Source organism: Streptomyces marinisediminis, assembly GCF_026262575.1.
Lineage (GTDB): Bacteria > Actinomycetota > Actinomycetes > Streptomycetales > Streptomycetaceae > Streptomyces > Streptomyces marinisediminis.
Genome location: NZ_JAPKFL010000036.1, coordinates 1 through 42,524, shown reverse-complemented (window position 1 = coordinate 42,524; position 42,524 = coordinate 1). Strand labels below are relative to the sequence as shown.

General features: G+C 75.9%; 40 protein-coding genes. 19 read left to right on the top strand and 21 right to left on the bottom strand.

All coding sequences use genetic code 11. The annotated features are described in order from the left end of the window. Both OSB71_RS22275 and OSB71_RS22270 read left to right on the top strand, forming a co-directional pair. On the top strand, positions 1 to 372 hold a 372-nt coding region (locus OSB71_RS22275), incomplete at its 5' end, for a proprotein convertase P-domain-containing protein (RefSeq protein WP_265950587.1). A 652-nt stretch (positions 373 to 1,024) separates the two neighbouring features. Beyond that, the gene (locus OSB71_RS22270; RefSeq protein ID WP_323055333.1) at positions 1,025 to 2,866 is read left to right on the top strand and encodes an FAD-dependent monooxygenase; all 1,842 of its coding nucleotides are present in this window, start codon (positions 1,025 to 1,027) and stop codon (positions 2,864 to 2,866) included. On the opposite strand, the gene OSB71_RS22265 is transcribed toward OSB71_RS22270, so the two are convergent. Further along, the gene (locus OSB71_RS22265; protein ID WP_265950585.1) at positions 2,776 to 3,480 is read right to left on the bottom strand and encodes a ScbR family autoregulator-binding transcription factor; all 705 of its coding nucleotides are present in this window, start codon (positions 3,478 to 3,480) and stop codon (positions 2,776 to 2,778) included. The genes OSB71_RS22270 and OSB71_RS22265 overlap by 91 nt on opposite strands. Before the next feature lie 252 nt (positions 3,481 to 3,732). Here OSB71_RS22265 and OSB71_RS22260 point away from each other — a divergent pair, with 252 nt between their 5' ends. Further along, entirely contained in the window at positions 3,733 to 4,707 is a 975-nt protein-coding gene (locus OSB71_RS22260) for an NAD(P)H-binding protein (RefSeq protein WP_323055332.1), read from the top strand. Between the two features lie 250 nt (positions 4,708 to 4,957). On the opposite strand, the gene OSB71_RS22255 is transcribed toward OSB71_RS22260, so the two are convergent. Continuing rightward, entirely contained in the window at positions 4,958 to 5,935 is a 978-nt protein-coding gene (locus tag OSB71_RS22255; protein ID WP_265950584.1) for a ScbA/BarX family gamma-butyrolactone biosynthesis protein, read from the bottom strand. Positions 5,936 to 6,385: 450 nt separating this feature from the next. Between OSB71_RS22255 and OSB71_RS22250 the strand changes: the two genes are divergently transcribed. The 7 genes from OSB71_RS22250 to OSB71_RS22220 all read left to right on the top strand — a co-directional run bounded on the left by OSB71_RS22250 (position 6,386) and on the right by OSB71_RS22220 (position 16,146). Then, the gene (locus OSB71_RS22250; protein WP_265950583.1) at positions 6,386 to 7,066 is read left to right on the top strand and encodes a ScbR family autoregulator-binding transcription factor; all 681 of its coding nucleotides are present in this window, start codon (positions 6,386 to 6,388) and stop codon (positions 7,064 to 7,066) included. Between the two features lie 173 nt (positions 7,067 to 7,239). Then, positions 7,240 to 8,073: an AfsR/SARP family transcriptional regulator gene (locus OSB71_RS22245; protein ID WP_265950582.1), complete on the top strand. Its 834-nt coding sequence runs from the start codon at positions 7,240 to 7,242 to the stop codon at positions 8,071 to 8,073. Positions 8,074 to 8,162: 89 nt separating this feature from the next. Continuing rightward, positions 8,163 to 8,993 carry a phosphopantetheine-binding protein gene (locus OSB71_RS22240; RefSeq protein WP_265950581.1) on the top strand — a complete coding sequence of 277 codons (831 nt, stop codon included), beginning with the start codon at positions 8,163 to 8,165 and terminating at the stop codon, positions 8,991 to 8,993. Beyond that, complete coding sequence (locus OSB71_RS22235; protein ID WP_265950580.1) at positions 8,921 to 10,930, top strand: beta-ketoacyl [acyl carrier protein] synthase domain-containing protein; 2,010 nt, start codon at positions 8,921 to 8,923, stop codon at positions 10,928 to 10,930. Before OSB71_RS22240 ends, OSB71_RS22235 begins: the two co-directional genes overlap by 73 nt. Continuing rightward, the gene (locus tag OSB71_RS22230) at positions 10,927 to 11,751 is read left to right on the top strand and encodes a 4'-phosphopantetheinyl transferase family protein (protein ID WP_265950579.1); all 825 of its coding nucleotides are present in this window, start codon (positions 10,927 to 10,929) and stop codon (positions 11,749 to 11,751) included. The genes OSB71_RS22235 and OSB71_RS22230 overlap by 4 nt, the downstream gene beginning before the upstream one ends. A 398-nt stretch (positions 11,752 to 12,149) precedes the next feature. After that, positions 12,150 to 12,968, top strand: a complete 819-nt coding sequence (locus tag OSB71_RS22225) for an AfsR/SARP family transcriptional regulator (protein ID WP_265950578.1) — start codon at positions 12,150 to 12,152, stop codon at positions 12,966 to 12,968. 352 nt (positions 12,969 to 13,320) lie between these two features. Further along, the gene (locus tag OSB71_RS22220; RefSeq protein WP_265950577.1) at positions 13,321 to 16,146 is read left to right on the top strand and encodes an FAD-binding and (Fe-S)-binding domain-containing protein; all 2,826 of its coding nucleotides are present in this window, start codon (positions 13,321 to 13,323) and stop codon (positions 16,144 to 16,146) included. A 66-nt stretch (positions 16,147 to 16,212) separates the two neighbouring features. On the opposite strand, the gene OSB71_RS22215 is transcribed toward OSB71_RS22220, so the two are convergent. Continuing rightward, positions 16,213 to 17,061 (bottom strand): helix-turn-helix domain-containing protein, encoded by an 849-nt coding sequence (locus OSB71_RS22215; RefSeq protein WP_265950576.1) that lies wholly within the window; start codon positions 17,059 to 17,061, stop codon positions 16,213 to 16,215. A gap of 130 nt (positions 17,062 to 17,191) precedes the next feature. On the opposite strand from OSB71_RS22215, the gene OSB71_RS22210 reads away from it, so the two are divergent. The 3 genes from OSB71_RS22210 to OSB71_RS22200 all read left to right on the top strand — a co-directional run bounded on the left by OSB71_RS22210 (position 17,192) and on the right by OSB71_RS22200 (position 18,862). After that, positions 17,192 to 17,557, top strand: coding sequence for a cupin domain-containing protein (locus tag OSB71_RS22210; protein WP_265950575.1), 366 nt, complete (start codon positions 17,192 to 17,194; stop codon positions 17,555 to 17,557). A 76-nt stretch (positions 17,558 to 17,633) separates the two neighbouring features. Beyond that, on the top strand, positions 17,634 to 17,999 hold the full coding sequence (locus OSB71_RS22205; RefSeq protein WP_265950574.1) for a PH domain-containing protein: 366 nt from the start codon (positions 17,634 to 17,636) through the stop codon (positions 17,997 to 17,999). Positions 18,000 to 18,127: 128 nt separating this feature from the next. Beyond that, positions 18,128 to 18,862, top strand: a complete 735-nt coding sequence (locus tag OSB71_RS22200) for a hypothetical protein (RefSeq protein WP_265950573.1) — start codon at positions 18,128 to 18,130, stop codon at positions 18,860 to 18,862. A 335-nt stretch (positions 18,863 to 19,197) separates the two neighbouring features. On the opposite strand, the gene OSB71_RS22195 is transcribed toward OSB71_RS22200, so the two are convergent. Then, positions 19,198 to 19,509: a chorismate mutase gene (locus OSB71_RS22195; protein WP_265950572.1), complete on the bottom strand. Its 312-nt coding sequence runs from the start codon at positions 19,507 to 19,509 to the stop codon at positions 19,198 to 19,200. Between the two features lie 393 nt (positions 19,510 to 19,902). Here OSB71_RS22195 and guaA point away from each other — a divergent pair, with 393 nt between their 5' ends. Further along, positions 19,903 to 21,501 (top strand): glutamine-hydrolyzing GMP synthase, encoded by a 1,599-nt coding sequence (gene guaA, locus OSB71_RS22190; RefSeq protein WP_441005707.1) that lies wholly within the window; start codon positions 19,903 to 19,905, stop codon positions 21,499 to 21,501. A 127-nt stretch (positions 21,502 to 21,628) separates the two neighbouring features. Further along, positions 21,629 to 22,036, top strand: a complete 408-nt coding sequence (locus tag OSB71_RS22185) for a cold-shock protein (RefSeq protein ID WP_265950570.1) — start codon at positions 21,629 to 21,631, stop codon at positions 22,034 to 22,036. Between the two features lie 69 nt (positions 22,037 to 22,105). On the opposite strand, the gene OSB71_RS22180 is transcribed toward OSB71_RS22185, so the two are convergent. From OSB71_RS22180 to OSB71_RS22165, 4 genes are all read right to left on the bottom strand, one after another. After that, on the bottom strand, positions 22,106 to 23,599 hold the full coding sequence (locus OSB71_RS22180; RefSeq protein WP_265950569.1) for an FAD-binding oxidoreductase: 1,494 nt from the start codon (positions 23,597 to 23,599) through the stop codon (positions 22,106 to 22,108). Positions 23,600 to 23,939: 340 nt separating this feature from the next. Further along, positions 23,940 to 24,185: a DUF397 domain-containing protein gene (locus OSB71_RS22175; protein ID WP_265950568.1), complete on the bottom strand. Its 246-nt coding sequence runs from the start codon at positions 24,183 to 24,185 to the stop codon at positions 23,940 to 23,942. A 42-nt stretch (positions 24,186 to 24,227) separates the two neighbouring features. Next, positions 24,228 to 24,413, bottom strand: a complete 186-nt coding sequence (locus OSB71_RS22170) for a DUF397 domain-containing protein (protein WP_265950567.1) — start codon at positions 24,411 to 24,413, stop codon at positions 24,228 to 24,230. A 2-nt stretch (positions 24,414 to 24,415) separates the two neighbouring features. After that, a complete protein-coding gene (locus tag OSB71_RS22165; protein WP_265950566.1) occupies positions 24,416 to 25,294 on the bottom strand; it encodes a helix-turn-helix domain-containing protein in 879 nt (292 codons plus the stop codon). Positions 25,295 to 25,470: 176 nt separating this feature from the next. Here OSB71_RS22165 and OSB71_RS22160 point away from each other — a divergent pair, with 176 nt between their 5' ends. Beyond that, positions 25,471 to 25,884, top strand: coding sequence for an ATP-binding protein (locus OSB71_RS22160; protein ID WP_265950565.1), 414 nt, complete (start codon positions 25,471 to 25,473; stop codon positions 25,882 to 25,884). Between the two features lie 111 nt (positions 25,885 to 25,995). On the opposite strand, the gene OSB71_RS22155 is transcribed toward OSB71_RS22160, so the two are convergent. After that, positions 25,996 to 26,715, bottom strand: coding sequence for a LuxR C-terminal-related transcriptional regulator (locus OSB71_RS22155; RefSeq protein ID WP_265950564.1), 720 nt, complete (start codon positions 26,713 to 26,715; stop codon positions 25,996 to 25,998). Next, positions 26,712 to 27,971, bottom strand: coding sequence for an ATP-binding protein (locus OSB71_RS22150; RefSeq protein WP_265950563.1), 1,260 nt, complete (start codon positions 27,969 to 27,971; stop codon positions 26,712 to 26,714). Before OSB71_RS22150 ends, OSB71_RS22155 begins: the two co-directional genes overlap by 4 nt. 135 nt (positions 27,972 to 28,106) lie before the next feature. On the opposite strand from OSB71_RS22150, the gene OSB71_RS22145 reads away from it, so the two are divergent. After that, the gene (locus OSB71_RS22145; RefSeq protein ID WP_265950562.1) at positions 28,107 to 29,567 is read left to right on the top strand and encodes a PspC domain-containing protein; all 1,461 of its coding nucleotides are present in this window, start codon (positions 28,107 to 28,109) and stop codon (positions 29,565 to 29,567) included. Between the two features lie 222 nt (positions 29,568 to 29,789). Here OSB71_RS22145 and OSB71_RS22140 read toward each other — a convergent pair whose 3' ends face one another. The 11 genes from OSB71_RS22140 to OSB71_RS22090 all read right to left on the bottom strand — a co-directional run bounded on the left by OSB71_RS22140 (position 29,790) and on the right by OSB71_RS22090 (position 41,464). Next, positions 29,790 to 30,767, bottom strand: coding sequence for a hypothetical protein (locus tag OSB71_RS22140; protein WP_265950561.1), 978 nt, complete (start codon positions 30,765 to 30,767; stop codon positions 29,790 to 29,792). 5 nt (positions 30,768 to 30,772) lie between these two features. After that, the gene (locus OSB71_RS22135) at positions 30,773 to 32,446 is read right to left on the bottom strand and encodes a class I tRNA ligase family protein (RefSeq protein ID WP_265950560.1); all 1,674 of its coding nucleotides are present in this window, start codon (positions 32,444 to 32,446) and stop codon (positions 30,773 to 30,775) included. Further along, positions 32,443 to 33,174, bottom strand: coding sequence for a serine O-acetyltransferase EpsC (epsC, locus tag OSB71_RS22130; RefSeq protein WP_265950559.1), 732 nt, complete (start codon positions 33,172 to 33,174; stop codon positions 32,443 to 32,445). The genes OSB71_RS22135 and epsC overlap by 4 nt, the downstream gene beginning before the upstream one ends. Beyond that, positions 33,161 to 34,354 carry an NAD(P)/FAD-dependent oxidoreductase gene (locus OSB71_RS22125; protein WP_265950558.1) on the bottom strand — a complete coding sequence of 398 codons (1,194 nt, stop codon included), beginning with the start codon at positions 34,352 to 34,354 and terminating at the stop codon, positions 33,161 to 33,163. Before OSB71_RS22125 ends, epsC begins: the two co-directional genes overlap by 14 nt. Continuing rightward, positions 34,351 to 34,764 carry a cupin domain-containing protein gene (locus OSB71_RS22120; RefSeq protein WP_265950557.1) on the bottom strand — a complete coding sequence of 138 codons (414 nt, stop codon included), beginning with the start codon at positions 34,762 to 34,764 and terminating at the stop codon, positions 34,351 to 34,353. Before OSB71_RS22120 ends, OSB71_RS22125 begins: the two co-directional genes overlap by 4 nt. A gap of 53 nt (positions 34,765 to 34,817) precedes the next feature. Then, the gene (locus OSB71_RS22115) at positions 34,818 to 36,161 is read right to left on the bottom strand and encodes a SidA/IucD/PvdA family monooxygenase (protein ID WP_265950556.1); all 1,344 of its coding nucleotides are present in this window, start codon (positions 36,159 to 36,161) and stop codon (positions 34,818 to 34,820) included. 32 nt (positions 36,162 to 36,193) lie between these two features. Then, the gene (locus OSB71_RS22110) at positions 36,194 to 37,579 is read right to left on the bottom strand and encodes a SidA/IucD/PvdA family monooxygenase (protein WP_265950555.1); all 1,386 of its coding nucleotides are present in this window, start codon (positions 37,577 to 37,579) and stop codon (positions 36,194 to 36,196) included. A 57-nt stretch (positions 37,580 to 37,636) separates the two neighbouring features. Beyond that, entirely contained in the window at positions 37,637 to 38,935 is a 1,299-nt protein-coding gene (locus OSB71_RS22105) for an MFS transporter (RefSeq protein WP_265950554.1), read from the bottom strand. 62 nt (positions 38,936 to 38,997) lie between these two features. Further along, positions 38,998 to 39,633, bottom strand: a complete 636-nt coding sequence (locus tag OSB71_RS22100; protein WP_265950553.1) for a DUF3291 domain-containing protein — start codon at positions 39,631 to 39,633, stop codon at positions 38,998 to 39,000. Between the two features lie 198 nt (positions 39,634 to 39,831). Then, entirely contained in the window at positions 39,832 to 40,227 is a 396-nt protein-coding gene (locus tag OSB71_RS22095; RefSeq protein WP_265950552.1) for a hypothetical protein, read from the bottom strand. Between the two features lie 295 nt (positions 40,228 to 40,522). Further along, on the bottom strand, positions 40,523 to 41,464 hold the full coding sequence (locus OSB71_RS22090) for a helix-turn-helix transcriptional regulator (protein WP_265950551.1): 942 nt from the start codon (positions 41,462 to 41,464) through the stop codon (positions 40,523 to 40,525). 305 nt (positions 41,465 to 41,769) lie between these two features. Between OSB71_RS22090 and OSB71_RS22085 the strand changes: the two genes are divergently transcribed. Both OSB71_RS22085 and OSB71_RS22080 read left to right on the top strand, forming a co-directional pair. After that, entirely contained in the window at positions 41,770 to 41,895 is a 126-nt protein-coding gene (locus tag OSB71_RS22085; RefSeq protein WP_265950550.1) for a hypothetical protein, read from the top strand. Positions 41,896 to 41,942: 47 nt separating this feature from the next. Next, positions 41,943 to 42,524 (top strand): aminotransferase class III-fold pyridoxal phosphate-dependent enzyme (locus OSB71_RS22080; RefSeq protein WP_265950549.1); only part of this gene is annotated, 582 nt, incomplete at its 3' end.

The following is a 42,524-nucleotide window of genomic DNA, read 5'->3' as shown; positions in this document are numbered from 1 at the left end:
CCCGACCCGGACCCCGAGCCGCCCGCCGGTGACTACGTCAACACCGACAACGTCAACATCCCGGACTACGGCGGCTGGGTCGCCTCCGACATCAACGTCACCGGCCGGTCCGGCAACGGCCCGGCGGCCCTGAAGGTCGCGGTCGACATCAAGCACACCTTCCGCGGCGACCTCACCGTCGTCCTGGAGGCGCCCGACGGCACGGACTTCGTGCTGAAGAACTGGAGCTACTACGACTCGGCCGCCAACGTCGTCGAGACCTACACCGTGGACGCCTCCCGCGTCGCGGCGAACGGCACCTGGCAGCTCTGGGTCCGCGACTCCTACCCCAACGACACCGGCTACATCGACTCCTTCGGCCTGACCTTCTGAGGCAGTCCGGCGCAGTCCGCCGCGCTCCCCCGCGGCAACCGGCCAGAGGCCGCAGCCCCCAGGGCTGCGGCCTCGTCCGCGTCGTACCCGCGCTGCTCCCGCGTCGTACCCGCGCTGCTCCCGGCCGCGGCGAACACCCTGGTCCGCGGCGTCGGAGGCCGTTGCCAGAACCGGGCAACCGGTATATTTTTGCGGCGGGTCGCGCCCGGCAGGGTGCGTGGACGGGTCGGTACGGCGGCGAACCGTACGCACCACGACGGGGGTAGGACGCCATGCGGAAGCACCACCACACCACGGCCACCGCCGCGCCGCGCTCCGGGAGCCGACGGGCCGCCGCGCCCGCCCCGGGCGGGCAGGCCGGCTGACCGGCGCGGCACCGCGGCGGCGGACTCGTGAACCGACGGCCGTCAGCGTCCGGTCCCGGCCCGCGGCGCGCCCCGGCGCCCGTCCGGCGGCCCAGCGGCGCGGGTCCCCGGGGCCACCGCACCCGGACACCGGCACACCGACACCGACACCGACACCGAGCAGCCTCCGGGGCACCCGCGCCCGGCCGTGGCTCCGGGCCGGCGAGCGGCGACGGCGCGCGCTCCCGTACTCCGGCGGCCCCGCCCACGCGGCCGGTGACCCCGCCGGCGGGATGGGGACCCGCACCGTGAGACGTCCAGCAGAACAGCAGCAGGTGATCGTCGTCGGCGGCGGCCCCGTCGGCCTGCTGGTGGCCGCCGACCTGGCCGCGCGCGGCGTGGCGACGACCGTGCTGGAGGCCGAGGCCGAGGTCTCGGACCGCCCCAGGGCCACCACGCTGCACGCCAGAACCGTGCAGTGCCTGGCCCGCCGCGGCTACCACCTCGGTCCGCGCACCGGTCCGCCTCCGCCCGGCGACGGCGCCGCGGCCGGTCCGGCCCGCGCCCCCGCCGACGGCACCGCGTCCGTCCCCTTCCACTTCGCCGGTCTGCCGGGGCTGTCCATCTCCGCCCCGGCGGCCGAACCCACGCCGCTGCTGAAGATGGAGCAGGCGCGGCTGGAGCGGCTCTTCGAGGACGCGGCCCGGGCCCAGGGCGCGCGGGTGCTGCGCCGCCACCGCGTGCGCGAGGTGCGCAGCGCCGCCGACGGCGTGCGGGTCACCGCCGACGGGCCGCGCGGCACCGTCACCTACGGCGCCGCCCACCTCGTCGGCGCGGACGGCGCCCGCAGCACCGTGCGCCGGCAGGCGGGCATCGGCTCCGACACCCTGCCGCCCACCGTGTCGGCCCTGGTGGGCCTGGTGCGGCTCGGCGGCCCCGGCGCGCCCCCGGCGGGCTGGCACCGCACGCCGCGCGGCTGGCTCGTCACCAAGGACGGCCCCGACGGCACCACCCTGGTGCGCACGCTGCGCCGCGTCGCCGACCGCGCCGACGGCGGCCCCGGCGCCTCCGCGGGCGGCGCCGAACCCGGGGCGGGCCCCGGCGGCGGCCCCGCGCTTCCGGGCGGCGCCGACCGCGCGGCCCCGCCCACCCTGGAGGAGCTGGCCGGGGAGGCGTCCTGGATCGCCGGGCGGCGCCTGACGATGTCGCACCCGCGCTGGCTCAGCCGGTTCAGCGACTTCAGCAGGCTGGCGCACACCTACCGCGCCGGACGGGTCTACCTCGCCGGAGACGCCGCCCACGTGCACTTCCCCATCGGCGGCCAGGGGCTGAGCACCGGGCTGCTCGACGCCGTCGACCTGAGCTGGAAACTCGGCCTGGCGGTCACCGGCCGCGCGGGCGAGGGCCTGCTGGACACCTACGACCTCGAACGCCGCCCGGCCGCCCAGCGCGTCATCGACAACACCCGCGCCCAGGTCGCGCTCATGCGCCCGGACCCCGAACTGGACCCGCTGCGCGCCCTCTTCAGCGACCTGCTCACCGCCGGGTCCGGCAGCGCCTACCTGGGCGCCGTCATCAGCGCCCAGGACACCGTGCTGCCCACCCGCGGCGAGCGCCCCGCCCGCTGCGTGGGCACCTTCCTGCCCAACACCGCGCTGACGGTCTCCGGCCACCCGACCGACGTCATCGCCCTGCTGGAGTGCGGCCGGCCGCTGCTGCTCCTGACCGACGGACCGGCGGCGGCCTACGGCCGGACGGCCGAACGCTGGTCCCACGTGCTGCGCGTCGTGCGCTGCGCCCCCGCGCCCGGCCTCCCGGCCCCGGCCCTGCTGGTGCGGCCCGACGGGTACGTCGCCTGGGCGGGCGAGGCGGGTCGCACCGGCGAGGCCGGTCGGTCCGACGGGGCCGGGGAGACCGGGCGGGCCGGTGACGAGGGCGGTACGGGAGCGCCGCCGGACGCGGCGGGGCTGGCCGACACGCTGTCCGAGTACTTCGGCCCGCCGCACCACCCGCAGGAGCCGCCCGCGCCCGCCCGGCCGGCCGGCGCACCCCCGGCCGCTCACCCCACCGGAACGCCCTCGGCCTCCACCGCCGCCGCCGCCTCGACCGCCGCCGCCTCCGCCGCGTCGGCCTCCGCCAGCTCGCGGTAGACGGCCTCGCCGCGCTCGGCCGAGAGCGTCACCGAGGCCAGCACGGAGGACAGCGCCACGTTGGGCAGCAGGTGGCGCAGCAGCGCGCAGACGCGGTCGGCCAGATCCTGGTAGCCGCTGACGGCCTGTGACATCGCCTGCACCCCGGCGAACGCGCCCACGAGCACCTCGGCGGTCTCCTTCGGCTCGACGTGCGGCAGCAGCTCGCCGCGCGCCTGGGACGCGTCCAGCAGGTCCACCAGGATCTCCCCCCAGCGCAGGAACGGCCCGCTGCGGTCCAGGGCGTGCGCCTGCTGGTCCAGCGAGAGCCGCACCCCGGCGCGGACCATCGGGTCGGTGCGCAGCCGGTGGGCGTGCAGCGTCACCACGTCCACGATCTCCTGGATCTTCGACGGGCGCTCGGGGACGACCAGCCGCTGGTCCTGCTCGCTGAGCACCCCGTGGGCCAGGTCCTCCTTGGACTGGAAGTGGAAGTAGAGGGCACCCTTGGTGACCCCGGCGGTCTTGAGGATCTCGGTGATGGTGGCCGCCTGGTAGCCCCGCTCCTCGAACACCCGGGCCGCCGCCGCCAGGATCGTCTTCCGGGTCCGGATGGCCCGGTCCTGCTTCGCCACTGTCGCCTCCGCCGCCTCAGGTGAACTCTGCACGACGGCCCTGCCAAAGAAACCGCCAGGTATGTATCTTATCGGGAGTAGCGCGCTTGACCACGGGTGTCCGAGGAATGACATGCCCGTGCCCACGAGCTGGCGGCCGCGGGCCACCACGGGCCGTGCCGGGCGGCCGCGGAGGGGCCGGGGCGCGGTGTGCCGCACCGGCGGCGTGGCGGCGCGGGGCCGTAGCCGGGCCGGGAACAGGGGAGGACGACGGTGATACTGGTAACGGGCGCCACCGGCACGGTCGGTGGGGAGGTGCTGCGCGCCCTGCCGCCCGGCACCCCGGTGCGGCTGCTGACGCGCTACCCCGACCGGCTGGCGGCCCTGCCCCCGGGAGCCGAGGCCGTCGCCGCCGACTACGCCGACCCCGCCTCGCTCGCCCGCGCGCTGCGCGGTGTGACCCGGGCGTTCCTGGTCACCACCCGGGTGGGCGGCGCGGAGGACGCCGCGTTCCTGGCGGCGGCGCGGGAGGCGGGCGTCGGCCACGTGGTCAAGCTGTCGGCGGCGGCGGTCACCGACCCGGCCGCCGACGACCTGGTCACCCGCTGGCAGCGCCGCACCGAGGCCCTGCTGACCGGCTCGGGCCTGCGCTGGACGCTGCTGCGCCCGCGCGCGTTCATGTCCAACTGCCTGTCCTGGGCGCCGTCGGTGCGCGCCGAGCGGGTGGTGCGGGCGCTGTACGGCACCTCGCGCAACGCCTGCGTCGACCCGCGGGACGTGGCCGGGGTCGCGGTGCGGGCGCTCACCGAGGACGGGCACCACGGCGCCGCGCACACGCTGACCGGTCCGGAGGCGGTGAGCGCCACGGAGCAGACCGCTCGCCTGGCCGACGTGCTGGGCGTGCCGCTGCGGTTCGAGGAGCTGACGCCCGCCCGGGCCCGCGTCGCCCTCACCCGGCGCCACGGGCCGCGCCTGGCCGACGCCCTGCTGGCCGCCGCCGTCCGGCAGCGGGACGGCGCCAAAGTGGCCGTGACGCAGACCGTGCGGGAGGTGACCGGAGCGCCCGCGCGCTCCTTCGCCACCTGGGTCGCCGACCACGCGTCGGCGTTCACCGCGCCCGCCGAAGGCGGGGGAGCCGGAGGCCGGGCGGCCGAAGGCGTGACGGCCGCCGGTGGGGCGGCCGGAGCCGGGGCACCCGGAGCCCGGGGCGCGACCGGGACCGCCGGTCCCGGTGACACCGCCCGCTAGCGCCGCATCAGCCGAGGTCCGCCTCGCCGCGACGCCCGGCACGGCGCCTCGCGGCGTCGCCGAAGCGGCCGAGCGGACCCGCTAAGCCCGCTACGCCCGCTACGAGGCCGATCCGGCGCCTTGCGACGCGACGCACCGCACCGGAGGCCGCTCCTCGACGTGCGAACCCCGGCTGACGCGGCAGCAGGCGCGTCCCGGCCACCGCGCCGCGCCCCCGCCCGGGACGGCCGACGCGGCCGGCGCGGGGCCGTCAGGACACCGTGGAGCGGAACAGCGGCTCGCCGTCCTGGTACCCGGTGACCACCACGGACCCGCCCTCGCCCGGCTCCGCGCGGCGCGCCTCGACGACGGTGGGCGCGTCCAGCTCGGCGTACCGGCTGAACTCGCTCTCCACCGCGGCCGGGACGAAGTCCGGGCGTCCCAGGAGCGCGGCGGCGGCCTGCCGGGCGGCCTCGATCAGCACCATGCCCGGCACGTGGTCCACCGGGTGGTCGAACAGCACGGGGTGGCGCGTGTCCACGCGGAGCTGCCAGCGCCCGGCCCGTCCGCCGGGGGAGAGGACGACGTCGACGGGCGAGTGGCGGCCCACGCTCTCCGGCGCGGCCGGCGCCGTCAGCGGCAGCACCGGGCCGCCGCCCAGCACGCCCCGGGCGCCGCGCAGCCGCCGGTAGACGGCCGGCGTCGTGCAGGTGTAGGAGGCGCTGCCGGTGGCCGCCACCTGTCCGTCCCGGCGGATCACCGCGTCGTAGCGCATGCCCGTGAGCTGCCGGCCGCGCCGGCTCACGTCGGAGCAGGTGATGTCCAGGTCGAGCGCGGCGGGCGCGTCCCCGACCAGGAGGTGGGCGGGCCGGACGGTGAACGCCAGGTCCCGCATGAGGAAGTGGTGCCCGAGCGGCACCCCGAACTCCGCGTGGGCCAGGAGCGATCCGACCTGACGGATCGTCTCGGCGGCCAGCATGGGATCGTGGTGGCCGCTCACCGGCGTGAAGAAGCTGTGTCCGCGCGGCCACTGGGCCATGACCTCGAAGCGGCCCCCGTCCCGGCGCTGCCAGTCGGTCAGCATGACCTCGGCGACGGCGGCCCGGTGGACGAACTCCTTGGGTACCGTGGTGGTGAGGGACGGGAAGCGGAACAGCGGCGGTTCGGCGGCCGCGCGCGCCGCCGCGGCCCCTCCCGCTCCGCCGGTTCCCGCTGTCGGGTGCTCGACCCGGAACGTGCTCGCTGTCATATCTCCCCCGTGGCGATGGACAGGTGGTGGGTGAGGCGTGTGCCCGAAGATACATACCACCCGGTTTCATTTCTACCGGCCGTTCACAACTCGACCCGGCGAGATGTGGAGCCTCCGCTTCCGCATCGGTCGACCCGGTGCGCGGCGCGGCGCCGGGCCACCCTGCACGGCGGTTCCGGCTGCCGGGTGGCGGCGAGCGGTGCGCCACGTGAACATCCGCGTCTCTTCCCCGGCTCGCGCCGGTGACGTGGGAGGTTCGCCGCTCGGCGGGCACGGGTGGGCGCCCGGTGGCGCGGGTCCGGCCGGGGCCCGGCGCCTCCGGATCGCGGAGCCGGGCGGCGCGGGGTGCGGCCGGCTCCGCGCTGATTCCGCTACAGCTCCGGCCGAGGGTCGCCACAGAACCGCTTGAGCCGCTTACGAAACCGCATAGTCGGTTTGTAAAGTGGGGCCATGGTCAAACAGGAGCGTGCGGCGCGCACGCGGCGCGCGCTCGTGCGCGCCGCGGCGGAGGTGTTCGCGGAGGAGGGGTTCACCCCGGCCTCGCTCTCGGCGATCAGTCGGCGGGCGGGGGTGAGCAACGGCGGTCTGCACTTCCACTTCGACAGCAAGGACGCCCTGGCGCGGGCGGTGGAGGACGAGGCGGCCGGCGCCGTGCGCCGGATGGCCGCCGCCGCGGACGAGGAGCCCGGCGGCGCGCTCCAGTCCCTCGTGGCCGCCACGCACCACCTGGTGGACCGGCTGGCCTCGGACGTCGTGGTGCGGGCCGGGTTCGAGCTGTGGCGCGATCCCGCGCGGTCCGGCGGCACGGCGCTGCGCGGCTGGTGGGCGCGGTGGGTGGAGGACACGCTGCGCCGCGCGGACGCCGAGGGCGGGCTCGCCGCGGGCGTGGCGACCGGCCCCACCGCGCGCACCATCGTGGCCGCGACCGTGGGTTTCGAGCTCCTCGGCGCCCAGGACGGGCGCTGGCCGTCCGGCGAGGACGTCACCCAGTTCTGGGAGTTGCTGCTGCCGCGCCTGGCGGCGCCGGACGCCCCGGTGTCCGCCCGTCCCCCCGGGGCGCCGTCCGGCGAACCGCCCGGCGCCGGGTGCGCGGCGTGCGCCCGCCCCGTCGCTTCGGCCCCCGGGTGCTGAGGTGGGCGCCGGCCTCGGAGGGCCGGAAGGTGGGCCGGTAAAAACGGGGCGGACGGTTTGGTATTGACAAACCGTCCGCCCTGTTTTTTACTCGGTTTCCGCCGGGTGGGGCTGGAAATCGGCCCTCGGAGCCAGAAGCGAACCGGCCCACATTCACGGACAGGGGAGATGGCGTGAATATCGAAGTTCTGGGTGCGTTGAACGTCAGACTCAACGACGCGTCGGTGACCCCGACGGCACCGAAGCCGCGCCAGGTGCTGGCCATGCTCGCGCTGCACGCCGACCGCGTCGTGCCGGTGGCCTCGCTCATCGAGGAGCTGTGGGGCGAGCGCCCACCGCGCAGCGCCCGCACCACCCTGCAGACGTACGTGCTCCAGCTCCGCGAGCTCATCTCCGGTGCCCTCCGCCGCGAGCCGCAGGGGGCACCGCCGCGCACCGCCAAGGAGGTCCTGGCCACCGCGCCCGGCGGCTACGTCCTCAACACCGCGGGCGGCGCCAGTGACGTCCGCGACTTCGAGCGGCTGGCGGGCCTGGGGTACCGGGCCATGGACGCCGGTGACTTCGCGGGCGCGGCCCGCCAACTGCGCGACGCCCTCGCCCTGTGGACGGGCGGCGCCCTCGCCGACGTCCCGGCCGGCACCCAGTTGGAGACCCGGGTCCGCGGGCTGGAGGAGACCCGGCTGTGCGCGCTGGACCAGCGCATCGAGGCCGACCTGCGGCTCGGCCGGCACCGCGAGCTGCTCGGTGAACTCACCATGCTCGTCAGCCGCTACCGCACCCACGAGACGCTGCACGGCCAGCTCATGCTCGCGCTGCACCGCTCCGGGCGCCGCAGCGAGGCCCTGGACGTCTACCAGCGGCTGCGCACCGCCCTGGTGCGCGAACTCGGCCTCGAGCCCTCCACGGCGCTGCGCCGCGTCCAGCGCTCCATCCTCATGGCGGGCCCCGAGGCCGCGCTGGACGCCCCGGCCCCGGCGGCCGGCCGGCTCCTGAGCCGGGCCGGCTGACGCCGCCGGGAGCCCGCGTCGGCCGCCGCCGGCCCGTCCCCGCCCTCACCACCGCCGCCTCGCCCGGCCGGACCCACTGGAGACCACCCATGCCGCGAGAAGACCGCCAGGACCGGGCGGCGGCACCGACCGCGCCGGGGACGGACCTGCTCCCCGAGGTCGTCGACACGCTGGCCGAGGTCCTGCGCCTGCCGTCCGACCGGATCGACCCGGAGCGGATGTTCCCCTCGCTCGGGCTCGACTCGGTGCTGGCCGTCGAGTTCCTGGCCGCCGTCAACACCCGCTGGGGCGCCGCCCTGGAGCCGTACGCGCTCTTCGACCACCCGACGCCGCTGGCGCTGTCCTGGCACCTGGCCCGCGAGCGCTCCTGGTCCGCCGCCCCCGCGTGGACGGCGGCCTCCGGGCCCCACCCGGGGGCCCAGGCGGCGTCCCGGGCACCGGGGGAGGTGGCGTCCGGCCCGGTGCTGGAGACCCTGCGCGAAGAGCTCGCCCGCATCCTGGGGTGCGACCCGTGGGACATCGACCCCACCGCACCCTTCCGCCTGCTGGGCGTGGACTCCATCGTCGGCTCGGAGTTCGTCGCGGCCATCAACGGGGTGTTCGACATGCGCGAGCGCGCGGTCACCCTCTACGACCACCCCAACCTGGCGTCCATGGCCGCCTACCTCACCCGGCACGCCGGCCGGACGCCCACCGCCGCCGCGTCCCCCGGGGCCCGGCCCGCGCGCCCCCGCGCCGTCCGCCCGTGGACGGCGGAGCCGCTGAGCCTGAACGCGCTCCTGGACGCCGTGCGCGACGACCGGCTGTCCGTCGACGCCGCGCTCGGTGTGAACGGAGCCGCGCGCACATGGACGAACGGGAGATCCTCACCCGGTTCAAGGCGGGCGCCCTCGACCGCGCGGACGCCGCCCGGCTCCTGACCGGCCGCGCCGACCGGGGTGCCCGTGCCGAACGCGCCGGACGTGCCGAACGCGCCGAACGTGCCGACGGGAGCGTCCGGCCCGGCCCGTACGGCGAGCACGCCCCGCCCGCCGGCACCCCGCACCCCGCCCGAGCCGACGCGTCCGGCGCTCCCTCCGGCACGCTCGACCGGCCTCCGCCGCCGGGCCCGGCGCCGGACGCGGCACCGGGCCCGGCACCGGACGCGGCGCCCGCCCGGGCCGTCGGGCCCGGGCGGGGGGCCGAACCCGTGCCCGAGCGCGCCGTGGACGACCGCTTCGCCGTCGTCGGGATCGCCGGGCGCTACCCGGGCGCCCCGGACCTGGACGCCTTCTGGCGCGTCGTCCGCGACGCCCGCGACACCTCAGCCCCCGCGCCGCCCCGGCGCCCCGGCCCCTCCCCCCTGGCCGCCGGGCAGCGCGGGCACTTCCTGGAGCACGCCGCCGACTTCGACGCCGAGTTCTTCGGCCTGGCGCCCCGCGACGCCGCCCGGCTCGACCCCCAGCAGCGGCTGTTCCTGGAGACGGCCCACGCGGCGCTGGAGGACGCGGGGCTGACCGGGGCCCGCCTGGACACTCTCGCCGGGCCCGGCGGCACCCTCCGCAGCGTCGGCGTCTACGTCGGCGTCGCCTCCGCGGACTACGCGCTGCTGGGAGCCCGGTCCTGGGCCGCCGGCTCCCCGGAGGGACCCGCCGAGGGCCCGGCCCGCCTGCCGTCCCGGCTCGCGGCGCTGCTCGGCCTGACCGGCCCCGGGCAGGTCGTCGACACCGCGGACTCCTCGGGCCTGACGGCCGTGCACCTCGCCGTGGAGGCGCTGCGCCGCGGCACCTGCGCCGCGGCCGTGGCGGGCGGCGTCGAACTGCTGCTGCACCCCGCCCGCGGGCGGGACGGCGCCGGGGAGGGCGTGGGCGCCGTGGTGCTCAAGCCGCTGCGCTCCGCGCTCGCCGACGGCGACCAGGTGCACGCCGTCATCCGCGCCACCGCCACCGGCACCCTCGGCCCGGCGCCGTCGACCGCGCCCGGTGGCGGCCCGCTGCTGCGCGAGACCCGGCAGGCGGCACTCCGCCGCGTCGGTGACGCCGGTGCCGCCACCGGGCTGGCCGCGCTGACGGCCGCCGTCCTGCAACTGCGGCACGGCGTGCTCGCCCCCGCCCGCGCCGGGGCCGGTGCCACGCCGTGGCCCCGGGCCCACGACGCCACGGGACGCACGCTGCCGCGCGCCGCGTGCGTGGAGACCCCCGGCCCGGACGGTTGCCCCACGCTCGGCGCCCGCCTGGTGCTGGAGGAACACCTGCCCACCGCCGCGCCCGCGCCCGCCGCGCCCGATCCGGCCGACGCGCGCGAGGAACTCGTGCTGCTGTGCGCGCCCACCCCCGCGCACCTGCGGGCCACCGCCGCCCGTCTGGCCGCCTGGCTGGACCCCGCGGCGCCGCCCGGCGCCACGGCCGCCGACCGCCCCGCACTGGCCTCCGTCGCCCGCACGCTGCGCGCCGGGCGCGCGAGCGGACCCTGCCGCCTCGCGGTCCTCGCCCACGACACCCCCGCCCTCGCCGCCGCGCTCCACCGGTTCGCCGCCGACTCCGGTGGCCCGGGTGACTCCGCCGACCGCGCGGGTGGCCCCGGAGCCGCCGAGGTGCGCTGCGTCGACCTGCGCGCCCGCGGCGCCGACCCGCTGCGGCTGGCCGCCGCGCCGGAGACCCGCGACTACCTCGCCGCGCTCTGGCGCAGCGGGCGCCTGGAACAGCTCACCGGGCTGTGGCTGTCCGGCGTCGACGTGCCCTGGCCAGCGCTGGAGGCCCGCTCCGGCGCCGGGAGCGGTCTCGTGCCGCTGCCCCCGTCCGCCCTGCTGCGCCGCCCGCTGTGGCGGGACTCCGCGCCCGCCCCCGGCGGCGCGCCGGAGCGGGGGTCACCGGGATGACGACCCCGACGGGCCACCCGGCCGACGGCGCGCCTCCGCCGGAGCCGGTGAAGCTGTGGTTCTGTCCCAACGACGACCTCCCGCCCGACCTCGCCGCCCTGCTGGCCCGGCACTGGCTGGACGAGCACGAACGGCGCACGGCCGAGCGCTTCCTCTTCGAACGGGACCGCCGCCAGTACCTCGTCGCGCACGCCCTGGTGCGCCGGGTCCTCGCGCTGGAGAGCGGCGTGCCCGAGGCGGAGGCGGTGATCTGGCGGTCCGCCCGGGGCCGCCCGTTCCTGCGCAAGCCCGTCGACGGACTGCCCCGCGGCAGCCGGGAGCTGGACTTCAACCTCTCCCACGCGCACGGCTACAACGTCCTCGGCCTGGTGCGCCGGCACCGCATCGGCGTGGACGTCGAACGGCTCGACCGGGGCCGCCAGGGCTTCGACGCCATCGTGCGGACGTTCGCGGACGCCGAGCGGCACTGGATCGCCCAGGCCCCGCCCGGCCGCCCCCGCGACCGCCGGGTGCTGCGGCTGTGGACGCTCAAGGAGGCGTACTCCAAGGCGCGCGGCCTCGGCCTCGTCCTGCCCTTCGACTCCTTCGCCTTCGAACTCGCCGAGCCCAGCGGCGTCCTGGGCTTCCGGCCCCCACCGGGCGACGTCGCGCACCGGTGGCGCTTCCTGGAGCTGGAGCCGGTGCCCGAGGTGCTCGTCGCCGCCGCCGTGCGCGCCGACACCGCGGGGCCCCCGGTCTTCCAGTTCCACCACGGCTTTCCCTGGAGCCGGGGCGCCCCCCGCCTGTGCCCCCTCCCCGAACCCGCCCGCCCCCTGGCATGAGTCCCCACCCCCCACCGCACGCCCCGCCACCTTTCGCGCCCGTCCCCGCACCCCCGTGCGCCGGCGCCGCCCGCGTGCCCGCGCCGGGCTGCGGGCCCGAAGCGCCGACCCGTCCGTGCCGTCCGCACGCCCCTGCGTCCGCACGCCCGTGGGTCCGTGCCGCCCGGGTCCCCGCCCCGGGCGGTCCGGGGCAGCGTCGGCCGGGGCGTCGGCCGGGTGCCGGCGAGCGTGCCGCCCGCGGTTTCGAGCGGTTCTCCGGTGAGTCGGAAGCGGGGGCTTCGAAGGCCGCTTGAACACAAGTAGAGAGGCCCGCGGGCGCCGCCCGAACGCGGCTACGGTGCTGCGCACGGTGGCGTTCGGCCACCGGTGGAGTCCGAACGGATATGGGGGACTTAGCCGTGGAGATTCGTGTTCTCGGACCGTTGAGCGCCGAGGTCAACGGCGTGTCGATCGTCCCGACGGCGGGCAAGCCGAGGCAGATCCTCGCGCTGCTCGCGTTCTACCCGGGTCGCGTGGTGCCGGTGTCCACGCTCATGGAGGAGATCTGGGGCACCAACCTGCCGCAGAGCGCCATGACGACGATGCAGACCTACATCCTGCAACTCCGTCGCCGCCTGGGCACCGCCATGGGCCCTGGCGCGCCCGGCTCGGTCAAGGAGGTCCTCGCCACCCGGCACGGCGGCTACGTGCTCCAGGCCCCGCCCGAGAGCGTCGACGTGCACCGCTTCGAGCGGCTGACGGCGGCCGGCCAGCGGGCGTTCGCCGAGGGCCGGGACGGCCGCGCCGCCGACCTGTTCGAAGAGGCCCTGACGCTGTGGGACGGCACCGCGCTGGTGGACGTGGGCGCGGGCCCCATCCTCCAGATCGAGGTGATGCGGCTGGAGGAGAGCCGCCTGTGCACCGTCGAGCGCCGCATCGACGCCTACCTGCGCCTGGGCCGCCACAACGAGCTCATCGCGGAACTCACCGACCTCATCGCCCGCCACCCCCAGCACGAGGGACTGCACTCGCAGGCCATGGTGGCCCTCTACCGCTCCGGCCGCCAGGCGACCGCCCTGGAGGTCTACCGCCGCCTGCGCGCCCGCCTGATCGACGAGCTGGGCGTCGAGCCCTCGCCGCAGCTCCAGCGACTGCACCAGGCCATGCTGAGCGCCGACCCGGCCCTGGACACCACCGCCGGCCGCGCCAGCTCGACGTTCGACCTCTACGCCGCGTGACGGCGGCCCCGCCCGCCCCCGCAGCGCACCGGGCCGCCCGGGCCGGCGCCCCCGCCCTCGCGGGCCAGGACGGCCGGGACGGCCGCACCGGCCCCGCGAGCCGCACCGGCCCCGCGTGCCGCACCGGCCCCGCGTGCCGCACCGGCCCCGCGTGCCACACCAGTCCCGCGCTCCACGCCTGCCACGACGCCCACGCCGGCCGCGCGGCCCTCGGCCCGTAGGCCGGTGGGCCGGTGTGCCGGTGGGCCGGGCGGCGGCACCGGCCCCGCGGGACGCGCGGACCGGGCCGCCACCACGCCGGGCCGCGCCGAAGGGCTTCGGCCCGGGCCCGCCAGGGTGCACGCTGGGACACATGCGACTGGCAGCGGAACTCCGGCAGAACGTGCGCGGCGAGGTCGAGTTCGACGCCGCGAGCAGGGCGCTCATGACGATGGACGCCTCCAACTACCGGCGCGTGCCCGTGGGCGTCGTCGCGCCGCGGGACGCCGAGGACGTCGCCGCCGCCCTCGCGGTGTGCCGGTCCCACGGGGTTCCGGTCGTCGCCCGCGGCGCCGGGACCAGCATCGCGGGCCAGGCCACCGGCACCGGTGTCGTGCTGGACTTCACCCGCCACCTGAACGCGGTGCTGGAGCTGGACCCGGGCTCGCGCACCGCCGTCGTCCAGCCCGGCGTCATCCTCGACACCCTGCGCGCGCGGGCGGCACGCCACGGGCTCACCTTCGGCCCCGACCCCTCCACGCACAGCCGCTGCACCCTCGGCGGGATGATCGGCAACAACTCCTGCGGCGCCCACTCCGTCGCCTGGGGCACGACGGCCGACAACGTGCACGCGCTGCGGGTGCTGACCCACGCGGGGGAGCGCGCCCACCTCGCCCCCGGGGGCGACGGCGTCCCCGAGCCCCTGCGGCAGACCGTGCGCGCGCTCGTGCACGGCGAACTGGCCCGGCTGCGCACCGGCTTCCCCGACCTGCCCCGGCGCATCTCCGGCTACGCGCTCGACGCGCTGCTGCCCGAGCGCGGCGAGGACTGGGCGCGCGCCTTCACCGGCAGCGAGGGCACCCTGGGCGTGCTCACCGAGGCCACCGTCCGGCTGGTCGAAGCGCCCGGCGCGCGGGTGCTGGCGGTGCTCGGCTACCCGGACGAGTCGGCCGCCGCCGAGGCCGCGGCGGACCTGCTGCCGCACGGTCCGCTGACCGTCGAGGGCATGGCCAACGACCTCGTCGGCCCCGCCTCCCGCGCCCTGCTCCCGCGCGGCGGCGCCTGGCTGTTCACCGAGGTCGGCGGCGCCGACCCGCGGGAGGCCCGGGCGCACGCGGAACGGCTGTGCGCGGCGGCCGCCGCGGGCACCACCGACCACGCCCTGGTCGTCGACCCGGCCGAGCAGCGCGCGCTGTGGCGCATCCGCGAGGACGCCTCCGGCACCGCGACCCGCCTGCCCGACGACAGCGAGGCCTGGCCCGGCTGGGAGGACTGCGCCGTGCCCCCCGCCCGCCTCGGCGCCTACCTGAAGGACTTCCGCGCCCTGCTGCGCTCCCACGGCCTGCGTGGCCTGCCCTACGGCCACTTCGGCGACGGCTGCATCCACGTGCGCATCGACTTCGACCTGCTCAGCCGGCCCGGCGTCGAACGCTTCCGCGCCTTCTCCACCGACCTCGCCGAGCTCGTCGTCCAGCACGGCGGCTCCCTCTCCGGCGAACACGGGGACGGGCAGGCCCGCGCCGAGCTGCTGCCGAAGATGTACGGGCCGGAGATGGTCGCGCTGTTCGAGCGGTTCAAGGACGCCTGGGACCCGGCGGCCGCGCGCGGCGAGGGCGGCCTCAACCCCGGCGTGCTGGCCCGCCCGCACCGGCTGGACGAGAACCTGCGCTTCGCCGTCCTGCCCCGCGAGCGCCCCCGGACCGCGTTCGCCTACCCCCACGACGGCGGCGACTTCTCCGCCGCCGTCCGCCGCTGCGTCGGCGTCGCCAAGTGCCGCGACACCGCCGCCGGACCCGGCGTCATGTGCCCCTCCTTCCGGGCCACCGGCGCGGAGCGGCACTCCACGCGCGGCCGGGCCCGGCTGCTGCACGAGATGCTGGCCGGCGAGGTGGTCACCGACGGCTGGCGCTCGCCGGAGGTGCACGAGGCGCTGGACCTGTGCCTGTCCTGCAAGGGCTGCCGCTCGGACTGCCCCGTCGGCGTCGACATGGCCACCTACAAGGCCGAGTTCCTGCACCACCACTACGCGGGACGCCGCCGCCCCCTGGCCCACTACGCGCTGGGGCGGCTCCCGCGGTGGCTGCGCCTGGCCGCCGCCACCCGCGCGGTGCCCGCGCTCAACGCGGCCGCGTCCGCCCGGCCGCTGGCGGCCCTGGCCAAGCGGCTGGCCGGGCTCGCGCCGGAGCGGGACGTCCCGCCGCTGGCCCCGGTGCCGTTCACCCGCTGGTGGCGCACCCAGGACCGCGCCGCCCAGCCCGCGGGCCCCACCACCGTCCTGTGGCCCGACACCTTCACCAACCACCTCTCGCCCGAGGCCGGTAGGGCCGCCGTCGCCGTGCTGCACGACGCCGGGCTGCGCCTGGCCGTGCCGCCGCGACCGGTGTGCTGCGGCCTGACCTACGTCTCCACCGGCCAGCTCGACCAGGCCCGCGCCGTGCAGCGCCGCACCCTGGACGCCATGGCCCCCGCGGTCGACGCGGACCTGCCCGTCACCGTGCTCGAACCCTCGTGCGCCGCCGCCCTGCGCACCGACCTGCCGGAGCTGCTCCCTGATGACCCGCGCGCGGCGCGGCTGGCCGCCCGCGTGCGCACCTTCGCCGAGACCCTGCAGGAGCTGGCCCCGCGCTGGCGACCCCCGCGCGTCGACCGCCCGGTGGCCGGGCAGACCCACTGCCACCAGCACGCCGTGCTCGGCGACGCGGCCGACCGCCGGCTGCGCGAGCTGGCCGGGCTCACCGGCGAGCTCTCCGGCGGCTGCTGCGGCCTCGCCGGCAACTTCGGCTTCGAGCGGGGCCACTACGACGTCTCGGCCGCCTGCGCGGAGGACCAGCTCCTGCCCGCCGTCCGCACCGCGCCGGAGAACGCCGAACTGCTGGCCGACGGCTACTCCTGCCGCACCCAGCTCACCCAGCTCGGCGGCGTGCGCGGCCGCCATCTCGCCGAGGTCCTCGCCGAACACCTCCCGCCCCGCGCCCCCTGATCCCGGTCGCCGTCCGGCCCGCCTGCGTGGCCCGTCCGTCCCGGTCACCGGCCGTGCCCGCGGCCTTCACCCGTCGGCCGCCCGGGCCGGGGCGGCGGCCCGACCGCCGCGGTGGGAGGCGGCGTACCGGCCGGGCGGCACGCCGACGTGGCGGGTGAAGTGGCGGCCCAGGTGCGCCTGGTCGTAGAAGCCCACGGCCGGGGCGACGTCGGCCGGGCGCATCCCGTCCAGCAGCAGGCTCCGCGCCCGCTCGACCCGCCGGCCGGTGAGGTAGGCGTGCGGCGGCAGACCGTAGGCGCGCCGGAAGCACCGGACCAGGTGGGTGGGGTCGGCGTGCAGCAGGGCCGACGCCTCGGCCAGCGTCAGCCCGCTGCCCAGCCGCGCCTCCAGCAGTTCGCGCAGCGCCGACGCCAGCCGCCCGGCCTCGCGTTCGGTCGTGCGGCCCCGGGGCTCGTCCGGGCGGCCGGTCAGGTGGCCGAGCAGCCGCTCCCGGATGAACGCCAGCCGCCCCTCGCCCTCGAACGCGTCGTCGCGGTGGTGCAGCGCGGCGTGGAGCTGGTGCACCCGCCGCCGCAGCAGGGCGTCCCCGTGCACCGGCAGGTCGACCGCCGAACCGGCCAGCCGCGCGGGCAGCACGCCGGTGTCCAGGTACACCACCCGCTTGCGGAACCCGGACGCCCCGACCGTCCGCCCGTCGTGCGGCACGCCGGGGGGCAGCAGGATCACCTTGCCCCGCCCCCTCACGCCGTGCCGGTGGCGGTCCAGCGCGAAGTCCACGGCGCCGTCGTCCAGGATCATCAGGTCCCACGTGGCGTGCGTGTGCACCGGATAGGCGTGGTCGGCGAACTCCGCGTGGAACACCTCGCTGATGCCCGCGACGGCCGGCCGCCAGGCCCGCACCCGTGCCTCCCCCATGCCAGGAACGTACAAGACGCCGGCCCCGGGCGGCGGCGACGCTGGTGCCGTCCGGTGGCCCCGACCGTGCGCCACCGCCACACCCACCGCCACCCGCCCGTGCGTACGCACACGCCCGTCAGGAGCGCCCATGTCTGCCCAGCCGGTCAACCTCACCGACGCCCTGTCCCGGTTCAGCGAGCCCTGGTCGCCGCGGAAGATCGCCGAGGTCAACGACTACGAGGTCAAGGTGGTCAAGGCGCACGGCGAGTTCGTCTGGCACAGCCACCCCGACACCGACGAGCTGTTCCTCGTCGTCTCCGGGCGCCTCACGATCCGGTTGCGCACGGGCGACGTCACGCTCGGCCCCGGCGACCTCCACATCGTCCCCCGGGGCGTCGAGCACTGCCCGCTGGCCGAGGAGGAGACCTCGCTGCTGCTCCTGGAGCCCGCCGGGACCGTCAACACCGGGGACGCGGGCGGGGCGCTCACGCGGGCCGCCGTACCGCTCGACTGACCGGCGGCCCGGCCACCCGCGCGGTATACAGTGCGACGATCACGCAGTATCACGCCAGAGACCAGTGGGGGCGCACATGGCGCTGTTCGGCAACGCTCACTCCATCGACCCGGCGACGGCCGCGCAGGACTACGCGCGCCTGCTCGGCCAGGGGGAGCAGGTGCACGCCGCCTACCTGCTCATCCGCGACACCATGCTCTTCACCGACCGCCGCCTGATCCTGGTCGACAAGCAGGGCCTCACCGGCAAGAAGGTGGAGTACCACTCCATCCCCTACCGCAGCATCACCCACTTCGCGGTGGAGACCGCCGGCACGTTCGACCTCGACGCCGAGCTGAAGCTGTGGATCTCCAGCAACCCGACGCCGGTCCAGAAGACGTTCACCAAGGGCGTCGACATCTACGAGGTGCAGGCCATCCTCACCCAGTTCGTGGCCCGCTGAGCCGACAGCCGGCGCACCGCTCCGGTCGGCCCCACACGGCCGGAGCGCGTGGAGCCCGGCGCCGTGTCCCCGGCTCCCGCCCGGGCCGCCCCCACCCGCGCGGGAGCGGCGTGGCTAGGGTCGTGTCCATGAAGCGGTTCGGGGTGGCGGTGGTCCTGCTGACGGCGTTGACGGCGCTGACGGCGTGCGGAGGCGACGGCGGAGACGGGCGGGCGCGGGAGTCGCCGGAGGCCGGCCCGGCGGGCGGGGCCCCGGCCGCGGCCCCGCTCGCGGTGTCCGGACAGCGGCTGGAGCAGGCCGCCTTCGCTGAGGGGGAGCGCGTCGGAGACGGGGAGGTCGGCACGTTCCCGCTGGACGGCCCCTCCTATGACGAGCTGGAGTTCCGCGCCCGTCCCGAGGTTTGCCAACCCCTGGTGAGCCTGGCGCCCGGCGCGACCGGCACCGACCCCGGAGCGACCGTGGACCGGCGCGTCACGTTCGGCGACGACTTCGCCTCGCCCAGCGTGGACGTCCAGTTGCGCTCCTACCCGGACGGGGACGCCGAGCGGGTGATGCGGGCGCTGGGGGAGGCCGGAGCGGCGTGCGCGGACGGCTTCACCGAGGACCGGGCGCTGGCCGAGGCCGCGGTGCGCTCGGTGGCGGCGGCCGAGGTCCCCGCGGGCGCGGGGGACGAGGCGGTGGCGTTCCGCCTGGAGGTGCGGGACGTCAAGGACGAGGAGATCGTCTTCATGGAGTACCTGACGGTGGTGCGCGCCGGGACCGTCACCGCCGCCTTCCGTGCGGAGCGGCTCCCGCCGGGCGACCCGGGGCCGGTTCCGGAAACGATCGTCACCGAGCAGCTCGACCGGCTCGCGACGGCGTAGGGCGGTGCGGGAGCGCCGCGGAGAGCGTTCGGTGGGCGCGGTGCGTGGTGGGCGGCAGGCGGTAGGCGCCGTGGCCTCCGCCCCGCGTCGCGGCCGGCCCCCGGCGTCCCGGGAGCCGACCGCGTGCGGCCTTGCCGCTGGCGGCAAGGGGGCGTGACCGGGCTGCTGTCCCCTGCTGTCCGATCACTGCCGGAGCGCGGTCCCACGGCGCGCCGGCCGCCTGGGAGGGCGGAACGGGCGCCTCACGCTCCGGTGGCGTGTCCCCACGGGGACACCTCTATCAACGAAGGGTCCCCCGCGAGGTCACGCACCGTACGGGTGACGCCGGTCAGCCGTCAGACGCGGCCGCGGCACAGCTCCAGCAGCGTCATCGCCAGCGTCGTGCCGTGGCCGCCGAGCTCGGCGCGGAAGCGGCCGAGGATCTCCATCTCCCGGGAGAGGTGCACGCGGCGGCCCCCGGCGGCGATCCGCGCCTCCTGGACCCGCGCGGAGACGGCCATGCGCTCGTGGACCAGTGCGATGAGGCGGGCGTCGAGCGCGTCGATCTCGGCCCGGGCGGCGGAGATCACGGCCTCGGCGGAGGGTGCCGAGGGTGCCGAGGGGTTCGAGGGTGCCGAGGGGGCGGTGGTGCTGGTCACGGCGGTCACGGGGGCTCCTCGTGGTCGGGGGCCCGGTCCGGCGGCGGCCGCGGGAGAAACGCCAGGCGCCCCGGGCCTGTGTGCGGCCCGGGGCGCCTGGTGAAGTCGGTGTCGGTGCTTTACGCGCGACGACGGTCGACCTGACGGCAGCCGGACGGGCCGGTGCCATAGGTAAACCAGAACATCGCGTGCGTGTGCATGCGGCCAGTATGCCACCTCGTGCCGACCGCCGGGGCGCCGAGCCCCTTCCGGGGACGCCCCCGCCACCGGGGCGCCGGAGCCCGGAGTCCCGGGGCGGCCGACCGCCGGGACGCCGGGCCGTGCACAGGCCGCCGGGGTGGTGGGGCGGGCGCCGGTAGAATGGGGGGCACCTCTCCCGCTCCACCGCCGAAAGGCCGTCTCGTGGCTTCAGCGCCCACCGCGCCCACCGCGCCCACCCCGCCGGACGTCGTCCTCGTCGTCGACTTCGGCGCGCAGTACGCCCAGCTCATCGCCCGTCGGGTCCGTGAGGCCCGGGTCTACAGCGAGGTCGTGCCGTCCACCATGCCGGTGGCCCAGATGCTCGCCAGGGAGCCGAAGGCGATCATCCTCTCCGGCGGCCCCTCGTCGGTGTACGCGGACGACGCCCCGGAGCTGGACGCCGCGCTGTTCGAGGCCGGTGTGCCCGTCTTCGGCATGTGCTACGGCTTCCAGCTCATGGCCCAGGCGCTCGGCGGCACGGTGGACAACACCGGGGCCCGCGAGTACGGCCGCACCGCGCTGAGCGTGAGCAAGCCCGGGTCCACGCTGTTCGAGGGCACCCCGGACGAGCAGAGCGTGTGGATGTCGCACGGTGACGCGTGCTCGGCGGCGCCGGAGGGGTTCGCCGTCACCGCGTCCACGGACATGGTGCCGGTGGCCGCGTTCGAGAACGACGCCCGCAAGCTGTACGGCGTCCAGTACCACCCCGAGGTGATGCACTCCACGCACGGGCAGCAGGTGCTGGAGCACTTCCTCTACCGCGGCGCGGGCCTGGCCCCCACGTGGACGGCGGGCAGCATCGTCGAGGAGCAGGTCGCCGCGATCCGCGCCCAGGTGGGCGGCAAGCGCGCCATCTGCGGCCTGTCCGGCGGGGTGGACTCCGCGGTGGCCGCAGCCCTGGTGCAGCGCGCCGTCGGGGACCAGCTCACCTGCGTCTACGTCGACCACGGCCTGATGCGCCAGGGCGAGACGGAGCAGGTGGAGAAGGACTTCGTCGCGGCGACGGGCGTGCAGCTCAAGGTCGTCGACGCCGAGCAGCGCTTCCTGGACGCGCTGGCGGGCGTCCACGACCCGGAGCGGAAGCGCAAGATCATCGGTCGGGAGTTCATCCGCGTCTTCGAGCAGGCCCAGGCGGAGCTGGTGGCCGAGGCCGGTGAGGAGGGCCAGGAGGTCGCCTTCCTGGTGCAGGGCACGCTCTACCCGGACATCGTGGAGTCCGGTGGGGGCACCGGCACGGCCAACATCAAGTCGCACCACAACGTCGGCGGGCTCCCCGAGGACCTGCGGTTCGAGCTGGTGGAGCCGCTGCGCCAGCTCTTCAAGGACGAGGTGCGCATGGTCGGCCAGGAGCTGGGCCTGCCCGACGAGATCGTCCAGCGCCAGCCGTTCCCCGGCCCCGGCCTGGGCATCCGGATCGTCGGCGAGGTGACCCGCGAGCGGCTCGACCTGCTGCGCGCCGCCGACGCCATCGCCCGCGAGGAGCTGACGGCGGCCGGCCTCGACCGCGAGATCTGGCAGTGCCCGGTGGTCCTGCTGGCCGACGTCCGCTCGGTCGGCGTCCAGGGCGACGGCCGCTCGTACGGGCACCCGGTGGTGCTGCGCCCGGTCTCGTCGGAGGACGCGATGACGGCCGACTGGTCGCGCCTGCCCTACGACGTGCTCGCGCGCATCTCCACCCGCATCACCAACGAGGTGCGCGACGTCAACCGCGTCGTGCTGGACGTGACGAGCAAGCCCCCGGGCACCATCGAGTGGGAGTGAGCGCGGGCCCCGTCCCCGCGCGCACGCGGCCGGTCCCGCACCGGCCGCGTGCTGTTATCGTGCCGTGGTCGGGGCGGCCGGTCCGGGTCGCCCACGGAAATGGCGAGCTGTTGTGGTGAGGTGTGCGGTGGCGCTGGGCAAGGTCGTGCGGTTCGACGACGTACGCGGTTACGGGTTCATCGTCCCCGATGACGGGGGCGAGGACATCTTCATGCACGCGAACGATCTCCAGAACGACAAGGCGATGTACCGGCCGGGGACGATCGTGGAGTTCGAACTCGGTCACGGCGACCGGGGCCCGAAGGCCTCCATGGTCAGCGTCGTGGAGGCGGCCCCGAGCCGGGGCGGCGGGCAGGGGGGCTACCCCGGTGACGACGAGGACGTCCTGTGCGACGTGCTCTCCGCCCGCGAGTTCCGCCAGGAGATGACCGAGACGCTGCTGGAGTCGGTGCCCACCCTGACCGCCGCCCAGATCGTCCAGATCCGCCAGGCCGTCGCCCGCGTCGCCCGCGACCACCACTGGCTGGCCAACTGACGCACCCGACCCGCGCGGTGGCGCCCCGGGCGGGCCCGCCACCGCGCCGGGCCGGGCCCGTCCGCCTCATCAGGCCGTGCCGACCGCCTGCGGGTAGCGGAAGACGCCCCGGGGGTCGTAGTGCCGCTTGACCTCCACCAGCCGGGCGTAGTTGTCCCCGTAGTAGGCGGTGTGCCAGTCGTCGAGCTCGGGGTCGGGGAAGTTGACGTAGGCGTCCGTGGTGCCCAGGGCGGCCGAGAGCGTGCGGTAGACCGCCCGCGTCTGGCGCAGCAGGCCGCGCACCGTCTCCGGTGCGGCGGTGGGCTGCCAGTGCGTGCCGATGTCGATGACGAACCGGGCGGCGCGGTGCGGGTAGGCGGTCTCGCCCGCCCCGGGCACCGCGCTCATGCCGCCCATCGCGAACAGCGTGACGTAGCCGGTGTTGCCGGCACCGCCGCCCTGCCAGTTCCGGGTCCACTCCACGATCTCGGCCACCGTGCGCCCGTCCAGCCGGTCGTCGGCCACCAGCGACTTCGTGGCCATGGCCGTCTTCTCGGGCGCGGCCATCAGGTGGTCCTGCGCGTCCCAGAAGTGGCGCTGCTCGACGAACTCCCGCACCGGCCGCAGCGCCAGCACCGGCCGCAGCAGGCGGCGCAGCCGGTCCTCGTCCCCGAGGTACTGCCCGAGCACGGCGATCGCACCGCTGCCGGAGCCGGAGTGGGAGAAGCCGACCCGCAGGTCGAGGTCGCCGGCGCGGTCCCGCTCCAGGGCCTCCTGGACGGCCGCCATCAGCCGGACGCCGCGGTCCAGCGGGAAGGTGAGGTCGAAGACGGTGGCCTCCTGCTCGGCCACCGACTCCGCGCGGAAGGTGAACCCGGTGTTGATGCCGAAGTTGCCGCCCGCCCCGCCCCGGCAGGCCCAGAACAGGTCCTGGTGCGCGTGGTCGCCCGCGCGCACCAGGGTGCCGTCGGCGAGCACGACCTCGGTCTCCAGCAGCCGGTCGCAGGTCATGCCCCACTTGCGGTCGTTGAAGCCGAGCCCGCCGCCGAGCGTCAGCCCCGCCACCCCGACGCCGGGGCACCGCCCGCCGGGGAAGTACAGGTTCGCGGCGCGGGCGGCGTAGACGTCGGAGTTGGTCGCCCCGCCCCCCACGCGCAGCAGCGTCCCGTGCGCGGTGACGCCGTCCATGCGCCGCAGGTTGATGAGCAGCCCGTCGGTGGTGGAGTGGCCCGCGTAGTTGTGCCCGCCGGAACGCGGCACCAGCGGCACCCCGTGCTTGACCGCCCACCGCACGGCCGCCTGCACGTCCAGCGCGTCCGCGCAGGCGGCGATCCCGGCCGGGCGGACGTGCGCGTACCGCAGGTTGTCCGGCTTCGCCAGCTTCCCGAACTCGTCGTGGTACGGCCGGTACAGCCGCCCGCCCGCGCTCAGCGCCCGCTCCAGCTCCCGCCAGGCGGACGCCTCCGGCCCACCGGCGTCCGGACGCGGGGCGGCCACGGCCGGCTGGAGCCCGGCCAGCCCCGCGGCCACGGTGACGGCCCCCGCCCGGGCACCCAGGCGCAACAGGTCGCGTCGGTTCTGCATGGCTCTCCTCCGAGTGGTGACGTCCGCCCACCGGTCGCACACCGGCGCGCCCCTCGAAGTAAACACTGAACGTGACGAAAACCGTCCGAATGTGACACTGAGTGTCGCCCCTGCCGCCCCGCACGGCACCCCCGTCACGACCACCGCCCCCCGGAGTACCGCCCCCCGGCATCACCTCTGCGATACACACGACGCGCTCCTCCCAAGGAGGGTGCGCCCTGCCGCTCCGTGCGATGTCCGCCGCGAGGGTGTACCGCCGTCGGCTGCGCATGGCCGGGAGCCCCAGACGGTGGAAGCGGCCGACTCGCGGCAAGCCCACCCGCTCCGCCGCTACGTCGAGCTACTCGCCGCCACTTCGCGGTAGCTCCGGAGCCAGGGGCGTCAGGCCGGGGCATACGGGTTGATCGCGCCAGAGGCGTGCGAAGGACGCGGCCCATGCACCCGGAGCTACCAGCAGTGTCGACCCGTCGCTCGCCTTCGAGTCCCGCACGGCCACGGTGGAGGCCACGTTCGTGGCTACTTCAACGCCCGGCAAGTCCGGCTGTCCGCCGCCGTAGCTGGACTCGCGGAGCTCGAACCGGGTCACGGCCACATCCCTTTACGGACGTTGTCGATCACTCTGACGTAGTCACGCGGATTGCTCACGCAGGTGGGCGAGGAACTCCGTCCAGGCGGCCGGCGCCAGGCGGAGGTTCGGCCCATGAGCGACCTTGGAGTCCCGTATGCCTACCGCTCCCTGGACGTTGGTGGCCACTTCCACGCACTCTCCGCTGCCGCTGCTGTAGCTCGACTTGCGGAACTCGAACCCGGGCACGCTTACAACTCCTTACGGATGCTGTCGATCAGGGACAAGGAGTCGCTCTGGGAGAGCGCCTGCCTGGCGGTGCGATCGAAGAACTCACGGTACTTCGAGCTGTCGTACTCGTTTTCCGCCCAGACCGTTGAGCCAATCGTATCCGTGTGCACAACGTCGGCTGCCTCGTCCTCCGCGAAGGAGATGATCGTGAAAGAGCTCGCGGCGCAGGCGTGTGCACCGGCTCGGTAGGGCAGTACCTGAAGGCGTACGGTCGCCAGCTCGGCCACTGCCGACAGCCGAGAGAGTTGTGCGCGCATGACGGGCGGCCCACCGACGAGTTGGCGGAGAGCCGCTTCCCACACCACGGCGTACACGTGCAAGGGGTCGTCGTCGCGCAGGCGGCGTTGACGTTGCAACCTCGCATCGACCATGCGCTCGATCTCGTCGGGATCGTCCCAAGCGCCCTCTCCCACCGCCAGCGCACGCGCGTACTCGGCCGTCTGGAGCAGCCCGGGTACGAAAGAGAGCTGCCAGGTCCGCACCTGCTTCGCCACGTCCTCCATGGCGATGTACTCGCTCAGCGAGCCCGTTTTCGGTAGCTGCTGCCACCACCCCTTGGCCTTGCGCCGCTCGCGGTCGAGGTGCGCCAGGTTCAGCAGCGAGGCAACAGCGCTCGGGTCGCGGAGACCGTAGAAGTCGCACAGGGCGCGAAGGTCGGGGTCCCGGATGGGCACCCATCCGCGCTCCATCTTGACGATCTTGGTCGCGGTAGCGCTGAGCGCTTCGGCGGCCTGCTGCTGGGTTCGCCCAGCCGCGTCGCGAAGCCGTAGCAGCTCGTTGCCAAGCTTGCGTCCGAGGACGGTGGAGACCCGATTGCCTTGGTATGACCGTTGGTTCACGGCAGCAGTCTGTCCCCTCGGTCCGTGCGAGTCGAGGTGTGGGGAATTAATTCCCAGAGACTATTGCTCCTGGATGAAAACGTCGTCTACTCGCTGTAGTTATTCGATCGCTCATCGGGCTGGGTGGTGGACACCCCTGTGTGCCGGCTTCAGCCTGCGAAGAGAGGTGGGGAACCATGGACGCGCAGCGCTCGGCGGCACCCGTAGTACGGGAAGACCGTTTGCACTACACGCCCTACCCGGGCAGCGTGCGGCTCGCCCGGCGGCGGGCGGCACGGCTGGTTACGGAGTGGGGCCATGGCAGCATCGCGGACGACGTGGCGCTGACCGTCAGCGAGCTTGCCGGGAACGCACTCCTGCACGGTTGTCTGCCGGGGCGCTACTTCCGGGTCCACCTCATGCTGACGACGTCCGCTCTGCGCATCGAGGTCACCGACCCGCGCGGTGAACGCCAGCCGCGCCAACGCGAGGTTGCCGACGGCGAGATGTACGGCCGCGGCTTGCTGATCGTGGATCACCTGGCCGCCCGGTGGGGTGTCATCCCGCACACGGTTGGCAAAACCGTCTGGGCGGAGCTGCCGCTCGGCTGAGGTCACCGCGCATCGCCGTCGCGGAGGCGTCGCCTGGGGGCCACCTCCACGGGGGCGGTGGAGGCTGGCCCGTTTCGCCGGGGCGCGGCACCGGGACACCCGACCCGGGGGTCACACCAGGCGGCGGGCGGTGGCCCAGCGGGTGAGTTCGTGGCGGTTGGAGAGCTGGAGCTTGCGCAGGACGGCGGAGACGTGGGACTCGACCGTCTTCACCGAGATGAAGAGCTGCTTGGCGATCTCCTTGTACGCGTAGCCCCGGGCGATCAGCCGCAGCACCTCGCGCTCGCGCTGGGTGAGGCGGTCCAGGTCCTCGTCGACGGGCGGGGCGTCGGAGGAGGCGAAGGCGTCGAGGACGAACCCGGCCAGGCGCGGGGAGAACACCGCGTCGCCGTCCGCGACCCGGAAGATGGCGTTCACCAGGTCGGCGCCGGTGATCGTCTTCGTCACGTAGCCGCGCGCGCCGCCCCGGATGACGCCGATGACGTCCTCGGCCGCGTCGGAGACGGACAGCGCCAGGAAGCGCACCGGTTGCTGCGCCGCGCTCACCGCGCCGCCGCGCCGGCGCAGCACCTCCACCCCGCCGCCACCGGGCAGGTGCACGTCCAGCAGCACGACGTCCGGGCGCGTCGCGGCGATCACCGAGGCCGCCTGCTCCACGTCGCCCGCCTCGCCGACGACCTCCACGCCGGTCGTCCGGGTGTCCCCGATCTCGGCCTGGACACCCGCGCGGAACATGCGGTGGTCGTCCACGAGCACCACCCGCACCCGGCGCCCGGATCCGGTGGGTCCGCCGGTGCCTTCGGTGCCCTCGGTGCCTTCGGTCGTCGTCATTCCGCCCTCTCCATCTCCAGCTCCACCTCGGTGCCCTCGCCCGGCGCGGTGCGGATGCGGGCCGTGCCGCCGTTGCGCTCCATCCGGCCGATGATCGACTCGCGCACGCCCATCCGGTCGGCGGGCACCGCGTCCAGGTCGAAACCGGGGCCCCGGTCGCGTACCGAGAGGAAGACGCCGCGCCCTTCCACTTCCGCGAACACCTGCACCGCGCCCGCCTCGCCACCGTACTTGGCGGCGTTGACCATCGCCTCGCGGGCGGCCTGGAGCAGCGCCGCGAGCCGGTCGTCGCACGGGCAGTCGCCCACGCACACCACCTCCACCGGCGCCCCGTGGTGGTCCTCGACGTCGGCGGCCGTGGCCCTGACCGCCTCGGCCAGCGTCTGCGGGGCCTCGGCCTCCTCCTCGGACTCGGGCCTGCCGCCCCGGTAGAGCCAGGCCCGGAGCTCCCGCTCCTGCGCGCGGGCCAGCCGGGCCACCTCGCGCGCGTTGTCGGCGTTGCGCTGGATCAGGGTGAGGGTGTGCAGCACGGAGTCGTGCACGTGCGCGGCGACCTCGGCGCGCTCCTGCGCCCGGATGCGCATCAGCCGCTCCTCGGACAGATCCTGGGTGACGCGGACGAGGTAGGGCCCCGCCAGCAGACCGATGCCCACCAGCACCGCGAGCGACGCCTGGAGCACCGCGCCGAACTGCTCGGCCGACCCCTGGATGACGACGAACCCCGTCACGCCGACGCCCACCAGCACCACCCCGGCCGCGCTGCGCGCGATCGGCAGCAGCCGGCGCCGCCTGCTGACCTCCGTCCAGTGGGCCCGGCGCGCGTTGTCCGCCTGCCGCCACACCACGGCGACGCCCGCGCCCATCACCAGCAGCGGCCACAGGTAGGCGTTGCCGGAGCCGAAGGTCATGTTCGTGCCGAGCACGACGACCGCCACGACCAGCACGGCGGCGGCCAGCCAGTGCGCCCGGTCCGGACGCCTGCCGCGCAGCGGGCGCTTGAGCCCCGGCGGCCGGGGCGCCGCGGCCACGCCACCGGTGCCCAGCGGCACCACGAACCAGAACACCGCGTAGACGAGCGCGCCGAGCGCGCTGGTGAAGAACAGGACGACGAAGGCGACGCGCACCCACAGCACCGGCAGCGCCAGGTGCCCGGCCAGACCCCGGGCCACGCCGCCCAGCCAGCGGCCCTCCGCGCTGCGGTACAGGCGGCGCAGCGGCGGTGACTCGACGGCGGGGGCGGACGCGGCGGTGCTCATGGTGCGATCGTCACACGCAGCGGACGGCGCGGGCATCAGGGGTGACCCCGAGGCGCCCCCGGAGGCGCGGACTCAGGGTCGGTTCCGGGTAGGGCCCGGATGCCCGCCGGGGTGCGCAGCGGTGAGGATGGGCGTATGACGAGGGACGAGCGCGGAGACCGCGACGCCGGGCACACCGCCGGAGCGGGCGCCGGAGCCGGGCCGGGCGCCACCGGGAGCGGGCCGGGCGCGGGCACCGGCGCCGGGGTCCGGGCCGGGACCGGCGGTACCGGCGGGACCGGCGGGGACGGCGGGGGCCGCCCGGCGCCGGAGGCCGCGCGGCTGGAGCGCAGCCGCGGCAGCAAGGTGGTCGCCGGGGTGTGCGGCGGGCTGGGGCGGCACTACGACGTGGACCCGGTGGTCCTGCGCGTGCCGGTCGCCGTCCTCTCGCTCGTCGGCGGGCTCGGGCTGCTGCTGTACGGCGCCGCCTGGCTGCTCGTGCCGCAGGAGGGCGAGGAGGAGAACGAGGGCCGCCGCCTGCTCACCGGCCGGGTGGAGGGCTCCTCGCTGGCCGCCCTGCTGTGCACGCTCGCGGGCACCGGTCTGATGCTGGCGGCGCTCGGCGGCGGCCAGCCCAGCGTGCTCTTCCCGATGCTGCTGCTCGCGGCGCTCGCGGGCGGCGTCGTCTGGTCCAGGAACCGGCACGAGGAGGCCGAGGCGCGCTCCGAACCGCTGCCGCACGCCCCGCCCGAGGCGCAGGCGCCCCCGGTGCCCCACGCCCCCTCGTGGTGGCGCGACCCGCTCGCCAAGGACGCCCCGGCCGGTCAGGACACCGGCTACCTGTGGGGGCCGGACGACGCGGACGCCGGCACCCCGTCGCCCGCCCCGGACCCGTACGCCGCGCCCGTCACACTGGCCGAGCGCGAACCCGGCCCGGCGCCGGTGCCCGCGCGGCGCAGGCGGCGGCTGGGGTGGCTGGTGGTACCGGCCGCCCTGGTCGCCGGCGGGATCGGCACGGCCGCCGCCTGGGACTCCGGCGAGCTGGGCACCGCGCTCGTCACCGGCTCCGTCGCCGCGCTGTGCGTGCTGGTCGCGGGCATGCTGGTCAGCATCTTCGCCGGCCGGTTCGGCTTCGGCACCGTGCTGGCCACGCTGCTGGCGGCCGGGGTGCTCGCGGGCGCCGCGCTGCTCCCCCCCGACGTCACCACCGACTGGACGCGCACCACCTGGGCCCCGGCCACGGCGGCCGACGTACGGCCCGCCTACCGCATCGGCAACGGGGAGACCGTGCTCGACCTCTCCGGCATCGATCTCGCCGAGGGGCAGACGGTGCGCAGCGCGGTCCACGCCGGGGTGGGCGAGGTCCGGGTGATCGTGCCGGAGAACACGACCCTGCGGCTGGATCTGCGCCTCGGGGCCGGCGGCTACCGCGTCCCGGCGGCGCGGCCGGACGGACAGGGGCGCGTGGAGACCAGTGGCGGCGGTGTCCGGTACCGCGAGACGCTCACCCTCGCCCCGCGCGGTGACGCGGCGCCGACCGGCACGGTGCGGCTCGACGTCGACCTGACGCTGGGCGAGATCGTCGTCGAACACGCCATCGTCGAACCCGCCTCCTAGCGCCGCGCCAGTGCGGGTCGCCCGTCGAGGAGCGGGCGTCCGGCGCGGTGCGTCGCGAGGCGCCGTGCCGGGCGTCGCGACGGGGCGAACCTCGGTCGACGCGGCACTCGACCACCGCGCCACCGGGCGGGAGCCGGCGGGGCCCGGGCGGGCGGCCTCCGGGCCCCGCGGCCGCTCGCGCGGACCGGCGTCGCGCCGGCCGTCGCGCACGCGCGCGGCGGGTCAGCGGGGCGCCGGCGCCCTCCGCCTCCGGAGCGCGGCGGTGGCGAGTACGGCGTAGAGGGCGGCCGTGGCGGCGCCGGGGGCCAGGAGCAGGGCCGGCACGGTCCAGTCGGCGAGCGCGGCGAGCGCGGTGCCGGCCAGGGCCACCGCCACCGCCGCGAGGGCGGCACCGCGCGGCGTGCCGCGCAGCCGGGCCCCGTGCGCCCCGGCGGCCTGGAGGTTCGTCACGCAGTACACCCCGAGGACGAGTGCCGCGACGCCGCCGAGCGCGCCGCTTCCGCCCGCGTCCGCCGGTGCCGGGGGCGCGAGGAGCAGGACCGCGTACAGGGCCGCCGCGGCGGCCAGGCCCGCCAGGGCGCCGCCCAGCCGGGCGCGGCCCTCGCGCGGCGCGGGCACCGAGCCCTCCAGGCCGACCCAGGCGAACAGCAGGACGACGGCGGTCGCCGGGGCGCCCAGCGCCCCGGCGCCGTCGAGCGCGAGCGCGCCGGGGCGGAGCCACAGCACGCCGGCCAGGAGCACGACCGCGGCCAGGCGCAGCCGCCGGGCGAGGGGCGGCGGCGTCCACCCGGCGGCCACGCACACCGCCGCGCCGCCCAGGACGCCCACCGCCACCCACCGCGCGGCCCGGCCGTCGGCCACGAACTGCCCGGCCGCCGTGACCAGCGCCGCCTGCCCCGCGGCGATGCCGCCGAAGTACAGCGCGTGCACCAGCCGCGCCGCGCCGGGGCCGAGGCGTGCCCCGGCCAGGGCCGCCGCGCCGCCCGAGCGGGTGCCGCCGGCCGCCGCCACGAGCAGGCACCACAGGGCCAGCCCGGCGGCGACGGCCAGCGACAGGCCCCAGGCGCCCGGCGCGCCGACGAGCGCGGCCGGGACCAGGAGCGTGCCGGCCCCCAGGACGCCGGTCAGGGTGTCCCAGGCCGGGCGGACGGCACCGGCACCGCCTCCCGGCCGCGCGGCCTCTTCTTCCGCTTCTTCCACCCTCCTCACTCCGCGCCGTGGAAGAACGGGGCGGGCTCACCCGCCAGCCGGCCGCCGCGCGGCACCAGCGGGGCGGCGGTGTCCTCAGGCCACCGCGGCAGCCCCGTCCACGGGTCCCGGGCGAGCCCGAGGTGCTGGGCGAGCAGCGCGGACCAGCCCGGCATGATCGGCGCGGCGGTCACCACGACCAGGGCGAGGGCGTCCACGTGGGCGAGCAGGTGCCGCGCGTACTCCGCGCGCCGCTCCCCGGCGGCGTCGCCCTCGGCCTCCGCCGCGCGCCGCAGCCTGGCCAGGACGGGCAGGCGTCCGGCGGCCTGGGAGATGGCCGTGGTCAGCGCGGCGGTCGCCCGGTTCGGGGAGAAGGACTCGGCGGACAGCGCGACGGCGACCTCCCCGGCCAGCTCGCCCAGCGTCGCGGCGAGCGGTCCGGCGTCGGGCTCCGTGTCGGGGACGACGCCCTCGAAGTCCTCGTCCAGCCAGCGCAGCAGGGTGCGCGACCAGTCCTCCAGCCCGTCGACGAGCACCGTCTCGACGGTGTCGGTGAACTCCTTCATCGAGAAGTTGCTCTGCTCGCGCTCGGGACCCGTCAGGCTCAGGTGCAGCCGCAGCGCGTCGGGGGAGACCCGGCGCAGGAACTCACCGCCCCAGATGGCGTGGCCCCGGCTGGTGGAGAACTTCCCGCCCTCCAGCCGGTAGAACTCGTTGGTGACGATCTGGCTGGGCAGCGTCATCCCGCCGTGCGCGAGCAGCAGCGCGGGCCACAGCGCGGCGTGCGAGAAGGAGCAGTCGAAGCCGATGAAGTTGACGATGCGCGTGGCCGGGTCGCGCCACAGCTCCTCGCCCCGCCCGGGGCGCCCCTCGGCGTCGTACAGGCACCCGGTGGCGGCGAGGTAGCCGAAGATGCCGCTGAACCAGGTGTCGAGGATGTGCCCGTCCCAGTCGGCCAGCGGCACCGGTATGCCGTAGTCGGCCAGCCGGCTGATCGGGGTCTCGGGCAGCTCGTCGGCGAGGAGGGTGTTGAGGTAGGCGCGCAGCCGGGGCCGCCACTCCGTCTCCTGCTGGGCGCGGGCGTAGTAGTCCAGGAGCTGCTGGCGGTAGTCCTCCAGCGGGAAGACGATCCGGCGCAGCGTGCGGATCTCCGGTTCCTGCCAACAGGCGGTGCACCGGGGGGCGGCCAGGCCCGCCGGGTCCTGCGGCAGCCCGCACGCCTCGCAGTAGACGCCGTCGGAGGGCTCGCGGCAGAACTGGCACTCCCCGCGCACCTCGGCCTCGTACAGATGCCGGTCGCAGCCGGCGCAGTGGAAGACCGGCAGCTCGCGCACCCGGAGCCGGCCGCGCTCCCACAGCCCGGTGAAGAAGCGCTGGACGGTCTCGGTGTGCCGGGGGGTGGTCAGCGGGCGGGTGAACCAGTCGTGGTGCATCCCGCCCAGGTAGAGGGTCTCCTCCATGCGGTTGCCGAAGCGCAGCGCCGTCTCGTGGGCGGTCGCCCCGACCTCGGCGGCGCGGCGCGGGACGTAGCACGAGTGCTCGTCGGAGTAGCCGACGTGGCGCACGTCGTGCCCGCGCTGCCGCAGGTGGCGGGTGAGGATGTCGGCGCCGAGGAACGGCCCCGACAGGTGGCCGAGGTGCAGGTCCCCGTTGGGGTTGGGTGGCGCGCTGGTGACGATGTAGGTGCTCATGCCGAACGGCTTCCTTCCGCGATCTCTGCGGCCTGGGGGAGAGGGGGGACGTCCCGGTCCTGCCGGGTGTGCTGGGTGTCGGCCGCTTCCCGCTCCGCGCCGGCGGCGTCCGCGACGCACAGCGCCGGGGCGTCGCGGCCCTCCGGCGGCGGCTCCCCGGTCGGGCGCGCGGGGGAGGGGGCGGCCGTCACCCGGGCCCCGGCGGGCAGGTCGTCCAGGACGACGGCGTGCGCGCCGATGCGGGAGTCGGCGCCGACGGTCACCGGGCCCAGGACGCTGGCGCCCGTGCCGATGATCACGCGGTCGCGCACCACGGGGTGGCGCCGCGACCCGGCCGGGCGCCGCTGGTCCTTCCACCACCCCGCCGACCCGAGCGTCACCTGGTGGTAGAGCATGACGTCGTCGCCGATGCGCACCGTCTCGCCGATCACGACGGCGGTGCCGTGGTCGACGAAGAAGCGCCGCCCGATGACCGCGCCGGGGTGGATCTCGATGCCGGTCACCACGCGCGCCGCGAGCGAGAGGGCCCGGGCGCTGACCCGGTGTCCGCGCCGCCACAGCCGGTGGGCGACGCGGTAGGTCCACAGGGCGTGGATGTGCGGGTAGAGCAGGACCTCCCGGGCGCTGGTGGCCGCCGGGTCCTTGCTGAGCACGGTGGCCACGTCCTCCCGGAGCAGGCCCACCACCGTGCGGACCCGGCCGCGTGCGGTCTCGCTACATGTGGTCATACGACGCCTCCGGCACGATCGGCCGGCCGGCCAGGAACCGCCCGGGACGGTAGGGCTCCAGCAGCTCCTGGGCGGCCTTCCCCGCGACGGCCCCGCCCTCGGCGATCTCGACGGCCGCCAGCTCCGCGACGGCCGGGGCGATCTTGAAGCCGCCGCCGCTGAACCCGGTCGCCAGGTACAGCCCGTCCGGGCCCGCCGGTCCGATCACCGGCCGCTTGTCGGGGGTGTAGCCGTCCAGCCCGGCCCGGGTGCCGACCACGGGCGCGGTGCCGGCCCCCGGCACCCGGCGCCCCAGCGTCCGGGCGGCCCGGGCGACCTCCTCCGCCGTCAGGGGGGTGACGTCCTGCCCGAGCCGGACGTCCGGGTCACTGGGCACGCCGAACAGCAGCCGGTTGGTGCCCTCGGGCCGGAAGTAGGTGCCCGTGGTGTCGTCGATGCAGGTGGGCACGGAACGCTGCGCGCCGCGCCGCCCGGCGCCGCGCAGTTCGAGCTGCGCCAGGCCGATGCGCCGCGCCGTCACGGGGACGGTCACGCCCAGGTGCGCGGCCGGCCCCGTGCCCCACGCGCCCCCGGCCAGCACCACCAGCGGGCTGTCGATCCGGCCCACGGAGGTCTCCAGGCCGGTGACCGTGCCGCCGCGCTCCACGACCCGCTCGGCCGTCGTCCCCTCGAAGAGGAGGACGCCGCGGCGGCGCGCGGCGGCGAGCAGGGCGTGGGCGGCGGCGGCCGGGTCGGCGTAGCCGCCGTGCGGCTCGTAGGCCGCTGCGGCCACGCCGTCCGGGCTCAGCCCCGGGTAGAGCCGGACGGCCTCGGCCGCGTCCAGCACCTCCACGCTGCGGTACCCGGCCGCACGGGTGATCGCCGCGCTGTTGGTGCGCAGCGTCTCCGCGTGCCGCTCGCCGACCAGCAGCAGGAACCCGGTGCGGCGGTAGCCGCAGGCCCCGCCGACCAGCTCGTCCCACTGCTCGAAGACGGGCAGGCTCCGGGCGGTCAGTTCGGTGTCGTGGCGGCTGGTGTGGTGCAGCCGGAGCAGGCCGCCGGAGCGGGACGTCGCGCCCTGGGCGCCGATGCGGCCCTGGTCGCACAGCACGATCCGGCCGAGGCCCGCCAGGGCGAGCTGGTGCGCGATGGCCGCACCGACCACCCCGCCGCCCACGACCACCGCGTCCGCGGAGGTCACCGGGCGCGCTCCTGACCGGGGTCGGCGACACCCAGCTCGGCCGCCCACTTGGCGCGCTCGGCGGCCACGGCGTCCGCGCCGCCCCACCAGATGGTGACGAACCGCAGCCGGGTGGTGCCGTCGTTGGTGAGGTCGTGGTCCTGGAAGGGGGTGATGAACACGGTGTCGCCCGCGCTGACCCGCCGCCGCTCCTCGCCGATGCGCAGCACGCCGCTGCCCTCGGTGATGAAGAACATCTCCTTCTCGTCGTGGGAGTGCGCGGTGGAGGTGTCCCCGGGGGCCACGTCCACCCAGGCGCCGCCCCAGAACGGCTCCTCCACGGCCTCGGGCCAGGGGAAGATGCGCCGGCCGCTGACGTTGTACGCCTCCTCGTAGGTCATGTCCTCGGGGTTGGTGGTGAAGATGTGCACGGTGAGTCCTCGGTGGTCGGTGGCGAGTGGTGGGAAGGGGAGGGCGCGCGCGGTCAGGAGGCCAGGACCGCGGCGGCGGCCTTGGCCGGGTGCGGTTCGCGCCCGCGGGCGATCCGCTCGCGCAGGTCGCGGTGGAGCAGGTCGGCCCGGTCGGCCATCAGGCTGAAGGAGGTGGCGCTCGCGATGCCGTGCCGCCACTCGGTGAGGCCGTCCAGGTACAGGCCCACCTCGCAGCGCTCGTCGGTGTGCGCCCGGTGCGCCCGGGTGACCTCCGGGCGGCCCTGCGCGTCCAGCCGCAGGTAGGGCGTGAAGGGGGCGAGCTGCTCGGGCAGCCGCGGCTCGGTGTAGCCGGTGCACAGGATCACCGCGTCGACCTCCAGGGCCGCCCGCTCCCCGGTGAAGAGCTCCGTGGTCGCCAGCCGCACGCCCGCGTCGGTGACCTCGACCCCGGTGACCCCGGTGCGCCGGTGCATGTGCAGGCGCTGCCGGCCGGTCAGCCGCTCCTGGTACGCCGCCTGGTACAGCGCCGTCGACACGTCCGGGTCGACGGCGGCGTAGTTGGTGGCCCGGGCCTGGTCGAGCGCCCGCTCGCGGCCGGCGTCGTCCAGACCGTAGAAGTAGTCGGTCTCGCCGGGGAAGTACACCTCGTTGCTGAAGTGCCCCAGCTCGTACATCCGGAAGCCGGCGTGCCGCACGAGCGAGTGGATGTCCGCCGCCGGGTGCTCGGCCGCCAGGTGCAGGACGATCTCGCCCGCCGTCTGACCGCCGCCGACCACCGCGAACCGCGGCGCCCGGCCCTGGGGGGCGGGCAGCGCGGCCAGTCGCGGCAGGTACTCCGCGGCGTGGAAGACCCGCGGCCCCAGGCCCTCGCGGAACACCTCCGGGACGTGGGGCCGGTGGCCGGTGGCGACCACCACGTTGCGGCCCAGGTGCTCGTGGACCGTCCCGTCGCGCGGGTCCCGGCTGACGACGCGGGCGGTGCGCACCGTGCCGTCGGCGTCCACCACCGGCTCGGCGCGCAGCACCTCGCGGTGGTACTCGGCCGGGGTGCGCACCTGCTCGGCGGCCCACTGCACGTACTCCGACCACTCCAGCCGGCTCACGTACCCGCCCAGCAGCGTGAAGGGGTAGAAGCGGCCGCTGGCCAGCAGGAAGCTGGGGAAGGTGAAGCGCGAGCGCGGGTCGCGGGGCGTGGCGAGGTCGCGCAGGAAGTGGTGCTGGATGTCGGTGCCGGGCAGCACCTGGTGCGGCTGCCACGCGGAGGTGGCGGCGCGCTCCAGGTAGGCGGCGGCGACCGGGCGGGTCTCAGGGTGGGCGTCGTCGTGATCCTCGATGGCGGCGGCCAGGGCGATCCCGGAGGGACCGAACCCGGCCACCACGACGTCGTTGATGGGCACGGTGAGCGTCTCCGTAGCAGTCGGCGGTCCGGTCAGACGGCGAGGGCCGCGGCGGCGGCGGCCTCCGGCGGCGGGGTGGAGGCGGCCGCGGTGGGCGCGGCGGGTGCGGTGGGCGCGGTGGGCGTGGTGCCGAGCCGCTCGGCGAGCGCGTCGGTCAGGGTGCCCGCGCGCAGCGAGAGCAGGCTGAACGACCCGGCGTCGCCGATGCCGTGGCTGGACTCGCACAGCCCGTTGAGGAACAGCGGCGGCAGCTCGCCGGCGTCCGGCAGCGGGCGCAGCGAGTAGTCCAGGCTGATCTCCAGGCGGCCGTCCTCCTCGGTGCGGAAGCGGTCGGCGAGCGGGGCCAGCAGCGGCGGGTAGAGCTCCTCGTGGGGGCCCGGGCCCAGGTTGCGGAAGCCGGTGGCCAGCACCGCGAAGTCCACCTCGTCGTGCACCCGGGCGCCGGTGTGCAGCTCCCGGAAGTCCAGCGCCACCCGCTCGTCCGTGGCGGTGACCTCGGTCGCCTCGTGGTTGCCGTGCACGAACACCCGCTGGTCCCCGTCGAGCTCCTGCTCGTAGACCGCCAGGTACAGCTCCTTGAGGACGTCACCGTCCGCGGAGGAGTAGTTGGTGGGCTGCATGTAGCGGTCCAGCGCGCGGCGGGCGGCCGGGGCGGCGTTGTAGTAGTACTGCGTGAACTCCGGGAAGTAGCCCTCCTCGCTGAAGGGGCTGGTGTCCTTCAGCCGCAGCGAGTGGGCGCGGCTGTAGACGGCCACCCGGGTCCGCGGGAAGCGCCGGTTCAGGTCGAGGGCCAGCTCGACGGCGCTCTGGCTGCCGCCGATCACCGCGACGGCCCGCGGGTCGCCGTCGGCCGTGAGCTGCCGCAGCCGGGGCAGGTACTCGGTGAGGTGGAAGACGCGGGCGCCGCGCGCCTCCTGGTACGCCTGGGGCACGTACGGGGTGCGGCCCGGGGCCAGCACCAGCGTGCGGCCCAGGTAGCGCCGTCCGGTGTGGGTGATCACCTCGTACACCCGCTCGCCGTCCCGGTGGACGGGCCGCACCTCCGTCGCCCGCTGCCCGGGGTCCACCTGGTGGGAGAAGAACGCGGCGGCCCAGCGGATGTACCCGGCGTACTCCTTGCGCAGCGGGAACTCCACGGGCAGGTTCAGGTGCCGCAGCAACCGCCCCTGCTCGTAGAGGTAGTTCAGCCAGCTGTAACGGCTGCGCGGGTTGCGCAGGGTGACGAGGTCGCGGCTGGGGTGGTTCTGGATGTCCGAGCCGTCCAGCAGCATGCCGGGCTGCCACTCCGGGGTGTCCCGGCTCTCCAGGAACCGCGCCGACAGGTGCGGGTACCGCTCCTCCAGCGCGATGGCGAGCGCGAGGTTGGCCGGTCCGAATCCGATGCCGAGGACGTCGTGGACCTTGGGGTCGGTTGACAAGGTGGGTTACTCCTCAGTGCGTGGGCGGAACAGGGCAGGGCTCTCGGGTGCGGCGCGTCAACGGTCAGCGGGCGCCGTCCGGGGGCCGGGGGTGAGGGCGATCAGGAGGCAGGAGGCGGCGGCGAGCATCGCGCTGCCGGTGGTGGCCCAGGCGTAGGAGCCGGTCAGGTCGGCCAGGGACGCGCCGGCCTGGCTGCCGATCGCGGTGCCGACGGCGTGCACGGTCCACACCAGCCCCATGCCGGTGCCGCGCACGGCGACGGGCAGGACCTTGGCCGCCCACATGGTGGTGGCGACGACCGTGGCCAGGTAGCTGACGCCGAAGATCACACCGAAGGCGAGCACCGGCACGGTGTCCAGCGACAACGTGATCGTCAGCATCGCCACACCGCGCAGCGCGTAGGCGGAGACCAGGACCATCCGGATCCAGCCGCGGTCGCACAGCCAGCCGGCCAGCAGGCCGCCGACCACCTCGGCGATGCCCAGCAGGACGAGCGCCGAGGAGCTGGTGGCGTGGCCGGCGCCGTGGTCGTGGACCATCGGCACGAAGTGGACGTCGATGAAGGCCATCGTCACGCCGCAGGAGAAGAAGGCCAGGGCGAGCACGCGCAGTTCGCGGGCGCGGGCGGCCTCCCGGAGCCGGTCGGCGAAGGACAGCCGGCGGGCCGCGGGGGGCAGCGTGCCGTCCACCGCCTCGGCGGCCTCCACGGCCTCGGCGGGGTTCAGCTCGGCCGAGCGGCGGGCCACCAGCGCGGCCAGCGGCGTGAGCAGGAACAGGAACGCCAGCCCGGTGACGAGCAGCACGCTGCGCCAGTGGGCGACGCCGTCCAGCCAGGACCACAGCGGCACCAGGACGATGAAGCCCACCGCCGCGCCGTTGGTGAGCAGCGCGTAGACCAGGCCCTTGCGGTGTTCCGCGAAGAGCTGGTCCACCAGCACGCCCAGCGGCACGAAGGACAGCATGGCGAACGCGAAGGCCGCGACCGCGCCGTAGACGACGATGAACAGCCAGAGCTGCCCGGTCAGCGCGCAGCCGACGAACGCGAGCCCGGCCACCCCCGTGCCGATCGCCAGCGTGGCGGCGCCGCCGATGCGGTCGGCGATGCCGCCCACGAGCGGCGAGGCCACCGCCACGGTGATGGCGAAGAGCGTGGTGGCCAGGGCCAGGGCGCCGCGCGAGCCGCCGAAGGACTCGGCCATCGGCACGAAGTACACCTGCACGGTGTTCTTCAGCGCCGAGCCGGCGAGGGTGAGGAGGAAGGCCGACGCGGCCAGGATGGGCAGCAGCATCCGGGCGCGGAACTGCGGTGATGCGGACCCGGCCTGGGCACCGGGCGGCGGGGATGTCGACGTCACGGGGGTCCTTCGTGAGCGGGGGCGGACGGGGCGCCGGGCACCGGCCGGGCCCGGCGGGCGGGTCAGGCCTGGGCGGCGGCCTCGGGGGATTCGGGGGCGTCGAGGGACGCGGCGGCCTCGGGGGATTCGGGGGCGTCGAGGGATGCGGCGTGCTCGGCGGCGGTGCGGCCGATGCGCAGCCGGTAGGGGTTGCCGTCGGCGTCGAAGGCGGTGCGGAAGTCGAACGCCTCCGGGGTGGGGCCGGTCTCGTTGAGCAGGTCCAGCCGGTCGCAGGCCTCCCGCCAGGTGGGGACGGCGTCGTCGGCCACCCACCAGGCCGCGTACAGCCGGTGCGGCAGGTGCGCGAACCACTTGCGCCGGTTCTTCAGCGCGTACAGGTGGATGCCGGAGAAGGCGTAGGCGTGCACGGACTCCAGGTCCCGCCACACCGACAGGGTGGAGGCGCGCGTGTCGGTCTCGTCGTCCCGGCCCCCGGTGTAGAAGGAGGGCGCGTGGAACTCGCCCCACTCGCCGTAGTGGCGGCCGAAGTTGGTCCACTTGGTCTGCGCGCCGCCCACGGCCTCGGCGCGGGCGATGAACCCGGGGGCCTCCGAGGAGGCGCCGAAGACGACGCCCTCCAGCACGTTGAAGTCCTCGTTGCTCAGGTGCGGGTACGGGTGGTTGAGCACGGCGAAGGTGGTGAACGCTACGCGGGGCATGGTCGCTCCAGAACCGGTGGCTGACATGGGCGGAAGTCCGGGTGGACGGGGGGACGGTGCGCGTCGGTGTGCGGGGCGGCGGGCAGGCGGACGGGGCGGACGAGCGGGGCGGGCGGACGGGGCGGACGGTGGGCGCGCCGGGGCGGCCCGGACACCCGCCGCGGCCTCACCGCCGGGGGCGGGTGGCCGGGGCCGCCGTCACGGGTCGCCCAGCTCCGCACCGGCCAGCGGGGTCTCCAGGCACACCGCGGGCAGGCGCAGCCCGGACCCGGCCAGCCGCTCGGGCAGCGACGGGTCGGGCCGCTCCAGCGCGACGATCAGCTTCCAGGCGTCCACCGCGCGGCACCGCGCGGCGGGCAGGCCGCCGGCCCCGGGCAGCGCCGCGGTGACGCGCCACAGGTCCTCGAAGCTGTAGGCCGAGACCCGCCGGCCGGTGTCCGGGTCGCACAGCGAGGGGCGCAGGTAGAACGCCCAGCGCCGGTGGCCCGTGCCCCCCTCCCAGTGCCACGCCGCGTCCGGGAGCACGGCCCCGGAGCCGTCGCGGCGCACCAGTCCGGCACGGGCCTCAGGGCGGGCCGTGGCCGTCGCGTACATGGGTCCCCCGATCTGGTGTGACGGGCCCGCCTCCCCCCGGACGGGGCGGCGCGGGCTGGCCTCGACGAGTGTGGCCGAGCGCCGAGGCCGGTGTCACCGGTTTCCCGGTGTCACAAAGGGACCGTGGCACGAGTGTGCCGACGCGGCACGCGGTGCCACGGCCCTGCGCCCGGGGGCTCGTTCCCCGGGCGGCGGTGTGCGGCCCGGGTGCCGGAGCGGTGGTGTGCGTCGAACCGGATGTGGTGCGCGGCCCGGGCCGGGGTCGGTGGTGCACCGTCCCGGCCCGGGGAGGGCCTCACAGGAGGCCGTGTTCCATGGCGCGCTGGCCGAGTTGGAAGCGGCTGCGGGCCTGGAGCTGCTCCATCAGCTCGCTGATCAGCCGGCGTTCGGTGCGCAGGGACACCCCCAGCCGCCGCGCGGCGGCCTCGTCCGTGAAGCCCTGGGCGAGCAGCCGCAGCAGCTCGCGGTGCTGGGAGCCGGGGTCGTGCAGGCCCCGGCGCGGTGTCTCCCCGAGCGGCGACGCGGTGGCCCACATGGCCTCGAACAGCGCGCAGAAGGCGGTGACGGCGCCGGGCTCGCGGATCAGCACCGCCCCCTTGGCGCTGTCGTCGGGGTCGATGGGCACCAGCGCGGCCTCGCAGTCGAAGATGTGCATGCGCATGGGCAGCGAGGGCGCCGTGCGGACCTGGTTGCCGCGCGAGACGAGCCAGGTCGCGTACTCCACGCTCGCGGAGTCGTTGCGGACGCTGTCCAGGTAGACCGTCCGGCTGGTGATGCCCCGGGCGATGGCGCGTTCGGCGACGGGGCGGCTGGCCGCGCGGTTGTCGGCGGGCTGCGGCCCGCCGGGCGCGAAGGTGGCCGCCTCCCGGCTCGTCCCCTCCACGAGCGCGGCGATCCGCTTGCGCACCGTGTCCAGCCCCGTCAGTCGTTCCACGGTCGGTCGCTCCGCCTCGCGGTGCAGGTCGGCGTATTCGGAGAGGAACTGGTCGGCGGCGGCACGGCGGGCCTCCAGCTCCTGTTGGCGCCGCACGACCTCGGCCTGCTCGCGGGCGAACAGCGCCTCCAGGGCGAGTTGCGGGCTGAGTACCCGGAGCTTGCCCGCGTCGGCCGAGACGTACAGCAGGGACAGTTCGGCGAGTTCGGTGAGCGCGTGGCGGACGGTCGGTTCCGGCCAGGAGAGGAACTCTGTCAGTTCGGTGACGCTGAAATCGGGATGGGCCAGGACGGTTCGGTACAAGACGTCTGACTTTTCGGTCAGCCCAAGGCTGGTCAGCTCCACGTATCCCCCTGTACGTACGCGACCGGTCTTTTTGTTGGCATGTTACTGCCAGAACACCCTTCGCACACACCGTGCGCACAAAACTCGTCACGGAGATGCACAGAAGTGCCGCAGACATTTCGTGCCACCCCGTACCCCGTGACGCGAGCCGCGCGGCTGTGAAGGATGCTGCACCGGGACCGCGTCAACCGGCCCGCAGGGGCCCGCGGTCGGACGTCCTCGCACTCTCCTCACCGCCGTGTCACCCACGAACAGGAGCTGTCATGCGTCGCCTTTCCGCCCTTCTCGTGCTCGCCGCCCTCGCCTCCCTGCCCCTCGCCGCCCCCGCGGGAGCGGCCTCCGCCGGCCCGGCCGCCGCGGCGCCCGGCGGCGACTACGGCTGGTCGTGACCTCCGCCTCCGCCACACCGCCGGACCTGACCGCCCTGGAGCCATCCGTGACCATCACCCAGCCTGACCTGAGCGTCTTCGAGACCCTGGAGTCGGAGGTCCGCGGTTACTGCCGCGGCTGGCCCACGATCTTCGACCGGGCCCAGGGCAGCCACCTGTACGACGAGGACGGCCACACCTACCTGGACTTCTTCGCCGGCGCCGGCTCGCTCAACTACGGCCACAACAACCCGGTGCTCAAACGCGCGCTGATCGACTACCTGGACCGCGACGGCGTCACCCACGGGCTGGACATGTCCACCGTCGCCAAGCGGGCCTTCCTGGAGACGTTCCGGGACGTGGTGCTGCGTCCGCGCGACCTGCCCCACAAGGTCATGTTCCCCGGCCCGACCGGCACCAACGCCGTCGAGGCGGCGCTGAAGCTGGCCCGCAAGGTCAAGGGCCGGGAGAACGTCCTGTACTTCACGGGCGCCTTCCACGGCATGTCGCTGGGCTCGCTGGCCGTCACCGGCAACGCCCGCAAGCGCGCGGGCGCCGGCATCCCCCTCGTCCACGGCACCCCGGTGCCCTACGACGACGGCCTGGACGGCACGCCGCTCGGGCTGGCCTACTGCGAGCGGCTCCTGGCC

Coding starts and splice junctions, on each gene's coding strand:
- OSB71_RS22210 (WP_265950575.1), top strand. CDS start 17,192: ATGTCTGCCCAGCCGGTCAACCTCACCGACGCCCTGTCCCGGTTCAGC.
- OSB71_RS22240 (WP_265950581.1), top strand. CDS start 8,163: ATGCCGCGAGAAGACCGCCAGGACCGGGCGGCGGCACCGACCGCGCCG.
- OSB71_RS22215 (WP_265950576.1), bottom strand. CDS start 17,061: ATGGGGGAGGCACGGGTGCGGGCCTGGCGGCCGGCCGTCGCGGGCATC.
- OSB71_RS22205 (WP_265950574.1), top strand. CDS start 17,634: ATGGCGCTGTTCGGCAACGCTCACTCCATCGACCCGGCGACGGCCGCG.
- OSB71_RS22135 (WP_265950560.1), bottom strand. CDS start 32,446: ATGAGCACCTACATCGTCACCAGCGCGCCACCCAACCCCAACGGGGAC.
- OSB71_RS22200 (WP_265950573.1), top strand. CDS start 18,128: ATGAAGCGGTTCGGGGTGGCGGTGGTCCTGCTGACGGCGTTGACGGCG.
- OSB71_RS22235 (WP_265950580.1), top strand. CDS start 8,921: ATGGACGAACGGGAGATCCTCACCCGGTTCAAGGCGGGCGCCCTCGAC.
- OSB71_RS22145 (WP_265950562.1), top strand. CDS start 28,107: ATGACGAGGGACGAGCGCGGAGACCGCGACGCCGGGCACACCGCCGGA.
- OSB71_RS22230 (WP_265950579.1), top strand. CDS start 10,927: ATGACGACCCCGACGGGCCACCCGGCCGACGGCGCGCCTCCGCCGGAG.
- OSB71_RS22220 (WP_265950577.1), top strand. CDS start 13,321: ATGCGACTGGCAGCGGAACTCCGGCAGAACGTGCGCGGCGAGGTCGAG.
- epsC (WP_265950559.1), bottom strand. CDS start 33,174: ATGACCACATGTAGCGAGACCGCACGCGGCCGGGTCCGCACGGTGGTG.
- OSB71_RS22155 (WP_265950564.1), bottom strand. CDS start 26,715: ATGACGACGACCGAAGGCACCGAGGGCACCGAAGGCACCGGCGGACCC.
- OSB71_RS22085 (WP_265950550.1), top strand. CDS start 41,770: ATGCGTCGCCTTTCCGCCCTTCTCGTGCTCGCCGCCCTCGCCTCCCTG.
- OSB71_RS22180 (WP_265950569.1), bottom strand. CDS start 23,599: ATGCAGAACCGACGCGACCTGTTGCGCCTGGGTGCCCGGGCGGGGGCC.
- OSB71_RS22250 (WP_265950583.1), top strand. CDS start 6,386: ATGGTCAAACAGGAGCGTGCGGCGCGCACGCGGCGCGCGCTCGTGCGC.
- OSB71_RS22150 (WP_265950563.1), bottom strand. CDS start 27,971: ATGAGCACCGCCGCGTCCGCCCCCGCCGTCGAGTCACCGCCGCTGCGC.
- OSB71_RS22100 (WP_265950553.1), bottom strand. CDS start 39,633: ATGCCCCGCGTAGCGTTCACCACCTTCGCCGTGCTCAACCACCCGTAC.
- OSB71_RS22160 (WP_265950565.1), top strand. CDS start 25,471: ATGGACGCGCAGCGCTCGGCGGCACCCGTAGTACGGGAAGACCGTTTG.
- OSB71_RS22255 (WP_265950584.1), bottom strand. CDS start 5,935: ATGACAGCGAGCACGTTCCGGGTCGAGCACCCGACAGCGGGAACCGGC.
- OSB71_RS22095 (WP_265950552.1), bottom strand. CDS start 40,227: ATGTACGCGACGGCCACGGCCCGCCCTGAGGCCCGTGCCGGACTGGTG.